Raw genomic sequence first — 57,077 nt, forward strand, 5'->3', positions numbered from 1 at the left:
CACACCGGACGCGCCCGACCCGCGGAAGAAGCGGTCGAACAGGCGGGGAAGCTCCGGTTCCGGAATGCCACGGCCGCAGTCCGTCACCTCGATCACCGCCAGGGCGCCGTCGGTGTCGCCGTGAAGGTGGATCGGTCCGTGCGGCCCAGAATATTTGACGGCGTTGTTGACGAGGTTGCTCAAGACCAGCGCGATCAGGTTGGCGTCGATCTCCGCCCGCCGCGGCAGTCCATCCAGGGTCATCCTGAATTCGCGATCGGGATAGGCGACGCGGAAGGGCCGGACGACGTTGCCGATCAGCCCCGGCAGGTCGACCTCGGCCCGCTCCAGCACGAGGGCATTGCTCTGCAGCCGTTCGTCGGTCAGATGCGAATCGATCAGCCCGGTCAGGCGCTGCACGCTGCCGCGGATGACCGCCAGCCGCTCCAGCATCTCGGGCTCCACCTGTCCGGCCCGCATCGCCAGCAATTGTGCGGCGCTGTCGATGATGGCAAGCGGTGTGCGGAATTCGTGGCTGACCATGCCCAGGAACTGGCGCTGCTGGTCGCGTGCGAGCAACTCGCGCTCCAGTGCCCTTTCCACCCGCTCCTTCGCCAGGATCAGCGCCTTCTGGTTGGCGGCGAGTTCGACCGTACGCTCCTCCACCCGTTGTTCCAGCGAGCGGTTCAACGCCACCAGCTCCTCGTACAGGCAGACATTGTCGAAGCTGATGGCAACGCGGTTGCAAAACAACTCGAGCAGCCGGTGCTCGTCCGCTGTGTAGGGTTCCGAACGCTCCAGCCGGAAGACCGTTACGCCATGTTCACGCGTGCGGAAGGCCAGAACGCAGCGATCGGCGTAATAGCGATTGCACTGTGTCTCCAGCGTATCTGCCACTTCCTGGGCGGCGGTGTCGGACAGTATGTCGCCAGCCGGCATGCCGATACCGTGGGCGAAAGCCCCCAGTCCCGCGACGACGGTGATCGTTCGGCGACCGTCGCCGCGTTCGATCGCCCGACAGGCCAGCACCGCCGGCGCTCCGCCGTGATCGACGACTTGTGCGACCTGCTCCGCCAGACGTTCGACGAAGACCCGCATCGGCCGCATCTCGAACAGCGGCGCGGAAGCGCTGAGAATCCGCTCCAACCCCTGTCTGTTCCGCTCGATCGTCACGATGTCGCGCCAAGCGCGCAACGCGCTGACCAGGGTGGTGAACAGGCGTTGCGCGGTCAGCTCGCTCTTGGCCTTGTAGTCGTTGATGTCGTAGCCGACGATGATGTCCCGCTCCGGCGCCTGCCCCGGCTGACCGGTGCGCAGGATGATGCGCAAGCGACGATTGCCCAGTTCCTCCCGGATATGACGGACCAGCTTCAGGCCCGCGTCGTCGGTTTCCATCACCACGTCCAGCAGGGCGACCGGCAGGTCCGGCCGCTGGGCGAGAACGGTCTTCGCCTCCTCCGCCGACAAGGCGCTCACCACTTCGAAGGGACGTCCGTCGAAGTCGAAATCGCGCAGGAGCACCGCCGTCATCGCGTGGACCTGGGGATCGTCGTCCACGACCAGGACGGGCCATGGTGGTCCGGACGGCCGCCGGAAGCATGCCGCCGTCGCGGGGCCGTCCTCCGGCCCGAACAGCAGCTCGTCGTCCAGCCCCCCGCCCCTCTCCGTCATCGACCGCCCCCATCACCTTGGCGCATACATCCAAGTATTTTCACAATGGAACCACCGTGCGTTACCGGTTCCAAGACCGATCCGGCGGATTGGCGGCATTGGTTGCAATTTGTCGCATATGAACGAAGACCGTCGTGACATATAATGAAAACTGTCTTAAGACTTCATTGCGCCTGACCATAACGGAAAGTCCCGAAAGCCGATATCGGGAGCGCGCTGATCATGGCATCCCAGCCTTGCCGGTCCGAATATGCTCGATTCTCTTTCAATTCCCAGCGGAATGCCCGCCGGGCATGCATCTCCTGCCGGATTGCCAGAGTTGGGATGCGGATGGGACGCCGGACACCGGCTCGGCACCGGAACATGATATATCATCTACCATGAAGGGAAATAATATAAGACTTCATCTCGAATGGGTTGTTGAGTGACTGGCCACGACCGTTACACTACTCTCGCCCCCAGCCATTCCTCCTCATGACAAGGACCGCCTGACTCCGATGACCCCTGCCGGCTTCGAACAGGATACACAGGCCGGCGCAAACCCAGATGCCGCACGCATCGGACGCAAGGCCGTCTCATTGGCGATTCTGTCCTTGCTGGCCGTCGCCCTCGCCCTCACGGCCGCCCTGCTGGTTTTCGCAGCCTATCAGTACCGCAGCCAAGTGATCGCCGAGGCGGAGAACCGCAGCATCGCCATCGCACGCCTCCTGGAGGAGCATGCGGCCAAGACGCTGAGCATGCATGCCGCAGCCCTATCGCAAATGGAATGGATGGTCGATGATCTGGGATGGGACCGGATCGACAACTCTCCCCTGCTGCATGAGCGCCTGAAAGCCATGGCATCCCTGCCGGTGGAGGTGCAGTCCTATTGGATCATCGACGAGAACGGCCGAATCCGCGCCAGCAGTTTCGAATGGCCGATGCGCCCGCTCGACGCATACGATCGCGAATATTTCCGTGCCTTGGCCAGTCCCGGCGTGAAGCCCGGCGATGCCATTCACATCGGCCCGCGGCTGAGCGGCAAGATGCGCTCCGAGATTTTCTTCACCATCAGCCGACGGATGGAGTTGCCCGATCACCGCTTCCAGGGAGTGGCGCAGATCTCCCTGCGTCCCGGCTATTTTGCCGACTTCTACCGAACGGTTCTGCATGGGTCGCATGACGTGATCCTGTTGATGCGCGAGGACGGGGAGGTCCTGGTGCGCAATCCGTTGAGCGCCCCGCCCGACCGTATCGACATCGGCCATTTCCCGGAACTCATCACGGCACCCGAAAAGGACGGCGTCTTCCGCGCCGTGACTCCCCTCGACGGGGTCGAGCGGATGATGACCCGACGTAAGATTCCCAATCTGCCGATCTACGTGCTCTACGGCACCGATGTCGCCTCCATCGAGAAGGCATGGCGCGATAGGGTGTTGCCCTATGCATTGTTCGCGATCCCGGCGTTCGGCCTGCTGTGCGTGCTGGGCGGCATCGCCTTGCGCCGGTCGCGGCAGGCCGCCGCGGCGCAAGAGGCTTTGCGCCGTGCCAACGCGGCGCTAGAAGGCCGCATCGCCGAACGCACACGCCACCTGGACCAGGCACTGGCCGACAAGGAGATGCTGCTGCGCGACATCCACCACCGGGTGAAGAACAACCTGCAGGTCATCCTCAGCCTGCTGGAATTGCAGGCGCAGCGCGCGCCCGAACTTGAAGCGCCCTTCAGCGAGGCGCTGACCCGCATCAACACGATGGGGCTGATCCACGAGCAGATATACCGTTCGACCGGTATATCGGCAGTCCGGCTCGACAATTTCGTCGACGCGCTGGCGGGGCATCTCAACAGCTTCCACAGCCGCCCCGGCCGGACCATCGTCATCAGGCATCGGGTGGAGCCGCTCAGCCTCGACCTCAACCGGGTGGTCCCCTTTGCCTTGATCCTGAACGAGGTGGTGTCGAACGCCTTCAAACATGCCTTCGCCGACCGATGCTCCGGCACGATCGCTATCGCCGTGACGGCAGAAAACGGATCCCTGCACCTGACGGTCGAGGATGACGGCACCGGTGCCTCCGAGCCCGAAGCTGCGTTGGTTCCGGACCGGCGGTCCATGGGCATGGATCTCATTCGGGCGTTCACCCGGCAAATCCATGGCGAGTACCACTTCACCAGAGAAGGTGGCACGCGGTTCGATCTCGTCTTTCCGCAGCAGGACGGCGACGCCGCCTAATCTAAGCGCTCCGGACTCTCTCCGATGGCTTACGGTCGGACTCGCCTTTCAAATCGACATCGATTTCACGCGATCGGCTTCAACGCTTGGAACGTCTATCCGAGCCGGACTTGTCGGAGCCGGGCTTATCAGAGCCGGGCTTGGCGGGACTTGGATCGAGGGCGACGGGCTTGGAAGGGCCGGCCGTCGCGCCGTTCGTGGGGGCCTCGCATTTCGGCAGCTTTTCGGCGATCCCGTATGCAAGTTCGCGCCGTCTCAGTTCAGCCAGGATTTCGTCGGGAGCAATGTCGAGGTCCGCCAACAGAACGACCAGATTATACAGGAGGTCGGCCGCCTCCATCACCAGCGCACCGCGGTCGGCACGCATGGCCTCGATCGCCACTTCGATCGCTTCTTCTCCCACCTTGCGCGCCATGCGGGCACGCCCTTGCTCCAGAAGCCTTGCCGTACGGGAAGCTTCGGGAACGGCCGAAGGGTCGCGCCGCAGGGTTTGCACGGCGTCATACAGGCTGCGGAGCGGATCGGGACCGATGTATTGAACCATGAACCTGAAGTCGTTTTTTGAACGGACGCTGTCAAGGCGTTGGTTGGCTGCTCGAACAAATTACCCGGTGGCCTGCAGCGATCGGCGGCAATGCCGACAATAGCTAATAGTTTGCGTCACTGATTGATATTGATATTGACGATTTGCCAAAGGAAACCTCTGTATAGCTGTAATTTTTGCAGCATCCAGCAATGCAAAGGTCGCGTATTTGGCATTGGGTATACCAGTATATAGTCTCCTCAACAGCCCGATGGAGACGAACATGACCAACACCACCTACCAATCCGGTACCGACAACCACGCTTCGGCCGACGCCCTGCATGCGGTCGCCGAATTTCCGGTGGCCTGGTTCGAAGCCACCCCGGCCTATCTGGTTCTGCGCCCGCTCGGCGCCTTCCTCAGCGAATGGGCCGCCGCCACGCCGGCCGGCATCGTCCTGACCCTGCTGAAGCGTTGATCACCGGCCCATCCCGCAATCCCCTATGTAATTGGAGACGATCATGAGCATTCTCAGCCTCCATCACGGTGACCACGGCGTCCATGGCGATACCCCGGCCCTGCACCCGGTGCGCGATTTCATCGCCGACTGGCTGGAAGCCACACCTGCCGCCATCCTGCTGCGTCCGGCCGGCGCATTCCTGACCGAATGGGCGAAGGCCACCCCGCTGGCGATCCTGTTCCGGTCCCTGCACCGCTGATCCTGGCGCAAAACAAAAAATACCGGTTCCAAAAGGCGACCGCGGCACAGCCCGAACATCCGGGCGGCCGCGGCCTTTTCTTTTCAAGGCCTTGCTTTTTCCGGCTTTGCTTCAAGGTCCGCCACGAACATCCTCGACCAGCATTTCCAGCCGCGACAGGTCGCGCACCACCAGCGCATCGGCGCGGCGCTCAAGCATCCCGTCACGGGTCAGGTCGCTCAGCACGCGGGCGACGGTCTCACGGGTGGTGCTGACACGGGCAGCGATGTCGGAATGAACGGGAATCGGGGCGATCACCGCGGAAGCCCCTTGCCGCGAACCGCGCTTGGCCAGACGCAGCAGCTCCGCGTGGATGCGGTTGTTGGCGCCGAGGGTGGACAGTTCCATGATGCGATCGGTGGCGCCGCGCAGCTTGTCGCACAGGCGCAGCATCATTTCCATCGCCAGTTCCGGATGGGCGGTCACCAAAGCCTGAAAGGGCTTTGCCGGCAGAAAGGCGACCAGCGCCCCATCACCCAGCGCCACGACGGACGCGGAGCGCGGACGGCCATCCAGCGCCGACATCTCCCCCACCAACTCTCCCGCCTCGATATCGCTGAAGCTGATTTCGCGTCCGCCGGCGGAATGGCTCAGCACCCGTACCCGACCTTCCACCACGAAGGCGACGTCGCGGGTTTCCGCCCAATGGTCGATCAACTGCTCGTCGGCAGCGAAACGGCGCCAGCGGCACTGGCGCGCCACCACGGCCCGCTGTTCGGCTGTCAGCAGGCGCAGCAGGTCGATACGGTCGAGCCCGACGGCCGGCGCCTCCGGTTGGCCGGACGGCTGGCCAGCGACCCGGTTGGCGGCCTGGCTGTCGGATGTGGTCATTTCGGCCTTCCGCGCGGGACTGTTCCGGCATCGCCCCGGACTGTTCGTTGCCCCAAAGAATAGCGTGACCTGCGCAAAGGTGGAAGGCGCTGTGACCAATGGCCGGTGTCAACCCTCCGTTAACGCCGAACGCGCAGAAGAGGACGACACCTCGCCGACGCGTCCCCCCGTCCGCGGTCTTCCCTGTTGCCGGAGCACCGACCATGCCCAGCCTGTTCCCCGTGCCCACCGCCCGCCGCATCGACCAGCAACGGCTGTTCTCGGTCGCCCTGATCCCCTTCGCCGCGGCCATCGCCATGGCGAGCACGGTCGCCGCCACCGGCTTCACCGCCAGCCCTCTGGGCGAGACGAGCAGCACGCTGGGTTTCCTGCTGGACTTCATCAAGCTCTGCTATCTCGCCGTCGCGATGGCCCATCTGTCGGGCGCCATCGCCGACCGCACCTGCGGCGGCATGGCCGCCGGACTGTCCATGGACGAGTTCGACGCGCCGGAGCCGATGTCCCGGGACGAGTTCTGGCGCGCCTTCCCCAACCATGTCGACGGCGCCGCCATCGCCGGCGCGCTCACCCTGCTGTGCGTGATCGCCGGATCGCTGGTCGGCTGACCCACCGCCCACCAAACGGCAGTTGAGAGCGGACCGCGCTTGCCCCACTATGGCACGGACAGACGATCGGCGGATGGGCAGGCGTGAGCGGAGATCAGACTGAACCGAAGGCCTCCGGAAAGGCCCAGGTCAAAGCCCAGACGAAGGCCCAGGAAAAGGCTGGCGCAAAAGGCCAGCCGGCCGAGCCGGCGCGCCACCGCCGCGAGGGCATCGGGTTGATGGGGCGCCTGCGCGCCTATTTCCTCGCCGGCATCCTGGTGACGGCCCCGATCGCCATCACCGTCTATATCGCCTGGTGGTTCGTTTCCCTGATCGACGGCTATATCCGCCCGCTGATCCCCAGCGCCTACAATCCCGAGAACTACCTGCCCTTCTCGATCCCCGGCATCGGCGTGCTGGTGGTCATCGTTGCCGTCACCCTGATCGGCGCCTTCACCGCCGGCTATGTCGGCCGGCTGGTCCTGGGCGTCGGCGAGGGCGTCGTCGGACGCATGCCGGTCGTCCGCTCCGTCTATGGCGGGGTGAAACAGATCTTCGAGACGGTGCTGGCGAAGAAATCCAATGCCTTCCGCGAGGTGGTGGCGATCCAGTACCCGCGCCCCGGCGTCTGGTCGCTGGGCTTCATCACCGGCGGTGCCCATCCCGAGGTGCAGCTGCGGCTGGCGGGAGAGGCGGAGGACATCGTCAACGTCTTCATCCCCTGCGCGCCGCCCACCGCCGGATATCTGGCGATGGTGCCGCGACGCGAGGTGACGGTTCTGAACATGAGCGTGGAGGACGGGCTGAAGCTGGTGATGTCCGGCGGTATCGTCGTCCCGCCCGAACGCCGCCCCATGCTGGTGGAACGACCGGCCGGCGGCGATGGCGCCCAGACTGGTGACGGGGAGGATCAGCCCGACCGCAAGGTCTTGGCAGCCGCGTCGCGTTCGAAGAGGTAGAGCAGGGTCCGCAGCGCCTGACCGCGCGGGCTGGCAAGATCGGGGTCGCGCTCCACCACCAGCCTGGCATCGTCGCGCGCCACCGCCAGCAGGTCGCCATGCACCGCGAGGTCCGCCAGCCGGAAACCGGGGAGGCCGGACTGACGGGTGCCCAGCACCTCACCGGCGCCGCGCAAGCGCAAATCCTCCTCGGCGATGACGAAGCCGTCCTCGGTGTCGCGCAGGGTCTTCAGCCGGGCCCGCGCCGTCTCCGTCAAGTTCGAATCGAACATCAGCAGGCAGCTCGACGGCTTCTCGCCACGCCCGACCCGGCCGCGCAGCTGGTGGAGCTGGGCGAGGCCGAAGCGTTCGGCATGCTCGATCACCATCACGGTCGCTTCCGGCACGTTCACGCCAACCTCGATCACCGTGGTGGCGACCAGCACGTCCAGGCTGCCCTCGGCAAAGGCGGCCATCACCGCGTCCTTGTCCGGCCCGCGCATCTTGCCATGGACCAGCCCGACGCGGTCGCCGAAGGTGGCCCGCAGGAAGGCATGGCGCTCGGTCGCGGCGGCGAGGTCGCTCTGCTCCGATTCGTCGACCAGCGGACAGACCCAATAGACCCGTGCGCCCTCCGCCACCTTGCGCCGGATGCCGTCGACGACCTCCTCCAGCCGGTCGAGCGCAATGGTGACGGTCTGTACCGGCTTGCGGCCGGCCGGCTTCTCGGTCAGGCGCGAGACGTCCATGTCGCCATAGGCGGTCAAGGTGAGCGTGCGCGGAATCGGCGTCGCCGTCATCACCAGCACGTCGACCGCACGCCCCTTGGCCGACAGCTGCAAACGCTGGTGGACGCCGAAACGGTGCTGTTCGTCGATCACCGCCAGCGCCAGGTCCTTGAAGGCGACATCCTCCTGGAACAGGGCGTGGGTGCCGACCAGCAGCGGAAGCTCGCCGGAAGCAAGCCGGTCGAGCACCGCCTGACGGGCCTTGCCCTTGTCGCGCCCGGTCAGCAGGCCGATCTCCACCCCCGCCGCCTTGCACAGCGGCGCCAGGCTTTCGGCATGCTGGCGGGCCAGAATCTCGGTCGGCGCCATCAGGGCGGCCTGGGCACCGGTTTCCACCGCATTGAGCATCGCCATCAGCGCGACCACGGTCTTGCCGCTGCCGACGTCGCCCTGCAGCAGGCGCAGCATGCGCCGTTCGGCCGCCATGTCGGCGTAAATTTCCTCCAGCGACGCCGCCTGCGATCCGGTGAGGGAGAAGGGCAGCGCCGCCAGCGCGGCGCGGCGCAGGCTGCCGTCGCCCCGGGTCGCCCGTCCCGCCAGCCGCCGCTGGCTCGCCCGCACCAGCATCAGCGCCAGCTGGTTGGCCAGCAGCTCGTCATAGGCCAGCCGGCAGCGGATGGGAGCCGTGGCGGCCAAGTCCCCCTCGTCCTCCGGCGTGTGGGCGCGCTTGAGCGCGTCGGCCCAGTCCGGCCATTGCCGGCGGGACAGCCATGCCGGGTCCTGCCATTCCTCAAGCGTTGGGACGTCGCCGAGCGCCGCGCGCACCGCCTTGCGCAGCGTCTTGGCCGGCAGCCCGGCGGTCATCGGATAGACCGGCTCCACCAGCTCCAGATCGTCCTTCGCATCGACCGGGACGACGGCGTCCGGGTGGGTGATCTGGGCGGTGTCGTTGAACCACTCCACCTTGCCGGAAACCACCATGGTGGTCCCCGCCGGGATCTGCTTCGACAGCCAGTCGCCGCGGACATGGAAATAGACCAGCTCCAGCACGCCGGTCTCGTCGGTGCAGCGGATCTTGTAGGGATGGCGCGGGTTCACCGGCGGCGCATGCGAATCGATTCGCACCGTCAGGGTGGCGATGCGACCGTGCGGTGCCTGCGCGATCTTCGGCGAGAAGCGGCGGTCGACCACGCCGCAGGGCAGATGCCACAGCAGATCGACCACATGGGCACCGGCCAGCTTCTCCACCAGCTTGCCCAGCCGGGGGCCGAGGCCGGGAAGGGCCGTGACCGGTTTGAACAACGGAAACAGGATGGCGGGACGCACGGGCGGGACGCTACCGGGGAAGCCTTCGACGGTCTCCAGAAAGCCGGGTGGGCAAGGCCGCGTCAAGAGCCCACGTCAAGGGGCGGCGCCGGAGAGGCTGCGGCGGGGCGACCGGATGGGACACGGGAAAGGCGGGGGAAGAAGGAACGGCGGAACGCACCCGAGGCCAGGGGGCCTATGGTGGGGGGCAACGTCGGCCTTGGATTTGGCTCGGACGCGCTCCGCCGATAGGTACCGTCCGGAGGCAAACGGGAGAACCGGACGGTCAATCCGATGGCAGGGAACCATCGGGAAGAGACACCAGATAAGAAGACGCTCTACAGTGACGGGCCGGTGTTTCAGGGGGGCTGGCCCGACCGCGTCACAAGAAGGACATTAGCCCGGCCGCCCTGTCCTCAACCTGACCCGACCATGAAATCCACGTCATGAACCGGTGGGTCGGGCCGATCCTTCAGACCGCTTCTTCAGGCCGGTGCGCCGGCCTCGCGGAGCTGGACCGCGGCAGCCAGCCGATACAGTTCGTCGCCGTCCAGGATGATGACGATGCGGCCGTCGTTCAGAAGGGAGACTCCCCCCACCCCCGGCACGTCGGCAAGGCCTGGATGGCTTTCGCGCACGAACAGGTCGCCACGGCGCAGGAGCTTGTCGATCTCCAGCCCGATGCGGCGGTTGCCATGGCGCAGCACCACGACGAGACACTGTCCGGAACCGGTCGGCGGCCAATCCGCCTCGGCGGGAAAGCCCAGCGCATCGGCGAGCCGGACCACCGGCAGCACCCGTTTGCGGCGCAGGACGGTCCAGCAACCGGAAACGCGGTGGAAATCCTCGGCCGCGAAGCCGCAGACCTCCTCGACGAAGCGATCGGGAATCGCCAGCACCTGATCGTCAACCTGGACCAGCAGGGTGCGCAGAATCGCCGCCGACAGCGGCAGGTCGATCGTGAAGGCGGTGCCCGCCCCTTCCCGCGTACGGATGGCGATGCCGCCGCCCAGCCGGGTGACGGCGTTGCGCACGACATCCATGCCGACCCCGCGGCCCGATGTCTCGGTCACCGTGTCGGCGGTCGAGAAGCCGGGAGAGAAGATGAAATCGCGCACCGCGTCCGGCGACAGGACAAGGCTGTCCTCCTCGCCGACCAGCCCCTGGCGGACCGCCTTGGCCCGCACCGCCTCGGCGGCGATCCCCCGGCCGTCGTCGACGATCTCCAACACCACGCGGCTATTGCGCTGGAAGGCGCGCAAGGAAAGCGTCGCCTGGGCCGGCTTGCCGGCCGCCTCGCGGCCGGCGGGCGACTCGACGCCATGGTCGACGGCGTTGCGGACCATGTGCATCAGCGGGTCGTGGAGCATTTCGACCATGCTCTTGTCGATGCGCACCTCGCCGCCTTCGGTGACGAAACGAACCGACTTCCCCTGCACCCGCGCCAACTCGCGGACGACGCGGGGGAACTGGTTGAACAGGGTTTCGATGGGCACGACTCGCAGGTCCAGCGCCGCTTCCCGCAGGCGATCGACGGAGCGGCTGAGCTGGGCGTCGAGATCCAGCAGGTCGCGGCGGTGATGTTCGACCGCCTCCCACAGGACGCGCAGGTCGGGGTCGCCGGCACCGAGCCGCTCGGTCAGGGCGGCGAGCGCGCTCTCTATCCGCAAATCGTTGGCGGTGGCATTCAGCTCTCCCGACAGCAAAACCATGCCGTCGATGCGCGCCATGAAACGGTCGATCGCCTCGCCGGGAACGCGCAGCACGCCGCCGCCGGGCGACTGTGCCGGGCGGGCGGGCGGAACGGCAGGCGGAGTGGGGAGCGGACCGGCCGGCGGCGGGGTGCCGGGTGCCGCGGCAGGACTGCCGGCGGGCTGCAATGCGGGTAATCCGGGCGGGCCCAGCGGCGGAGCGGCAACGGCGGCCGTTTCCCCACCATCCTCATCCGGATCCGGAGGGGTGCAGGGCCGGATGCGCAGGAATCCGCCGCCGGGATCGATGCTGGCCAACGCATCGGCCAAGGCGGGAAGCTCTTCCTGGGAGGCGACCAGCACACGCAGCCAAGTTCTGCCGTCGATGAACTCCGGCCAGTTGGTGATCGCGCGCACCTTGCTGCCCATCCACTGGACGAAGCCCGATGCGACCTCCGGCGAGGTTTCCAGGAAGGCGGTGACTTCGTAGAGCCGCATCGTCGGATCGGCGATGGCGGTGCGCAGATCGGCGGCGCCGTCGGGCGAAAGGAAACGCAGCAAACCGGGATCGAGCCCGAAAGCCGACAGCTCGTCGGCGGCCAGCGGCCGGCGCGCCTCCCCGGCTTCCCGTTCGGCGGAGACGGCGTCGACGAAGGCGCGCAGGCGCCCCTCCAGGGCGGCGGCACCCTCGGCGTCCAGATCCTCGGCCGGCTCGCGCGCCGCCCGGACCCCAAGATCGCCGAGCGCGGTGCGGGCATCGGCCAACAGGACGGGCCAGCCGGCATGGCCGGCATCGGGGGCGCGGCGCATCACGTCGGCCAGCACCCGCAGCAGGGTGGAGGCGCGCGGCAGGCGGATGATCTCCAGTGTCGCCGCCATGCGGTCGAGCAACCCAGCAGTTTCGGCGGCAGCGGACGGATCGGCCAAAGCCGCGGGGACGGCCAGAAGCGCGTCGGCGCGGGCAGTTCCCTCTGCGAGAAGCTGGGCATTGTGGTCGGCGAGCAGGGTCGCCAGGATCGCCGCGCCGGCATCCTTGCCGGTCAAGCGGCCGATGCGGGCACTGGCGGCGGCGACCGCCTGAAGCTCACCGAGAATGGCGTCGGGGTCGCGGGCGGCCAGCGCCTCGCGGAACTGGCGAAAGGTATCGGCGAAGGGAAGGAAGTTCAGCCGCTCGCAGGCCAATTCGAGCCGGTCGGCGGTATCGTCGACGTCGCGGACCCCCTCGCCGTCCAGGCTGTCGAGGTCGAGCGCCCGGGTCAGCGTCGCCATGCCGTCATGCAGCAGCCCGACGAACAGGCCCAGCATCCGCTCGCTCTCATGCAGGCGGACCGGCGATGGAGGTGCGGAGGCGGGCTTGACGACGGCTCCCTCACCGCCCACGGCGTCGAGCCGTGCCAGCAGACCGGCCGGCACCTGCCCGTCGCGGCGGTCGCGCATGCCGGATTCGGCCAGTGCGCGCAACGCGTCAAGCGCCTCCAGCAGCGGGGCGGCGACCTCCCCGGTCAAGGCCAGCGCACCGCTGCGGGCACGCCCGAGAATGGTCTCCGCCCGGTGCGCCACCGCCTCCATGGCGAAGAGGTCCATGGCGCGGGCCGCCCCCTTCAGCGAATGGAAGGATCGGAAGAGGGCGGCGATCCGCTCCGCCTCCGGCCCGTCGCCGGGGGTGGCGGACAGCAGTTTTTCCAGCAGGTCGAAATGCTCGCCGGCCTCGACGCCGAACTGCCGCCACAGGGTCTCGATCAGTTCGCTGCTCATGGGTCACCGCTCACGGGAGAAGGCGCAGCACCGGGAGGTCAGGGCCTAACGGGCGGCGGCAAGCCGGCGGCACGGCGGATGGCGGCGATGATGTCATGGCCCTTCTTGTGGGCGAGGTCGAGGCTCATGGTGCCGGACGGCTTGGCGATGATCTCGACCGCCCCCAACGCGCGCGCCTCGTTGGCCTCGGGCGAGCCGACCTGGGCGACGGAGGAGATGATGACGACCTTGGCGCGCGACATCAGCGACAGGTGCTCCATCACCTCCAGCCCCGACATCTCGGGCATCTCGATGTCGAGCAGGACGATGTCCGGCTTCAGGCTCTTGACCATCTCCAGAGCCACCTTGCCGTTTTCGGCCGCGCCGACGAGGGACAGCTCGTCGTCCGCGCGCACGATGTCGCCGATGATGGTGCGCATCAGCACCGAGTCATCGACCAGCAGGATCGTCGGCTTCGCCATGGGTGGGAACATCCTATCTTTGCAGCGCCTGTCGGCTTCCGGATTCGTTGCGACTATCGGGAAAGGGTGAAGAGGACGTTCAGCTTGCGGGCGATCACCGCGACCGGCAACACCTCCGTGGCGACGCCGGCGCGGATCGCGGACCTGGGCATGCCGTCGACCGCGCAGGTCGCCGGATCCTGCACCAGGACGGGGAAGCGCCGTTCCGCGAAGGCGGTTGCGCCGGCGGTGCCGTCGTCGCCCATCCCGGTCAGGACGACGGCGACGGGCGACTCTGCCGCCTCCGCGGCGCTGCGGAACAACCGGTCCGCCGAGGGATGGTAGATGGCGCCGGCGGGATCGGCGGCATGAAGGGTGAAGCGCCCGGGGGCGCTGCGTCGCACCGTCCAGTCGGCGCCGCCGCGCAGGATGGCGACGGCCCCCGGCTTCAGGGCCGCACCGTCGCCGCCCTCCTCCACCGGCCGGCCGAGCGAGCGCGCGAGCGAAGCGGCGAAACCGGTGGTGAAGCTTGCCGGCATGTGCTGCGCAACCACCAGCGGACAGGGCAACGGGCCGAGTGCGCCCAGCAGTTCCACCAGTGCCACCGGCCCGCCGGTCGACACGCCGACCACGACGAGGTCGGGACGATGGCCGTGGCCGCCGGGATGCGGAAGACGGGACGGCGGCGAGAGCGGTTCGGGAATCGCTCCGGCTGCGGGCGCCGGAGCCGAAGCAGGTACGACCTCTGCGGTCTGGTCATCGCTCGACGTACCGGTCGAGGCCATGCGCCAGCGCCCCCAGTGGCGCACCTTCTCGGTCAGCTGGCGCTCGATGGACGCCATGTCGAAGGTGACGAAGGAGCTGTTCTTGCAGACGAAGTCCACCGCTCCGGTCTCCAGCGCACGGATGGTGGCGGCTGCGCCCTCCGACGTCTCGTTGGAGACCATGATGCAGGGGGGGCCCTTTTCCGCGGCGATGGCCTGTACCGATTCGATGCCGTCCATGATCGGCATGTTCAGGTCCATGGCGACGACATGCGGCTTCAGCTTGCGCGACAGGCGCAACGCCTCCGCCCCGTTGCGCGCCTCGCCGACGATCTCGATGTCCGGCGCCAGCTCCAGCATCTTGCGCAGCGCGACGCGAACGAAGTTGCTGTCGTCGACCACCAGCAGGCGGATGCGCGGATCGGTCATGGCGCAGCGCTCCCCACCGGTACGGTCCCGGCAGGCAGCGCCATCTTGGCCCCGGCCGCAGCCGCGGTCAGTCCCTCCGGCCGCAGGACCGGGATCAGGGCGTGGTCGAGGCGGATGACGGCGGCGGTCAGACGGTCGGACAGCGGGTCGACATCCTCGGCGGCGATCTTGCGGATGCGCTGGATCTCGTCGGCGATCACCGCCACGGTGCCGCCGTCGATCTCCACCAGGATGGCGATGCCGGGCGCGGCGGAGGTATCGCCGACCGCCCCCCGCGACAGCAGCCGGCGCAGGTCCAGGACGGGCAGGATACGGCCGTCCACATCGGTCAGCCCATCGAAGCTCTCCGCCCCGGCCGGCAGGCGCAGCCGGTCGGAGAACTCCACGACACGGCGGATTTTTTCGAACTCAAGCGCATAGACGCGCGCCGCGACCACCAGGGTCAGGAAGCGGCGGTAGAAGCGACGCGGCAGACGGCTTTCCGCCATGTCGTCGTCGGGATCGCCGCCGTCCGGCACGAAGCGGCCGACATCGTCGAGTTGATCGCCCAGCATGCGCGCCACGCTCCTCACGTCGAGCCAGGTTCCATCGTAATCTACGATCCGGGCAGGCGCCCCGGCCTCGCCCGCACGCAGGCGGTCCAGGGGCACGCGCACCACGCCGCGAACCCCGTCCACCCGCACGCCGACGGGGCCACTGGGTGTCCGCAGGACGACCGCATAGCCGCCGGGCCGCTCTCCAACCCCCAGCGGGTCGGTCACCAGCACCGACCTGTCCTGCACCCGCGCCACGCCGCGGACCAGCGATGGCGCATGGGGCAGCGGGTGCAGATCGCCGACAGGAAAGACCAGCAGCAGATCGGCCATCTCGATCGCCTGTGGGCGGCCGGCGACCTCCACCATGAGCAGGCGGATCCCGGCGCGTTCGCGGGAGGAGTCGGGAGGGTCCGCCACACCGCCGGTGAGCGCGCCCGCATCCATCGCTCCGGCCAGCCCGCAGAGCCCGGCACCATGTCCCAGTTCCATCAGGTCGGGGTCGAGCAAACGCAGCGAACGGCCACCATGGTGCAACCGGCCGGCCACCGGAGTTCCGCCGTCTTCCGGTTCCGTCGCGGACAGGGTCACGCGCTCCGCCGGCAGGGTCCCGCCGATGCGGCCGGCCCGCAGGGCGAGCAACCCGGCCCCCGCACGCAGCACGATCATCAGCCCGCCGCGCCGCCCCCCTCCCCAGGCCAGCCGCAGCGACGGATAACCGGTGACGTCCAGCACCGGCAGGAGGCGGCCGGCGACATTCGCCACGCCCTCCAGCTGCGGCGGGGAAAAAGGCAGCCGGGTGATGCCGGTCGGCTCCGCCACCTCCTCGACACGGTCGGCCGGGACGGCGAAGGGCGTGCCGGCGATGTCAAAGGTGAGGAATCCGCAAGGACTCATGCGGCCTTCCCCCGGCGATAGGCGAGCGCGCGGTCGCCACGGTGGCGTTCGAAACCGTATCCCTCGGCCAGCCGGTCGGTGGTGCCGAGAACCAGCCAGCCTCCCGGCGCCACCGCGACGGCCAGCAGGGCGAGCGCCCGTTCCCGGCTGTCATCGTCGAAATAGATCATGACGTTGCGGCAGGAGACGAGGTCGAAGCCGGCGGCCGGCGCCCCGTCCGGCAGTTCCTTGTCCATGAGGTTGTGGCGGCTGAACCGGACGATCCGCCGGGCATCGGCGTGCACCCGCCGGTGCAGCGGCGCCTCGCTTCCCAGCGGCACGAACCAGCCGCCATATTCGGCCGGCATTTCCCGGAAGGGTCCCAACCCCTTGCCGCCATAGCAGGCGTTGACGGCCTGTCGCATGGCGATGCGGCTGATGTCCGTGCCGAGAATCTCGACGGTCCAGTCGGTTTCCAGCCCATGCCCGGTGCGGCGAGCCTCCCCGGCATCGGCCAGAGCCTCCAGCGTCACGATGGCGAGCCCGTAGGCCTCCTCCCCGGTGGCGCAGCCGGCACTCCACAGCCGCAGGACTCTGGCCTTACGCCGGTCGGCGATCAGGCGGGGAAGCAGATGGCCGCGCAGATGCGCATGGTGCGGCAGATCGCGGAAGAAATAGGTTTCGTGGATCGTCAGGTTCTCGATCAGGCTGAGCCAGTCGGGGCTGTCGGCCGGCGCCCTTTCGATCCGCGCCACCCATTCCTCCAGCACCGGTAGCGGCATCGCCGCCAGGATGCGTGCCAGCTTGCGCTCCAGCGGGCGGTCATGCCGGATGCCGGCCTTGCGACGGACATCATCGAGCAGCCGTCGCACCAGACCATGCAGCGGTCCGTCGTCGGCACCGGAGGCGGAAGAAGCGGCGGCGCCCGTCACGGCGCCCGGAAACGTTCGGCCAACCGCCGCGTCTCGTCGGCGAGCCGGGAGAGATGAACCATGGTCGCCGTAATCTCTTCGGATGCGGCGGCGTTCTTGGACGCGACGGTGCGGATGTTGCCGACATTCGATTCGATTTCGACGATATGGTCCTGCTGATGGGCCATGGCCGAGGCGACCGACTGAACCATGCGGTCGATCTGGCCGACCCGCTCGGCGATGCCGTCCATCATCTGCACGACCTCGGCCGTGGCGGCCATTCCCTCCCCGGCCATCGCCGCGGCGGCCTCGACGATCTCGGCGATCTGTCGGGCGCTCTCCACCGCGTTGTCGGCGAGCTTGCCGACCTCCTCGGCGACGACCTCGAAGCCCTTGCCCTGCTCGCCGGCGCGGGCGGCCTCGATGGAGGCGTTGACCGACAGGATGTTGGTCTTCACGGCGATCTGGGTGATCGCCTCGGTGATGCGGCCGATGCGGCGGCTGTTGTCGCCGATGGTCTGGGAAACGCGGACCAGCCGCGCCATCTCGGCCTTGCCCCTGTCGGCGAAGCCGGCGGTGACCCGCGCCATGTCGGAGGCGGCGCGCGTGCTGTCGGTCACATCGGCGATGGCGCGGACCGAACGGCCGACCGCGTTCACCACCCGGTCCAGATCCTCCGTCTGGATGGCGGCACCGTCGGCGACCTGCGCCACCGCGGTGCTGGCCTGTCCGGCGGCGACGGCGACCTGAGCCGCCTGCTGGCCGATGTTCCTGAAGGAGGCACGGGCCTCCTCCACCAGCGCCGCCATTTCGGCATAGCGCCCGGGCAGCGGTGCGGCAGGCGGCCTGCCGTTCTCCGCCTCCTGCGTCAGGCGGCGGAGAGCGGCGTGGAGCATGTCCTCGGCCCGCGCGATACCGACGAGCGCGGCGGCGACCGACCCCACCTGATCGCCGCGAACCGGCAGCGCAGCGGAGCCGTCGACAGAGTCGGCGGCAGAGTCGGCGGCGGAGTGGTCGGACACTCCATCGGCAATCCGACGGGCGGTTGCCTCCAGCCGCGCCATCGCATCCGAGAGGTCGAGCGCCAGAACGAGCCCGGCCAACAGCGCGATGATGAGCGCGCCGCCTGTGACCAGCCACACCGCTTCCAGCGTGATATCCGGAACGGCGCGTGGCAGCAGAAGAGGAATCAGGGCTGCGGCGGATGGCAACAGAACGGCGATGCCGAAACGGGGAAGGATTCGCAAGCTGGCCGGAAGGGACATCGCTGTAAAGACTCCTTACGAACGACCAGCGGCTCCTCATGAGACTCTGCGGACACCGCACTCTGCCCTTATGACTTGCCGGATGCACCCCAACGGAAGCAAGGTGATTCCGGCGGATGCCATCGAATGGCCCAGTTCACGCGGACATCCGCGGTCCGCCCCTCCGCTCAACCCGGCGCCGCCCGCAGGCGGCCTTGACTGGACCTCCACCGGCATGTCGATCGCCACCCGCATCGCCCTGGGTTTCGCCGCCGTCCTGCTGCTGACGCTTGCCGTTGCCGTCGTCGGATGGACCGGCCTGAACACCTATGCCTCCCAGGTGGAGACCGCTGCCCGGACCACCCGCCTCGACACGCTGCTGTTCAGCGCCCGGCAGGAGGAGGCTCGCTATCTGCTGGACGTCGACCCCTCCGCCAGCCGTCGGGTGCGGCAACTGACCGATCAGATAAGATCGGAGGCCGAAGCGCTGCTGGCCCTGGCGGACCATGCCGTCCCCCCCGATGCTTTGAAGGAGGCATTGGCGAAGCTCGCGGCCTACCGAAAATCCTTCGACGAGGTGGTCGAACTGGAGGTCGACCGCTTCGCCAGCCTCGCCAAGCTGCGCAAGCAGACAGCGGCCCTGTTGGTGATCGCCCAAACGCTGACGCGTGATCAGTCGGCGCGCTATGCCGACGCCCTGGCCCGGGTGAAGGCCGATCCGGGCGACCGTGCCGCGGTGACGGCGCTGGAATCCTCGGCGCTGCTGGTGACCATCGCCGGACGGTTGATCCAGGACACCCGGGGCGCGCTGCTGGACGTCCAGCAATTCCTGATCGACCATGGCGGCTCGGGCCGCAATTCCCTGAGCGCCAGCATCGACCGGCTGCTGACCATCGTCGGAGATGTCCGCAAGGCGGCCAACGACGACGATGCCCTACACGAATCGGAGAAGTTGACCGCCTCGATCATGGGGGTGGAAACGGAGTTCCTGCTGGTGGCGGACATCGTGGTCCGACGCAATGCCGCCCGCGACGCCATGCGTGAGGCCGCCAAGATCGTCAACGACCAGGTGACCCAGCTCGTGGCTGCGCAGACGGCGGAGCGCGAAGCCGGCCGGTCGCGCGCCATGATGCTTCTGTCGACCGGCGCATTGGGTGCGCTGGCCATCGGGACGCTGCTGTCCATCCTGATCGCCCGCAGCCTGACCGCCCCGATCGCCGCCACCACGGCTGCCGTCCGCCGCCTGGCGGAGGGAGATCTGACGGTCGCGGTGCCCGGCACCGGACGGCGCGACGAGCTGGGGTCCATCGGCCGGGCCGTCGCCACCGTCATCCAGAACCTGCACGGTTTGCATGGCGAGATGCACAGGCTGTCGGGCAAACCGGTGGATGCCTCCGTACCGGCCGACGGAGCCCCGCTCGCCGCTGCGGCCTTCCATGGCGCCTATGGCGAGATGGTGGCCTTGCTGCAGGAAACCGGCGCCGCCTTCCGCGTGATCGGCGAACAGGCGACCCAGGTCGCGGTCGCCGCCGGCCAGGCGAGCACCGCCATCGCCCATGTATCGGATGGGGCCTCGGAACAGACCGGCGATCTGGATCAGGTGGCGACCGCCATCGGCCAGTCGGCGCGCGCGATCGTCCATGTGACGGACAGCACGCGCGACGCCTCCGACATGGTGAAGGACGCCGCCGATTTCGCCGATGGCGGCCGGGAGGACATGGCGCGTCTTCTGCGGGTCTCGCAGACCATCGCGGAAAACAGCCGCCGCATCGGCCGCATCACCGAGGCGATCACCCAGATCGCCGTGAAGACCAACATCCTGTCGGTCAACGCCTCCATCGAAGCCGCCCGTGCCGGCGAGCAGGGCAAAGGCTTCGAGGTCGTCGCCGAGGAGGTCGGCAAGCTCGCCGACAACGCGGTGGAGAGCGCCCGGCAGATCGCCGAGATCATCGAAGCCGCCGCGGCGCTGGCCGAAGAAGGAAAGGCAGTCACCGAGCAGGCGAGGCGCCGGATGGACGGGCTTGCCGAACGGGTCGACCGCATCGACGGCGCCTTCCACTCCGTCGCTGTCGCCATGGAGGAACAGCAGTCCTCCGTGCGCGAGATCGAGAGATCGGTGGAGAGCGTGCGGACCGTCGCGTCCAAGAACGCCGCCGCATCGGAGGAGATCGCTGCGACCATGGTTCATCTCTCCCGGCTCGCCGACGAGACAAGGCGCCAGGTATCCCGCTTTCAAGTCGGTTGAAGCAGGCCGGCCGAAGCTTGGCCTTTTTCTGAACTTATCCGCCGCTGGCGAGATGGAAGCGCGATCCGACCTTCGGAATTCGGCATTCCTGCGCCGGGACCATAGAGTCCGAAGTGGTAATTCTTAATCCCAGCCGGAGATATCTGGCATTTAAAGTTCTTTTAACCCTATTCCGCGCCTAATTGGCTCGCGGGGGCGCTCGGTCCCGAGAAGACGCTCTTCCGAACATTTGACCCACACGACACCAAGGGAGTTCCCTATGCCCGCACACAAGGTCGCCGATGAAGTCCGCTTGGCCAGCCGCATTCATGCGCGCCTGTTGGACGCCTTCATCGACTTGACGGAGCGGGAACTGGCCGGACTTGCCCCGGGCTTCGCCGAAGAAAGCCTGACGGAGGCCCTGGAGGCATTGCGCGCCGCCCGCAAATCCTATGGCACGACCGCCGGGGTGATGGTCGTCTCGAACCTGCCGCTGCCGCAGGCCTCCAACGCCGCCTGACCCCGGGGCACTTTCCGGCACTCGGTCAGGCGATGACCGTCTTGCGGGTCCGTGGCTTGCTCGCCTTGGGGGGCGCGGCAGGCGCGGGCTCTGCGACCGCGGTCTTCACCACCGTCCTCGGCTTGGCATTGGTGGTCTTGCGCGGAGCCTTCACCACCGCAACGACCGGGGCGATGTCGGCAATGGGGGCCGTTTCGGCCAGGACCGCGCGTTCGGCATGGAACCAGTGGTCGGCGTCCCGGCCATCGGGACATCCCTCTTCCAGCCAGATCGCATAGGCGCGATCACGAACGCGCTGTTCGACATCCAGGCTCATCATATCTCCCCGGGGGAATGGTGGTCAGGTTTGCTGCAATGCAAAGAGTGCCCAATTCCCGCAATGCGCGCAAGCAAGCGGATCGTTATCGGCCCTCGGCTTCAATCCCCCCTCCTCTGCCGTCACTCCGATGAGGTTTCGCCATGGTCGGGCTGCCGGCCCTGCTGGACCTCCCGCCATTTGGCGACATTGCGGTTGTGATCCGTCAACGACTTGGCGAAGACATGGCCGCCGGTGCCATCGGCGACGAAATACAGGAACTCGTGCCGCTCCGGCTTCATCACGGCCTGGATCGAGGCCTTGCCGGGATTAGCGATGGGGCCGGGGGGCAGGCCGGCGGCGACATAGGTGTTATAGGGGGACTCGAACTTCCAGTCGTTGCGGGTCAATGCCCGCCCCAGTTCTCCGCTGCCGTCGGTCAGCGCATAGATCACCGTCGGGTCCGACTGCAGCTTCATGCCGGCTTCCAGCCGGTTGACAAAGACGCCTGCGACCTTCGGCCGCTCGGCGGTGATCCCCGTTTCCTTCTCGACGATGGAGGCGAGCGCCAGCGCCTGCTGCGGGGTTTCGAACGGCAGGTTCTGGTCGCGTGTCTTCCAAGCCTCCGCCAAGGCCTGGCTCATCGCCGTCTGCATCCGCTCGATCAGGGCGGCGCGGCTGTCGCCATACGCAAAATGGTAGGTCTCCGGCAAGATGGAGCCTTCCTTCGGCGGCTTCGCGACCTCGCCGGTCAGCACCGTCTCCCGTTGGAGCAGCGCCATCACCTGGGCGGAGGTCAATCCTTCCGGAACGGTGATCCGGTGCACGACGGTGCGGCCCTGGCGCATCTGCTCCAGGACTCCTTCGATGCTGATTCCGGCAGGGAACTGATATTCGCCGGCCTTCAGATCACGGAAGGTGCCGGTCAGCTTGGCCGCGGCGACGAACACCAGCGGCGCACCGATCACGTTGGCATCACCGAGCGTGATGGCAATGGCCTCAAGCCCGCTGCCGCGCGGGATGATGACCGTCTCTGACTGCTCCAACGGTCCGGGAGCCGAATAGCGCTGGTATCCCCAGACGCCGATTCCGCCCGCCGCACCGAGCACGAGGACCAGCGTCCCCGTGAAGATTCGGAGACCCCAGCCCATCGCTCACCTCTTGGAAGGCTATAGACCGCAACGCTGCCGCAGAGCTTCGCTTACGCGAATTCCTTGAACACCAGCGAGGCGTTGGTGCCGCCGAACCCGAAGGAGTTCGACAGCGCGGCGCGCACACGGCGCTCCTGCGCGACCTTCGGCACCAGATTGACGCCCAGGCAGCTCTCGGAGGGATTCTCGAGATTCAGCGTGGGCGGCACGATGCCGTGGTTGATCGCCTTGATCGAGTAGATCGCCTCGACCGCACCGGCCGCCCCCAGCAGGTGGCCGATGGCCGACTTGGTGGAGGACATCGCCAGGTTATCCATGGCGTCGCCGAACAGCCGCTTGACGGCGCCCAGTTCGATCTCGTCGCCGAGCGGCGTCGAGGTGCCGTGGGCGTTGACGTAATCGATGTCGGACGGGTTCAGCCCGGCACGCTTCAGCGCAGCCTTCATGGCGCGGAAACCGCCATTGCCGTCTTCCGCCGGAGCCGAGATATGGTGCGCATCGCCCGACATGCCGTAACCGACGACCTCGGCATAGATGGTGGCGCCGCGCCTCTTGGCGTGCTCCAGCTCCTCCAGCACGACGACGCCTGCACCTTCGCCGATGACGAAGCCGTCGCGGTCCTTGTCATAGGGACGCGAGGCCTTCTCCGGCGTGTCGTTGAAACCGGTCGAGAGTGCGCGCATGGCGGCGAAGCCGCCGACGCCGAGACGGCTGACCGCCGCCTCCGTGCCGCCGGCGACCATCACGTCGGCATCGTCCCACATGATCAGGCGGGCGGCATCGCCGATGGCGTGCGCGCCGGTCGAGCAGGCGGTGACCACCGCGTGGTTGGGGCCCTTGAAGCCGTGCTGGATCGAAATATGGCCGGAAGCCAGATTGATCAGGCAGGCGGGGATGAAGAAGGGCGACAGACGTCGCGGACCCTTCTCATTCAGGGTCACGGCACCGTCGGCGATGCCGGGGAGACCGCCGATGCCCGAACCGACCATGACGCCGGTCCGCTCGCGCTCTTCATCGGTCTGGGGAATCCACCCCGAATCCTTGATTGCTTCCTGCGCCGCGGCGATGGCGAAGAGGATGAAGTCATCCATCTTGCGCTGGTCCTTCGGCGACACGAAGGTGTCGGCGTCGAAGTCGCCTTCACCCGTTCCGCGCGGAACCTGCCCGGCGACCTTCGAGGCCAGGTCCGAAGCGTCGAACCCCGTGATGCCGCGGATTCCCGACGTCGCGGAAATCAGCCGCTCCCAGTTCAGCGTGTGGCCGACGCCGAGCGGCGTGACCATACCGAGGCCGGTGACGACGACACGTCTCATGAGGCTGTTCCTTGACCTTTCCTCGGAAAAAAGTCGACGATCAAATCGTCGACGGCCAGGCCCCGCAATGCTGAATTCGCAATAGCGGTTCGCCTGGCCCTCGGGGGCTCAATGCCCGCGGCCCGATCAGGCGGCGGCGTTGGCCTTGATGAAGTCGATGGCATCCTTCACCGACAGGATCTTCTCCGCGGCGTCGTCCGGGATCTCGACACCGAACTCCTCCTCGAAGGCCATGACCAGCTCGACGGTGTCGAGGCTGTCGGCGCCCAGATCGTCGATGAAGGAGGCGTTCTCCACCACCTTCGACTCCTCGACACCCAGGTGGTCCACAACGATCTTCTTCACGCGCTCGGCGATGTCGCTCATCTTTTAAGACCTTCCAATCCTTGAAACCGCTCGGGATAATCCGGTCGGAGCAACACGCGAAGAACGTGCCGTCCTGCCGCGAAAAGCCCCGTCCGATAACACATTTCAACAGCCTTGACCAGCACCCGCGAGGGAACCCGGTCAGTGCCGTTCTTCACACAAGACGATGCCGTCCCGTCAGATCCTCATCAGATCATGGCCATGCCGCCGTTGATATGCAGCGTCTGGCCGGTGACGTAGGCGGCCTCCTCGCTCGCGAGGTACACGACCCCGGCGGCGATCTCCTCCGACTGGCCCATGCGGCCGGCCGGAATGGCGGGGAGCAGCTTTTGCTTCTGCTCGTCGTTCAGGGCGTCGGTCATGGCCGTGGCGATGAAGCCCGGCGCGACGCAGTTGACGGTGATGTTGCGCGAGGCCAGCTCGGCCGCCAGCGACTTCGACATGCCGATCAAGCCGGCCTTGGAGGCGGCGTAGTTGGCCTGCCCCGGATTGCCGGTCACGCCGACGACGGACGTGATGTTGACGATTCGGCCCCAACGGCGCTTCATCATGCCGCGCATCGCGGCCCGCGACAGGCGGAAGGCCGCCGTCAGATTGACGTCGATGACCGACTGCCAGTCCTCGTCCTTCAGCCGCATCGCGATCTGGTCGCGGGTCAGGCCGGCATTGTTGACGAGGATGTCGATCTTGCCCAGCGCCGCTTCGGCGTCCTTGAACAGCTGCTCGGTCGCCGCGGCCTCGGACAGGTTGCCGGGCACGACGAAGGCGCGCTCGCCCAGCTCGGCGGCCAGAGCCTCCAGAGGAGCGACGCGGGTGCCGGACAGCGCGACGGCGGCGCCCTGGGCATGCAGCGCACGGGCGATCGACGCACCGATGCCGCCGGACGCGCCGGTGACGAGGGCCGACTTGCCGGTCAGGTCAAACATGGATGGCCTCACGAGGCTGATGTGTCACTGGGCGGAGTTGGTCACAGGGTCTTCAGGAACGATTCGACATCGGCCGGCGTGCCGACCGGCACCGCCGCCATATCCTTGTCGATGCGCTTGGTCAGCCCGGCCAGCACCTTGCCCGATCCAACCTCGACCAGCCGTTCGACGCCCTGCTCCTTCATGAAGAGGACGCATTCGCGCCAGCGGACCATGCCGGTCACCTGTTCGACCAGCAATTGGCGGATGGCGTTGGGATCCGACACCGCCGACGCGGTGACGTTCGCCACCACCGGAACGACCGGCGCGGAGATCGTTACGCTGGCCAGGGCCTCCGCCATCGCGTCGGCGGCCGGCTGCATCAGCGGGCAATGGAAGGGAGCGGACACCGGCAGCCGGACCGAACGCTTCAGGCCACGTTCCGCCGCCAGCGCAATGGCACGGTCGATGGCATCGGCGCTGCCGGAGATCACCACCTGCCCGACCGAATTGTCGTTGGCGATGCTGCACACCTCGCCCTGGGCGGCGTCGGCGGCGATCGCCTGCGCCTGGTCCAGGTCGGCGCCCAGCAAGGCTGCCATCGCGCCTTGGCCGACTGGAACCGCCTTCTGCATGGCCTGACCGCGCAGCTTCAGCAGGCGAGCGGTATCGGCCAGCGAAAACGCGCCGGCGGCACAGAGCGCCGAATATTCGCCCAGCGAGTGGCCGGCGACGAAGGAGGCGTGCTTGGACAGGTCGACCCCGCCTTCGCTCGCCAGAACCCGCATCACCGCGACACTGACCGCCATCAGGGCGGGCTGCGCGTTCTCGGTCAGGGTCAGGTCGGCCTCGGGACCTTCGACCATCAGCCGCGACAGCCGCTGGTTCAGCGCGTCGTCCACCTCTTCAAAGGTGTGACGGGCGACTTCGAACGCCTCGGCGAGTTCGCGGCCCATGCCGACGGCCTGGCTGCCTTGCCCCGGAAAGACGAACGCCCTGGTCATGCTTCGGTGAAACCCTGGATGAAAGCGCCCCGCCCCTGCGGCGGCACCATGGATTGGGCGACAGTCATACCCTCACTTTTGAGCAAGTCAAGCGACGCGCGATGACCAAAGCGACAACGATGCGATAAAACGCCACGTATTGAGGCAGAATGCCCACGAAAAACCGCCGGGCCGACCGGGTTGTTCGTGGGCATGCCGCGAGGTCGGACAAACCGGATCTTGCGCTGTTGCCCGCATTGCAAAGCAAAGACGGATGGTCAGGCCTTGCCGACCAGGGCCACCCGCGTCCAGGGTCGCAGTTGTGCCACCCCCTCGAGCATCATCGGACCGAGCAGTCCGGAAACCAGCGCCACGCAGAAGATCACGCCGTCGCCTGCATCCATCCGGTGCAGCACCACCCTTGCGCCGGCGGCAAACAGCGCATGGTGAAGGTAGATCGCGTAGGACGACGCGCCGACCGTGCGGAAGACGCCGCTGGAGGGCATGGCGTGCAACAGGGTCACGGCGCCGCCCATGCCGCACAGCAGGGCCACGCCGCTGTTCCAGCCGAAATGCGGCAGGTGCCCCCACAGGGACGCCTGGTGCAGGAGCACGCCCAGTGCAAGCGCCGCTCCGGCACCACCCAGCAGAATCCGACGGGGAACCATCGCACGGAATCGCGTCACCCCCACCCCCAGCAGGAAATGCGGCAACAGGAAGCAGGCTTCGTTCACCGAAAACGGGTTCGACTCGACGTGTATGGTCATGCAGGCGGCTACCGCCACCGCCATGACCGTGGCAAATCCGCCCGGCCGGTCCATCAGATGGGCGGCATCGAGCAGCGCCACTGTGGAGAAGATCAGGAACAGCGCCTGCAGATACCAGAAGTGAGCGTAGGGAAAGACGTAGATCCGCCACAGCGAATCGGGAACGAGGGTCCCGTTGGCACCGGGGGCATGGGTCTGCAGGAAGAAGAACAGGGCGGAGACCACCAGAAACGGAAAGCCCAACCGGCGCAGCTTCTTGACGAAGAAGGTCTTCAGCCGGTCCGCTCTGGCCGGGTTGAGGGCGTAGACCAGCCCCGAGATAAAGGTGAAGAGAGGCATCCTGATCAGCTCGAAGCTGTCGGTGGCGTAACGGTAAATCGACCCGTCTGCCACCTGCATGCCCGCTCCGGGGATGCCGACCACGTGGTAGGCGACCAGCAGGATGCAGGCCAACCCCCGTAGTTCCACGACATGGTATGGCAGTGTGTTCTTGCGCATGGCTACTCCAGGCACCGGACTGGCAATGCCGCAGCGGAGCGGCCGGACCGGTGTCCGGACCGCCAGCTCCGCCTTGAACGGCTGGCGGAACATGGCTCCTGCTCGTTTCCATTGCACTTCGGTCAAATGCGCCGGACCGTATCCCAGGCGATAGCCACCGTTGCACCGGCGTTACCCAGCACTGCCGAAAGGGCGCGGCGGGGCTCACCCGGGCGGTTTCCTATTCCATCGATAGATTTTTCCGGAGGCGCCGCAGGACAGGCCGGATTTTCGCTTGCTACCACGACCGGTCTGTGCATACTGCGCCGCTTCATAACTCCTTGCCGGCGGTCCGCCGTCGGCTAGGCCCGGGCAGCTGATCCGAATCCATGAGGGATGGGGCGCAGCGCCGGACCATGAACAGCCATGGGGAGTGCAATGGCACTTTACGAGTGCGTGCTGATCGCGCGCCAGGACATTTCGGCCGCCCAGGCCGAGCAGCTCTCTGAGCAGTTCGCCCAGATCGTCCGCGACAACGGCGGCACGATCGCCAAGAGCGAATACTGGGGTCTGAAGACCCTCACCTACAAGATCAAGAAGAACCGCAAGGGTCACTACACCCTCTTCAACATCGATGCGCCGTCCGCCGCCGTCGTCGAGATGGAGCGGAACATGGGCATCAGCGAAGACGTGCTGCGCTTCATGACCGTGCGTGTCGACGAGCTCGACGCCAACCCGTCGGCGATGATGCAGAGCCGCAACGAGCGTGGTGATCGTGGCGAGCGTGGTGATCGTGGTCCGCGTCGCTTCGACGACCGTGGTCCGCGTCCGCCGCGCCGTCAGGAAAACGTTGCCGCCGCCGAAGGGGAGACCGCGTAAATGTCCGACAAGCAGACCACGGGCGCTCCGGCCCGCACCGGCGGCGCCCGCCGCCCGTTCTTCCGTCGCCGCAAGACCTGCCCGTTCTCGGGCGCGAATGCTCCGGCGATCGACTACAAGGACGTCAAGCTGCTCTCCCGCTTCATCTCCGAGCGCGGGAAGATCGTCCCGAGCCGCATCACCGCGGTCTCGACGAAGAAGCAGCGTGAACTGGCCCGCGCCATCAAGCGCGCCCGTTTCCTGGCCCTTCTCCCCTACGTGGTGAAGTAAGCCCGGCAACGGCCGAACTGTTTGGGTGAAGGTTCTTAAGGGGTTTCCATGGCCTTGGGTCCGGCCGTACCGCTGGTGGTCGCCGTCGGCGGCGGTCTGGCAAGCGCGTTCTTCTACCTGTCGGTCACGTTCGGCGGGATGGGTGCGCTGATCCTGGGCTATCTGGCTCCCCTGCCCCTGTTCCTGACGGGATTGTGGCTGGGGACTCCTGCGGTGGCGTTGGCCGGGCTGGCCGGTGCCGCCGCGGTGATGCTGGGTACCTCCGGCAGCATGCTGGTGGCACTGTCCTATCTGGTGACCGGAGCCGCTCCGGCGATCCTGGTGGTGAGGCAGTCGCTGTTGGCCCGCGCGCGGGAGGATGGAACCCTGGAATGGTATCCGCCTGGCCGGGTCCTGATTGGCCTGACCGGGATGGGTGTGGCGGCGTTGCTCGCCGCGGTGATCCTGACGCTCGGAGAGCCCGGTGGGCTCGAAGGGCTGATGCGGCAGACCCTGGCCCGAGTCGTCGAGCCGGCGTTCCGCTCGCAGGGCCAACCGGCCCCGGATCCCGAGGCATTCTGGGTGGCGGCCGTCCTGCCGGGGCTGGTTGCGGTGTCATGGCTTGTCATGACGATCGTCAACGCAGTGCTGGCGCAGGGGGCGCTGATGCGGTTCGGCCGCAACCGGCGCCCTGCCATGCGTCTGGCCGAGCTGGAATTGCCCAACTGGCTGGCGCCGCTGTTCGCGGTGTCGGTTCTGGCGGCATCGGTCGCACCGGGAACCATCGGATTCCTGGCGGTCAATCTGGCTCTGATCCTGGCAGTCCCATTCGCCTTCGCCGGGCTTTCGGTGGTTCATGTATTCGCCAGCCGTCGTTCGGCGCGCACGCTGATCCTGGTTGGCTTCTACATGATGCTGTTTCTCTTCGGGTGGCCGATCCTGCTTTTGGTCGGCCTGGGCATGATCGAGCAATGGATCGGGCTGCGCCGCCGGTTTTCCCCCGCGGCCCCCGGTCAGGAGGACGAGTGATGGAAGTTATTCTGCTGGAGCGGGTCGAGAAGCTCGGCCAGATGGGTCAGGTCGTGAATGTGCGTCCTGGCTTCGCCCGCAACTATCTGCTGCCGCAGCGGAAGGCCATGCGCGCCACCAAGGCGAACCTGGCCGTCTTCGACAAGCAGAAGGCCCACCTTGAGGCCGTCAACCTGGAGCGCCGCAAGGACGCCCAGCAGGTTGCGACCAAGATGGACAACGTGACGGTCGTCGTGATCCGCCAGGCCGCCGAGACCGGCGTCCTGTATGGCTCCGTGACCACCCGCGACGTCTCCGACGCGCTGACCGCCGCCGGCTACAAGACCGACCGCAAGCAGGTCCAGATCGACACCCCGATCAAGACCCTGGGTCTGTTCAAGCTGCGCGTCGTCCTGCATCCGGAAGTGTCGATCACGGTCACGGTCAACGTCGCCCGTTCGGCCGAAGAAGCCGAACTGCAGGCCCAGCGTGGCGGCATGGTCACCGCCGCCGACCTGCGTGACGACGACGACGAGGAAGACACCTTCGTCGAAGAGACTGCGACCGAGGAAGAGGAGGGCTGATCGCCCTTCCGCTGCTGATCCCCCGAAACCAGTTTCGGGATTTCGGCAGTACCGTTACGCCGCTCGTCCGGAAACCGCCCGCCCCGATCCGGGGTCGGGCGGTTTTCCGCATTCAGGCCCCGGGGCGCGACGGGCCGCATGCTCCCGCGCACACATCCGCAATGCCAAATTGGGTAGCAGTCCTGACCGATTGACGGATTGTCGCACCCCTTCCCGCAGGCCATGCTTGGAAAAGCACCGCGGAAGGAGTTCGGCATGCTGCTGGTTCGTCTGCTCGCCGCCGCCAAGGGCGACGGAACCCTGAATCTCGTTACGGCCGATGGGAAGCATCATCGGATCGGGTCCGGTCCCCCACACCTGACCCTTCGTCTCCATGACCGCAAAGTCGAGCGTGATCTGCTGATCAATCCGCGCCTGCGGTTCGGCGAGGCCTATATGAACGGCCGCTTTTCGATCGAAGGCGGGACCATCTACGATTTGCTGAAGATGCTGATGAGCGGCACCGAGGTGCAGGGCGCGCTCGGCCGGGCCGTGGAATCGCTGTCGCCGCTGCTGCGCCGTGTCCAGCAATACAACCCGATGCAGCGGTCGAGGCAGAATGTCGAGCATCATTACAATTTGTCTCGACAGTTCTATCAGCTCTTTCTTGACCGCGACATGCAGTATTCCTGCGCATACTTCCCGGAGCCGGGGGTATCGCTGGACGAAGCGCAGGAAGCCAAGAAGCGTCACATCGCGGCGAAGCTGCTGATCGTGCCGGGCATGCGGGTGCTCGACATCGGCTGCGGTTGGGGCGGCATGGCGTTGTATCTCGCCCGGCACACCGGAGCGCGGGTGACCGGCATCACCCTGTCATCGGAACAGCTGGCGGTCGCCCGCCAGCGGGCGGAGGAAGCCGGGCTGGCTGACCGCGTCACCTTCGAATTGCGCGACTACCGCGAATTTGCCACCGCCCACCGCGGTGCCTTCGACCGCGTCGTCTCGGTGGGGATGTTCGAGCATGTCGGCGTGCCCCATTACCGCGACTATTTCGATGCGGTGCGCGACATGCTGAACGACGAAGGCGTGGCGCTGATCCATTCGATCGGCCGGCTCGACGGCCCCGCCAGCACCAACCCCTGGATTCGCAAATACATCTTCCCCGGCGGCTATTCCCCTGCCCTGTCCGAGGTGCTGCCGGTCATCGAACGCTCCGGCCTGCTGGCCACCGACCTGGAAGTGCTGCGCCTGCATTACGCCGAGACGCTGCGCCACTGGCGAGACCGTTTCCTCGACCGCTGGGACGAGGCCAAGGCGTTGTACGACGAGCGGTTCTGCCGAATGTGGGAGTTCTACCTGGCTGGCGCCGAACTGGCTTTCCGCCTGCAGGGCCACATGGTGTTCCAGGTCCAGGTCGCGCGGTCGCTGGGCGCAGTCCCGCTGACCCGTGACTACATGCTGAATGCGGAGCGGAACCTTGCTGCCGCATCGACCGCCCAACCGGCGGAACTGCGGGCCTCGCGCACGCCGGAGTCGGCGGCCTGACCGTCCCGGGCGCCGGATTTGCCGCTCGTGCAGGACATTCCCCTGCGCAAGGCGGTCATTCCGGCCAACCGGTAATACCAATTGATCATCATGGCCGCGCGCAGGGCCGCCTTGCAAGCGGAATCATGCGACATCGGCGCCCGAACCACCGCCGCGCCTTCCTTTTCGTCACGGGGCGATGCTATATAACCGCGACCGATTTCCGCCCGGGGTACCGGGGAGCCACCCATGCGGCATGCTCCCCGGCAACAAGCGCCCGCTGGACGACGCGCCCGGCTCCCAAGGAATGACAACGCCCTTACCCGTTCGGGGAGATCTCGCACCCATGACCAAGATCAAGGTAGCCAATCCGGTCGTCGAACTCGACGGCGACGAGATGACGCGCATCATCTGGCAGTTCATCAAAGACAAGCTGATCCTGCCCTACCTCGACATCGACCTGAAGTACTACGACCTCGGCATCGAGAACCGCGACAAGACCGATGACAAGGTCACCGTCGAGTCCGCGAACGCCATCAAGCAGTATGGCGTCGGCGTGAAGTGCGCGACCATCACCCCGGATGAAGCGCGGGTGAAGGAATTCAACCTCAAGAAGATGTGGAAGTCGCCGAACGGCACGATCCGCAACATCCTGGGCGGCACCGTCTTCCGCGAGCCGATCGTCTGCTCCAACGTTCCGCGCTACGTGCCGGGCTGGACCAAGCCGATCATCATCGGCCGCCACGCCTTCGGCGACCAGTACAAGGCCACCGACTTCGTCGTGCCGGGTCCGGGCAAGCTGACCATCAAGTGGGAAGCGGCCGAGGGCGGCGAGAAGATCGAGCATGAAGTCTACGACTTCCCCGGCGCCGGCGTGGCGATGGGCATGTACAACCTCGACGAATCGATCGAGGGCTTTGCCCATTCCAGCTTGATGTACGGCCTGGAGCGCGGCTACTCGGTCTATCTGTCGACGAAGAACACGATCCTGAAGGCCTATGACGGTCGCTTCAAGGACATCTTCCAGAAGATCTTCGACGAGACGTACGCCGAGCAGTTCAAGGCCAAGGGTCTGGTCTACGAGCATCGCCTGATCGACGACATGGTCGCTTCGGCCCTGAAGTGGGAAGGTGGTTTCGTCTGGGCCTGCAAGAACTACGACGGCGACGTGGAGTCGGATGTCGTGGCGCAGGGCTTCGGCTCGCTCGGCCTGATGACCTCGGTCCTGGTCACGCCGGACGGCAAGACCGTCGAGGCCGAGGCCGCCCACGGCACGGTGACCCGCCACTATCGCGAGCACCAGAAGGGCAAGGAAACCTCGACCAACCCGATCGCCTCGATCTACGCCTGGACCCAGGGTCTGGCCTATCGCGGCAAGTTCGACGACACCCCGGACGTCGTCAAGTTCGCCCAGACGCTGGAGCGTGTCTGCGTCGAGACCGTCGAATCCGGCTACATGACCAAGGATCTCGCCATCCTGATCGGCCCGCAGCAGCCGTGGATGACCACCAAGCAGTTCCTGGACAAGCTGTCGGACAATCTGGAAAAGAAGATGGCCGCCTGGTCGTAAGGCCAGCGCATTCTTCATGGGGTGCGACGCCGCGTCCGGGTCAAAGCGGACGTTGGCTCGGCTAGGGTTCGAGCGGGGAGTTTCGGCTCCCCGCTTTTTTCTTGCCCGATTCGAGAAAGGACCCGAACCGATGTCCAACGATCTGTTCCGCGTCGCCGTGATCGGCGCCGGCGAGACCGGAACGCCTCTGCTGCGCAAGCTGCTGGCCGCGCCCTTCGTCGAGCTGCTCGGTGTGGCGGACCTCGATCCCGAAGCGCCGGGCATGCGCTTGGCGAGTGATCGCGGTGTGAAGACCACCACCAGCTTCCGGGATCTGGCGGATTTGGGCGAGCGGCTGGACGTGCTGATCGACGTCACCGGCGTGCCGGCGGTGCGCGATTCCCTGCGCAAGGCGATGCAGGACACCGGCAATCATCACACGGTGATCGTCCACGAGACGATCGTGCAGTTGATGCTGTCGCTGCTGGATGGTCAACTGGTGCGGTTGAAGCACGACACGCAGGAGTATTGAGACGGAGGCGGGTTGCAGCCTCGGCGAATTGCCTCATGATGGGCGGAGGGCGCCCGTCGCGGCACCCGCCCACCATGTCAGGAACTGCCATCGATGGAACTCGGCATTCTGGTCATCGCGGCGTTCGTGCTGGTCGTCATCCTGGCGATCACCAGCGTCCGCATCGTCCCCCAGGGCTTCAACTTCATCGTCGAGCGGCTGGGCCGCTATCAGGAAACGCTGCATCCCGGCTTCAACGTGATCTTCCCGGTCATCAGCTCCGTCCGCGCCAAGGTCGACATGCGCGAGACGGTGGTGGACGTGCCGTCGCAGAGCGTCATCACCAAGGACAATGCCGCGGTGACCGCCGACGGCGTGCTGTATTTCCAGGTGCTCGATCCGATGAAGGCAACCTACGAGGTCAACGACCTGCAGCGGGCGATCCAGACGCTGGCGATGACCACCACCCGCACGGTGATGGGCTCGATGGATTTGGACGAGCTGCTGAGCCAGCGCGAGGCGATCAACGCCAGCCTGCTGCGCGCGGTCGACGAGGCCACCGCGTCCTGGGGCGTGCGGGTCACCCGCATCGAGTTGCGCGACATCACCCCGCCGGAAGACATCGTGCAAGCGATGGGCCGACAGCTGAAGGCGGAACGCCTTCGCCGCGCCCAGATCCTGGAAGCCGATGCCGAGAAGGAAAGCCAGATCCGCATCGCCCAAGGCAAGCTCGAGGCCGCCAAGCTGGAGGCCGAGGCCCGCGAACGTCTGGCGGAGGCCGAGGCCAAGGCGACCCGGCTGGTCTCGGAGGCGGTGGCACAGGGATCGAACCAGGCTTTGGGCTATTTCCTCGGCCAGAAATACATGGAGGCGCTGAAGGCCTTTGCCGCCTCTCCCAACCAGAAGACCATGATCCTGCCGGTGGAACTGGCCGGTGTCGCCGGGGCCCTGGCCGGATTGGGCGATCTGGTCCGCGACGCCACTCCGCCGCGGACGCCGCCCTCTCCTGCGGCCGCTCCGCGCAATCCCTGGTCGGTTCCCCCGACCGCGACGTCGTCCGGCGCGGAGTGAGCGGATGTCGCCTCTGCTATGGGGAGCCTTGGGCGCCGTGCTGATTGCGGCGGAACTGGTGATCCCCGGGATTTTCCTGATCTGGTTCGGCGGGGCGGCGCTGCTGACCGGCTTGGTCACGGCCCTGTGGCATGATTGGGGGCTGGTCAACGAGGCCGGCTTCTTCACCATCGCCGCCGGTGCGGCGGTGGCGGCCGCCATCGTTCATGCGCGCCGCCGCAACGCCTCGGCGGCAGGCGATGCCGCGCGGATCAACGACCGCGCCGGCCAGCTGGTCGGACGGGCGGTGACGCTGAGCGATCCCATCGTCAACGGGCGGGGGCGGGTCTTCGTCGGCGACACGTTGTGGTCGGTCGAAGGGCCCGACCGGCCGGCCGGGACGGCGATGCTGGTCGCCGGGCATCGGGGAATGGTCCTGGTGCTGCGCGATGCGGTGGAGGGGCGGTAAGGTCTTCCCCACGCCGCCACCGTCGCGATGCCCCAACAAAAAAGCCCGCCTCTCCCCCGAGAGCGGGCTTTTTTGAATAGCGTAGCGAGCGATCAGGCGGCGCCGACGTTGCGCTCTTCGTCACGCTTCTTGCTGCCCGATGCCGGCTGATAGGCCAGCGCGGCGTGCTCGGCGCAATAGGGCATGCCGTTCAGGGCCGTCTTGCCGCAGAAATGGAAATCCTGGTGCTTGGGGTCGCCGACCGGCCATTTGCACATCCGCTCGGTCAGAGCCAGGATGGTGGCGCCGCGCGTCGGCTTCTTCTTGATGGGCGACGGCCGGCCTGACAAGCCCAGGCGGTGGGCCTTGCCGATGACCGCGTTGCGGGTGATGTCCCCCAGAATGTCGGCGATCTCGCTCGCGCTCAAACCCTGGGACCAGAGGTCCTTGAGCTGTTGAATCCGTTCGTCCGTCCAACTCATCCCCGAGTACTCCCGATCCGGTGTCCGGTTATGCTGTGGCAAACAGGTCACGGTCTAGTGCCGTTTTCCATAAGCCGCAACATTTTGTGCCAGCCGGTGAGAAAGCTACCAGATGACGGAGGTCGACGATAGGGGGGCGCGGCAACATTCCTGTTGATAAGTTCGTGGGTAAACTCACGAGTTCAGCGCGCCGTAGACCTCCTCGGCGATGCCGGACAGGGTGTCCCGATCGGCCTCACCCGCGACGGCGAGCGCCAACCCATTGTCCTGCCAGTACAAAGCGCGCACGCCGCCATCCTGGGCGAAACGGAACGCCGAACCTGAGGTGTTGGGAGAGGGGCGGATATACAACGTGATGCGACGCCCGGCCGCATCCTCGTACATGTACATTGCCACAGGTCCAACGGAATCGGCCAGAAGGCGCCCGCCGATCAACTCGTAACCCCCTCTTGTGACTTTTGGGCAACGCATGTTCTTGCCCAGCCGCTTCGACAGCCAGTTCACCAGATGCGCTTCCTCGTCGACGCCGATCTCGACCGGATGGCGGACTTCGACGGAGAAGACGCGGTGGGCGGCGACGGCGTCGGCGATGAAGGCGGCGGTCGGCGGCTCGGTCCGCCCGCCCATGCGGTCGCGCAGCAGCCAGCCGCTGGTCCCGCCAGCGACGAACACCAGGAGGGAAGCGGCCACCGCCATGCCCCACCACGTCCCCCTGCCCCCGCGCGGCGCGGCGATCGCCGACGGCTCGCGCACGGTGAAGGGAGGGGTCAGGCGGTCGGGCAGCGGCTGGTCGATCAATGGTCCGAAGCTCTGGCCGAGCAGCGAGCGCTGGACGCGGTAGCGGTCGAAGCGCTGTGCGACATCGGGATTGTCGGCAAGGTGGCGTTCCACGTCGGACAGGCGCTCCTCCGGCAACTCGCCGTCCAGCCAGGCATGCAGCTCGGCCTCGGTCACGGGATTGCGGGTGCCGCTCATCACTTGATCCTCCTGACGACCTGCTGGGTTCCACCCTCCAGCAGGACCCTCAACCTTTCGCGCGCCCGGGCCAGCCGCGACATCACCGTCCCGATCGGCAGTTCCAGAACCTCCGCCACCTCGCGGTAGGACAGCCCCTCCATCCCCGTCAGCAGCAGGATGGTGCGGTGCTCGTCGGTCAGCTGGGCGAAGGCACGGACGAAATCGCGCACGGCCCCGCGGTCGGCCGGCGGCACGCTGAGCGCAAGGTCGTCGGCCAGATCCTCCACCGGCACCTCCGCCCCGCGCCGGCGCCGGCCGCGCTGGCTGGAGATGTGCAGGTTGTGCAGGATCGTCATCAGCCAGCCGCCGAGCTTCGACGGGTCGCGCAGCGCATGGCGGTTGGCCAGCGCCTTCTCCACGCAGTCCTGCACCAGATCGTCGGCGTCCGGCCGGTTGCCCACCAGGGCGGTGGCATAGCGCCGAAGCCGCGGCACATGCGCGGCGATGGCGCGGTCGTCGATGTCGGGCGGGGTCATCGCCAGTCCTGGAAGGGGGGGTGGTCCGGAAAACGCGTCGTCACCGGTCATGACGCCCTGCCCCGCCGCTTTATTCCCAGTGCCGGCATGCGATCACTGCCCCGGCGACGAGAAGCCGGCCTTGCCGTCGAAATTGCTGAGATTCTCGGTCTGGGTGAAATCGATCCCGGCATCCGCCAGCCGGCCCAGCAGGTCGACGATGGCGGCGTGCTGCACCGGGCCGTGCTGCGCCAGGAAGCGGCAGCGCCAATGGTCGGTGCAGAAGACGTCGGCATTGCCGTCCGGCCAGACCCGCTGCGAGCGGTTGGAGATGCTGGTCAGCTTCAGCGCGTCGGTCGACAGCGGCAGCACCAGCTCCGCCAGATCGTCGGGCAGCCCGCCGGACCATTGCAGGAAGACGTCGACCCCGACCAGTTCCTTCAGGGCGCGCACGCGCGGGGCCAGCCGGTTGAGGCCGTCATAGGTCGGCCGCGCCGTCGAATAACCCACCGGCGGCATGGTGACCGGGGTCTGGCCCAGCCGTTCCACCACCGCCTCGGCGAAGGCGGCGGTGCCGGCCCGCACCCGGCCCAGGCCGCGGGCGTAGATGTCGGCGGTGTGGATGCCGTCCTCGATGGTCTTCAGCCACGCATTGTGGATCCGTGCGGCGATGTCGCCCTGGCCGATATGGACCAGCATCATCACCGCCGCCATCAGCAGGCCGGACGGGTTGGCGATGCCCTGCCCGGCGATCATCGGGGCCGAGCCGTGAATCGCCTCGAACATGGCGCAGGTCTCGCCGATGTTGGCGGAGCCGGCCAGCCCGACCGAGCCGGTCAGTTGGGCGGCGATGTCGGACACGATGTCGCCGTAGAGGTTCAGGGTGACGATGACGTCGAAGCGCTCCGGCTGGTCGGCCAGCCGGGCGGCGCCGATGTCGACGATCATGTGGTCGGCCTTGATCTCCGGATAGTCGGCGGCGATCTCGTAGAAGATCTTCAGGAACAGCCCGTCCGTCATCTTCATGACGTTGTCCTTGACGAAGGCCGTCACCTTTTGCCGGTGGTTGGAGCGGGCGAAGTCGAAGGCGTAGCGGACGATGCGCTCCGATCCCGGCCGCGAGATCAGCTTCACCGACTGGATCACGTCGTCGGTCTGCCGGTGCTCGATGCCGGCGTAGAGGTCTTCCTCGTTCTCGCGGATGATGACCACGTCCATCCGCGGATGCCGGGTCCGCACATAGGGATGGTAGGACACGCAGGGCCGCACGTTGGCGAACAGCCCCAGCGTGGTGCGGGCGACCACGTTCAGCGACTTGTTGCCGTATCCCTGGGGCATGGTGATCGGCCCCTTCAGGAAGACCCGCGTGCGGCGGATCGACCCCCAGCCGGCGGCGTCCAGCCCGCCGGGATGGCCCCGCTTGTAGACGGCCTCGCCGGCCGGAACCTCTTCCACCTTCAGCCGCGCGCCGGCCGCGTTCATCACATATAGCACCGCGTCCGTGATCTCTGAGCCGATGCCGTCGCCGCGGGCGACCGTGACGGGGGTGATATCGCGCATGCACTCACTCCAAGGGGACGCGCGACCGTAGACGCAAACAGGGGCCTTTTTCAATGGTTGGAGGCATGGCCGAAGGTATGGCCGAAGGTAGGGGCGCACGCCGTTGCCCGGACGGACGGCGGGCCTGCCGGGGCGAGGGATCGCACGGTCGCGGCCGGCGCAATGTCGGGTGGCGCAATACAAATCATCACCGCTTATTGCTTGCTTGGAGCGCCGAAGTTCCGCTCACTGCGGCACCCATGCCGAGGACCCGCCGCAGCCCCGCGCGGGCCCTCCCCCGCCGTCCCGCCAGAGCCTTCGGACCCCACGCGACATCATGAGCGACGCCCCCACTCGCAAGCCTCCCGCCGGCCGCGGCCGGACCCTGGTCGCGTCGGCGATGATCGGACTGATCGCCGGCATCGACAATCTGGGCAACGGGCTGGCGGTCGCGGCGCTGCTGTTCACCGGACCGCTGGCGTCCGGCCTGGGCGCCGGGGTGGGCGTGGTGCTGCTGAGCGCCGCCATCCTGGCGCTGGTGGTCGCCCTGCGCAGCACCCAGCCGAACTCCGTGGCCCTGGTGCAGGAAACCGGGGTCGCCATCCTGGCCGCCACCGTCGCCGCCATGGCGGCGGATCTGGACGGGGCACCGGAAGCGGCGAAGGTGGCGACGGCCTTCGCCATCCTGGGCGGCAGCACGCTGGTGACCGGGCTGCTGTTCTGGCTGGTGGGACGGCTGCGGCTGGGCAGGCTGGTCCGGTTCTTTCCCTATCCGGTGGTGGCGGGTTTCCTGGCCGGGTCGGGCTGGCTGCTGGTGGAGGGCGCGCTGGCGATGGTCAGCGGGCGGCACGGGCTGGGCGCCGGGCTGTCCCGGGTGACGGAGCCGGCGATGGCGGTCACCGCGGCGGCGGCGATCGGGCTGGCGGTGCTGCTGATGCTGGCGATGCGGCGCAGCGGCAGCCCCTTCGTCATGCCGCTGGTCCTGCTGGCGGCGGCGCTGGCCTTCCATGCCGCCCTGCCCCTGCTGGGGTTGAGCATGGAGCAGGCACGCGGCTGGGGCTGGCTGCCCGGCGGCGCCGGGAGCGCCCGGTTCAGCCTGCCGATTCCCAGCGAGATCGTGGCGCTGGCCGACTGGAACCGGGTGGCAGCGGCGCTGCCGGCGATGGTTTCGGTCGCGGTGCTGGGCATGCTGGGCCTTCTGCTGAATGTCAGCGGGATCGAGCTGGCCCAGGGGCGCGACATCGACGCCGATGCCGAGCTGCGCTCCACCGGCGCCGCCAACCTGCTGGCCGGGGCGCTGGGCGGACCGTCCGGCTATGTCGGGCTCGGCATGACCCTGCTGGCCGGGCGGCTCGGCGCCGCCGGGCGCGGGGCCGGGCTGGCGACGGCGGCGGTGATCCTGGGCGGACTGTCCGTCGCGGGATGGCTGGTGTCGGTGACGCCGGTGTTCCTGACCGCCGGGCTGGTCCTGTTCCTCGGCGTCGAACTGTTGCAGGAGTGGCTGGTCGAGGCGCGCCGCCGGCTGCCGCGGACGGAGTGGCTGATCGTGCTGGCCGTGGTGCTGGCGATCGCCGGGATCGGCTTCATGGAAGGGCTGGCGCTGGGTCTGGCGGTGTCGCTGGCGATGTTCGTCTACAGCTATTCCCGGCTGCCGGTGATCCGCGGCCGCCACAGCGGGTCCGAGCTGCGGAGCCGCGTCGACCGCAGCCCGGCGGCGAGCCGGCACCTGACCGGCGCCGGGGCGGCGATCGAGGCGATGCAGCTTCAGGGCTTTCTGTTCTTCGGCACCGCCGAGCAGATCGTCGCCCCGGTCCGCCGCCGGCTGGAACAGGCCGGCGCCCGGCCGCTGCGCTTCCTGGTCATCGATTTCAGCCACATCAAGGGCATGGATTCGGCGGCGGCCGGGGTGTTCCGCCGCATCCGCAACCTGATGGAGGGAGCCGGCGCCACCCTGGTGCTGAGCGCCCTGCCCGCCGCCGTCGAGGAGGCCTTCCGCAGCGGCGGCCTCGATCCCGACCGCGATCCGGTGCTGCGCCGGGCGCCGGACCTCGATCATGCGCTGGAATCCTGCGAGGAGGCGCTGCTGGCCGAGACGGCCCAGGGTGGCGGAGCCGCGGCGGCGGACACACCGCTGCTGCGCCAGCTGGAAGGCCATCTGGAGCTGCTGAGCGGTCCGCATCCCCGGCTGGCCGACGCGGTGGCGGCACTGGATACCCTGCATCTGGAGCCCGGCGAGCTGCTGATCCGGGCCGGCGAGGCGGCCAGCGACGTCTTCATCATCGGGCGCGGCCGGGTGAAGGTGCAGATCACCCTGCCCGACGGCCGGCCTTTGCGGCTGCGCACCATGACCGCCGGGGCGGTGGTGGGCGAGATCGCCCTGCTGCTGGGCCAGACCCGCGGTGCCGACGTGGTGGTGGAGACCCCCGCCACCATCCACCGCCTGACTGCGGCGACCTTGGCCCGGCTGGAGCGCGAGGATCCGGAGCTGGCGCTGGTGCTGCACCGCATCCTGGCGACGACGCTGGCCCAGAAGGTGACGTTGGCGAACCGGCTGATCGAGCAGGCGGCGGGGTGAGGCGGCTTTCTCAGGTCCGGCGGCGAATGGAACGTTTGAAACCGCCTGAACCGTTTTCCCGGCACCGTTGCAGTGTTCACTCCGCCGCGCCGGTCAGCGGCGGCGGGTGAACGCCCCCTGCCCGCCGCGCCGTTCCAGCGCCGAGCCGAGATTCGGGAAGGCCTCGTCGGGGTTGAGGGTCCAGGGATAGACGCCTTTCGGCCCGTCCGCCTCCGGCCGGGCGAGGATGGCGGCGACGGCCTTGGGGTCGGGCGGCATGCGCTCGCGCAACGCACCGGGGACGGAGTCGTCGTCGAAGGCGAAGGCGGACTCCGCGGCCGGGATGGCGTCCCCACCGGTCCGGGGAGCCGGGGGCGGAGCGGCGGGCGGGCTCTGCTGAACGGAGGCGGCGAAGGCGGTGGAAGGAGCGGCGGCGGAAGGAGCGGCGGAGGCGTCCTTGCCGTCGAGATCCTTGAGCAGGCCGAGCCGTTCGGCCAGCCAGCGCACGATGGAGGGATCGCCGGCCGAGACCAGCCGTTCGATCTGCTCCGTCACCTGGGCGCGGAGCGAGCCGAGCCGGAGATCCGATTCCCGGTTCAGCGCCTGCCGCTCCCACCAGACGCGGACACGGAAGGCCTGCGCGCCGTAATAGGCGCGCCACAGCGTGGTGCGGCTGCAGCCCATGGCACGGGCGACCTGCTGGAAGGAAGCGCCGCGCGCCAGCATGCCGGCAGCCATGATCCACTGCTCCTCGTGGAAGCGCGAACCGGGCACGAGCGAGCCCTCCGGCGGAACCGGCGGCTCCTCGGCCCAGCAGGGGAAAGCGGCGGCATTGATGGCGGCGGCATGGTCGGCGGGGTTAAGGCAATCGGCAGGCATGAGGCCCTCCATGGCTAATCTGGTTCTTATTCCTATAATGGCCAGGAGATTCAGGCAATAATAGGTTTTAAATCCATGGCACTCTCGGGTATAGACCCAGGCGAGCGCCGGAGCCATTTCGGCCTTGGTGACCGTCGGGAAGGCCGCCCGCCCCGTTGGCGGCGCGACCGTTCCTGAATGTTGAGACGAGACCTTAGTGCGAACGGCCGTGCTGCCCCGCTCCGCGACATTTCCCGCAACTCAAAATGTTCGCATACCCATCATTCGCCGCACGCACCGGAGCCGCCGGGTGTATCCTTCCCCTCACCGTGACCCGATCCTCCGTTCCCGCCCGGCCGGCACAGGCACCGCCGCCGCGCCCGTCCGCCGGATCGGGCCGCCCCCGAAACACCGCGGACCGCCCAGACGCACCTCCTGCCGGGCCGGTCCGGGACGTGGGAGGAGTTCCGCCATGGCGAACCGCTGGTACATGCCCGAGCATCGGATACCGCTGGCCGACCTGCTGGTGGTGCCGAAGGACATCCGCATCCGCCCCATCGACGTCCGCAGCCTGGGCGAGGCGCTGGCGCTGGGATGGCGCGACTTCCTGGCGGCGCCGACGCAGCTGCTGTTCCTCGGCGTCATCTATCCGCTGGTCGGGCTGGTCGCGGCGCGCGCCGCCTATGGCGGCGACCTGCTGCCGCTGTTCTACCCGCTGGTGGCCGGCCTCGCCTTCGTCGGGCCGCTCGCCGCCGTCGGCATCTATGAGCTGAGCCGGCGGCGGGAACGCGGGCAGCCGGTCTCCTGGGTCGATGCGCTGGGCGTCTTCCGGTCGCGGGCGATCTGGTCGATCGCGGCTCTGGGGCTGCTGATGCTGACGCTCTATGTGCTGTGGCTGGGAGCGGCGCAGATCGTCTACGAACACACGCTGGGCCGGCTGGAGCCCGAGAGCGTCGGCGTCTTCGTCCATCTGCTGTTCACCACCCCGGAGGGCTGGCAGATGATCGTGCTGGGCAACGCGGTCGGCCTGCTCTTCGCCCTGGCGACCCTGGCGCTGAGCGTGGTGTCCTTCCCGATGATGCTGGATCGCGAGGTGGACTGGATCATCGCGATGCAGACCTCCGTCCGCACGGTGATGGCGAATCCCGTCCCGATGATGCTGTGGGGCGCGATCGTGGTGGCGATGCTGGCGATCGGCTGCCTTCCGGCCTTCGCCGGGCTGGCGGTCGTGATGCCGGTTCTGGGGCACGCGACATGGCACCTGTACCGCCGGGCGGTGGGGTGATCGCCATCGTCATGGCAGCCGCCCTGCCCGGTGTCAGGATGCCACCGGCGCGGCGAAGGCGTAGCCGCGGGAACGGAGGGTCCGCAGCGGCAGGACTTCGCCGGCCTCGCTTTCCACCTTGCGGCGGAGCCGGTGCAGCAGCAGGTCGATGCCGCGGTCGTCGACCGCGAGGTGGGCGGCCAGCACCCGCCGCTCGATCACCGCTTCCGGAGCGTCGAAGAAGGGGGTCAGCAGTTTCACCTCGACCTCGCTCAACGAAATCGCCGTGCCGCCCGGCGTCAGCAGGCGCCAACGGGCGGCTTCCAGGCGCCAGGGGCGCGCCTCGGTCGAAGGCTGGCCGCCGCGCCGCCGCATGACCGCGGCGATCGCCGCCTCCAGTTCGCGCATGTCCAGCGGCTTGACCAGATAGATGTCGGCCCCGGCGTTCAGGCCGAGGATGCGGTCCTCGACCCGGCCGCGCGCGGTCATGACCACCACGGCGATCCCGGGATCGCCGGGCCGTTCATTCGCGGCCAGCCGCCGGGCGATCGAGACGCCGTCCTCCTCCGGCAGGCCGAGGTCGAGGAGGATCACGTCGGGACGGCGCTCGGCGATGGCCTCGTCCATCGCCCGCCCGCAATCGGCGGCCCGCACGGTGAAACCGCGCGCCCTGAGATAGGCGACGACCTCCTCCGCCAGATCCGCGTGATCCTCGACAACCAGCACGTCCAGCATGGCCGGCGGTCCCTCCCTCTTGCTCATCCCGATCCTTACAACGCCATTTTCCAGGAAAGCGCTCAGGCGAACGCCCCATCCGCATCGGACGGCCCGATGTCCGGCAAGCGCAGCCGGATCGTGAAAAGCGCGCCGCCGCCGGGACGGTTGCGCACGCCGACCGTACCGCCATGGGCGGTCACGATGTGGCGGGTCAGATGCAGCCCCAGACCGGCCCCCGGAATCCGTCCCGTGGCGGCGCCGCGCTGGTATTTCTCGAAGATGCGCTCGCGCTCGCCCTCCGGGATGCCCGGTCCGCGGTCGGCGACGGAGAAGACGGCATCGTCGCCCTCGCGCCGGAGCGCGACCTCGATCATGCCGTCGGACGGCGCGTATTTCACCGCGTTCTCCATCAGGTTGGACAGCGCGATGCCGAGAAGCTGCTCGTCGCCGGCCAGATCGGGCAGGTCCTCGGCGGCGACGCATAGGCGATGCTGCGGCGCGGCGGCCTGGGCCGCCTCGGCGATGCGGCAGACCAGTGCCCCCGGATCGAACAGGCTGGAGCGCAGCATCAATCCCGCCCCATCGATCCGGTCGTCCAGCAGGCAGGCCTCGATCATGCCGTTCATGTGGCGCACCGACCGCTCGATCCGCAGCAGGCGCTGCCCGGTCGCTTCGTCCGTGGCGGTCAGGCCCATGGTCTGGGCGGCCGTGCTGATCACCGCCAGCGGTGTGCGGAACTCGTGGCTGATCATGGCGAGGAACTGGCGCTGGGCCTCGCGGGCCGCCCGCTCCAGCGCGACCGAGGCGTCGGCGATCTCCTTCTCCTTGGTCAGTTCCTGTTCCAGCTGCTTGCGGCCGGTGATGTCGTTGACGGCGAGAAGACGGGCCGGCTGCCCCTGGTACTCGATCGGCACCATCGACACCAACGCCCAGAACCGGTTGCCGGCGCCGTCCAGCATCCCGGTTTCGGCATTCTCCACCCGTCCGTCGCGCTCCAGCATGGCCAGCAGGCGGTCGCGGTCGGCGGGGTCGTGGTAAAGGTCGCTGCCTCCCAGCTGGTCCCGCGCGCGGCGGTTGGCATAGAGCGGGGCCGAGCGGACCGCATCGGTCAGGACGATGGCGAGCGGCACAGCCTCCAGCGTCTGGCGAAGCTGCGCCTCGCGGTCCTGCAACGCCGCGTTCGCCCGGTCGAGAGCCGCCGTGCGCAGGGCGACCCGCTCGGCCAGTTCGGCCTCGTTGCGGCGCAGCGCGGTGACCAGGGCGCGCTGCGCCCGGTCCTTCTCCACCCGCAGCAGACGCAGCCGCGCCGCCTTCATGGCGCCGAAGAACAGCATTTCCACCATGGGCGCGTAGACCGGAAGGAAGTAGGTGGCGTCGGTCCACGGCACGACGCCGGCATTGCGCAGCGCCGTCAGCACGTTCCCCGCGGCCAGCGCCGCCCAACCGGCGATCATGAAGCGTGCCGCGCGGTATCCGGCGAGCCAGGACTGGATGCTGGCGGCGAGGCCGGCAGCCAGGATCAGCAGGGTCAGGTTGCGCGGTCGCAGGACCACGTCGAGTTCGAAGTCGCCATCCAGGAACAGGTCGTAGACGACCAGCAGCGCGGTGCCGAGCAGGACGGGCGTGGCCAGGACCGGAACGACCCAGCGGGCGCCGCGCCGCGCCGGCAGCGCCGCGAACAGGAAGCCGATGCCGAACACGCCGGAAATCACCAGCCAGACGAAGGGATTGCCGCCGCCGATCGGCAGATGCCGCCCCCACAGGAGCGCATCGAGTCCGGTCATCGCCAGGATGTGCCCGGCGGTCGCGAAGGCGGACACCCCATAGAAGGCCAGCGCCAGGCTGGGAAGCGCCGCCGCCAGCACCACCGCGCAGCCGCCCAGCAGCAGAACCACGGTGACCAGGGCGGCATGGGCCAAATTCTCGACCTGTTCGGTGCGGATCAGGGCGGCCGGCCGCCACAGATCGAGCGGCACGGCCATCGACCCGCTGGTGACGCCGCGGAACCACAGGGTGTGATGCCCGGCCGGCAGATCGACGACGGCGGCATTCCGGCGGAACGGCAGCGACCGCGGGACATGGTCGCCCAGCACGGCGATCGGCTCGGCCGCCGGGCTCCAGGAGCCCCACACCTCCATCCGGTCGAAATTGGGAACGTCCAGCGTCAGGATGCGCCGTCCGGCGGACTGGGGAGCGACATCGATGCCGGTGCGCAGCCAGAGGGCGTCGGCGGTGATGCCGAGGCTGTAATCCTGCGACAGCCGGGGCGACGGGGTGAAGGGATCCGCCCCGGTGCGGCCGCGCAGATCGCCGATCGCCAAGCTGCGTCCGGGATCGCGCAGCATCATGAAGTCCGACAGGTCGACACGGTCCCGCCCGTCGACCAGCACGGGGTCCGCTGGCGCCGCCGTGGCCGGCAGCGCCAGCCACAGGAGGCCCAACGGGAGGGTTACCGACAGGAGGATGGCGCGCAGGGCGGCTGTGCCGCCTGCGGCGAAGCGGCGCCGGCTCATCCGCGACGCTCTCCCTCCAGGCCGCGCAATCCTTCGGCGACTTCCCGGATCACGCCGTCCCAGTCTCCGCGCGCCGGCTGCCGGAACAGCCGAAGCGTCGGGTACCAGGGGGTGTCGGCACGCCCCAGCAGCCAGCGCCAGTCCGGCACATGCGGCAGCATCACCCAGGCCGGCCGACCGAGCGCCCCCGCCAGATGGACCGGGGCGCTGTCGACCGAGACCAGCAGGTCGGCATGGGTCAGAATCGCGGCGGTGTCCTCGAAATCGGCGATGGCATCGGACAGGCGCTCGATCCGCATTCCCCGCGGCGGCGTGGATGCCTGATCGGCGGCGGGCCCCTTCTGCAGCGCCAGGAAGGTCGTGCCGGTGCTTGCCAGAGGCGCCAGCCGGTCCAGCGCCATCGACCGGTTCGCGTCGTTGAGATGGGTCGGGCGACCGGCCCACACCAGCCCGACCAGCGGCCGGGGCAGGGATTTCAGCCGCCGGCCCCACCGCTTCACCCGCACCGGATCGGCGGCCAGATAGGGCGCCCACTCCCGGTCGAGGCCAGGCAGGTCGGACAGCTGCAACCCCATCGCCATCGGCAGGCTCATCATCTCGCAATGGGCGTCGAAGGGCGGCGGCAGGCTGCCGCGCAGCACGAGTTCATCGGCCCGGCCCCAGTCCATGCCCGTCAGGCGCCGGGCGAAGCCGACCTGTTCGTGGTTGATCTGGAGAACGATGCGCGCCTGGCTGCGCCGCTTGGCCCAGGCGACCATGCGCAGGAACTGGAAGGTGTCGCCATAGCCCTGTTCGTCATGGATCAGCAGCGTCTTGCCCGGGATGGGCCGGCCGTCCCAACGCGGGCGCTGCATCCTGCGTTCGAGCGGCATGGTATGGACCATGTTGTAGCGGTAGCGGTATTCCCGCCAGCCGCGCTCGAACTCCCCCATCAGCAGCAACAGTTCCGCCAGCTCGAAGCGGATGGTCAGGTTGCCGGGCAGGCGGTCGGCCATCAGCGTATAGATGTCCAGAGATTCGCCGACGCGGCCCTGGATCCGCAGCGCCACCGCCAGCAGATGCCACAGCCCGACGGCTCCGCCGCCATCCGCCAGCGCCTGCCGGGCGCAACGCTCCGCCTCCTCCGGCCGGCCGGCCTCCAGATGGGCGCGCCCCTCCGCCTCCAGCTCCGCCGCGCTCTTCATGACGGGCCGCCCTCCCCGGTCTCGGCAGGTGCGATGCGGTCGGCATCGGCGTACCGGCCGAGGATGGCGAGCGCCACGGCATCGGCCGGATGGAGGACCAGGGCCCGCCGCGCTTCGGCCCGTGCCTCGGCGGTGCGGCCGAGGCCCGCCAGCGCCCGGGCCCGTCCGGCAGCCAGCCCGGGATAATGGGGGGAGAAATCGCGCAATGCCTCCAGCCAGGCCAGAGCCTCGTGCCAGCGTCCGCGCGCACCCTCCAGCGCCGAGGCGTTGATATAGGCGTCGCCCAGATGAGGATCCAGATCGACCGCCCGCCGCAGCAGGTCCAGCCCCTCGTCCGGCCGCACCGCGGCGACCAGGCCGCCCAGGTTGCTGCAGGCGTCGGCATAGTGCGGATCGAGGGCCAGCGCCGCGTCGTAGCGGGATGCCGCTTCGGCGGGACGGCCCAACAGGCGCAGGGTGTTGCCCAGGTTGTTGTGCCCTTCGGCGAAACCGGGGGTGAGAGCCAGCACACGTTGCAGGCAGTGGGCGCTGGCGGCGAGCTTGCCGGCCTGCTGGAGAATGATGCCGAGGTTGCTCCAGGCGCCGTCGAGCGTCCGGTCGGCGGCGACGGCACGCCGTGCCGCCCGCTCCGCCTCCGCCAGCCGCCCGCGGCGCCGGCAGAGTTCGGCGAGGTTGCTGGCATAGGCGGCGGGCACGCCGGGCACCGCAACCGCCTGCGTCAGCAGATCGATCGCCAGATCGGCCCGGCCCGCGCCATCGGCGATCAGACCCAGCAGGTGCAGCGTGTCGCACTGGCCGGGCCAGACCGCCAGCACTTGGCGGCAGAGGATTTCCGCCTCCTGCACCTGTCCCGCCTGCCAGTGGCGATAGGCGAGGTCGATGGCCGTTTCCACCGGGATGCCCTGCGGTTGCGACTGCGGCGGCGTGGTCCGGCCGGCCGCCGGCCCTCCCGGAAATCCGCCACGCGCCGCCTTGCCCGTCCTGCCGGTCTTCCGCGTCATGGCCGCCCTATTTCCTGAGCTGCTTCAGGGCGGCATCCACCCCTTTCAGCGATATCGGGATGTCCAGCGCATTCCGGTCGGCGCCGACGAAGCGCATGGTCATGCGGGCGCCGCGCCGGATCTGGTCCAGCGTCGGCTGGTCCATGTCAGCCACCGCCCGGCAGCCGCCGGGCTGGCAGCTCTCGTAGGGCAGCGTCACCGGCTTGCCGGCGTCGATGGACATCCCCAGGCCCGGCGCCAGCAGCACGCCGATCGGCACCGTCACGATCATCCGGGGGCGACCTTCCGGTCCGAAATAGCCGAGCCGGATGTTCAGCAGGACGGTGTTGGCCGGCATCGCCACGGCATACTGCTCGACATAGCAGACCTCCCGCTCCCCTTCCTTCACGCATTGCCTGTTCCACAAGGGGGGAGCGGCGGCTTCGTCCGCCGCCGGCTTTCCCTGGGCGAAGGCGGCGCTTCCGGCGACGGCCAACAGGCCGGCTAGTCCGGCTCCCTTGAGGATGTTCATCACAACTCCACAGAGATTCGTAGAAAATTGACCCTTCTCTCCAAATAAGAGAGAAATCTTTCAAAACCTTTCAGGCGCTTTCATTGTATTTCCGTCACCGTAAACAGGTCGTTAACAAACTTAACCGGATGTTGGTTCACTGAATTCTAAATTGCACTCCAGATTGATTCGGATTGTCAGAATTTGTTTCTGGAATTTGGCAGTCGATATCGAATAAAAGCGAATGAACATCCCACTCAGCGGTGACTCTGCAACCAGGAGTCGCCAATCCAAGTTTACCGATGTGTTCATGACAGACCCCCTATCTCGGCGGACCCGCAGCGTCGCGCCGGCCGAACGCGACCGGCACGGCTGAACCGGGATACCGGTCCGCAGGCCGCCGTCGTCCGCCACCGGCACCCGCAATCACTTCATCGCCCGCTCACGCGCCCGGCGGCCCTCCCATCGCGTCCTCCCCCGGGAACGGACAGCCGTCCTGCCGCCCAATGCCAAGCCCCCGACGCACGAAAGCCACGCCCATGACGTCGATCGTTCCCGCGCACAGGAATGCCACTCTCCGCCGGACGCTGCTGACCGGCGTGTCCCTGATCGTCATGCTCGGCGTCCTCGGACCGATGGCGACGTCTCCGGCCACGGCGCAGTCGACCACCACCGTCTCGTCGTCCGTCAGTTCGGTCCAGACGGTCACGGGCGGAAACAGCCTGTCGATCACGTCGACCGGCACGATCTCGCACACGCTGTCGTCGACTGCCGGCGTGGTGGCCACCGGCACGATCGGGTCCATCGTGAACCAGGGCGTCGTCAAGGCGGATTACGGCGTGAGCGTCGCCTCCGGCGCCTCGATCGGCACGATCGACAACAGCGGCACCATCGGCCAATCGGGGCGCGCTCTCTTCATCTCGGGCGGGACAATCGGCACGATCAGCAATTCCGGAACGCTCACCGGCTATTCGGTGTACGGAGACGGCATCTATGTGACCGGTGCTGCCAGCATCGGGACGATCGCCAACACCGGAGCCGTGCTGGCGCCGCAAGGCACGGCCTTCAACCTCCTCCTGGGCGCCACCGGCACAATCGGCTTGATCGTTAATTCGGGAGTGACCAGCGGCGCGAATTCCTTCTTGAATTTGGCGGGAGGAACGATCGGGTCGTTCGTCAACAGCGGCACCTTCATTCCCAACACCGCCTCCAGCAACATTGCGGTTGGCATCAACGGGACGGGCGCCGCGATCACGTCCTTCACCAACTCGGGCACGATCGCGGCCGGCGGCGCCATCGGCGTCACCACCGGGTTGATCGGCACGCTGATCAACAGCGGCCTGCTGCAAGGTTCGTTCAGCGGCGCCCAAGCGGTCTATGTCAGTGCCAGCGGCACGCTGACTTCGATCGCTAACACAGGCACGATCGCCGGCAACATCGCGAACGCCAGCACGCGCCCTCTGACGATCACCGGCGGAACGGGGACCGTCTACGGCTCGTTGCTCGGCCGCGTGGGCGGCAGTTCCGTCTCCACCATCACGTCCGGCGGCGACCTGACGCTGGCCGGCAACACATTCCTGAACAACAACATTTCCGTCAACTCCGGGGCGGGCACGGTCACCAACACCGGCACCCTGTACACAGAGCGCGCCACGACGATCACCGGCGCCTACAACCAGGGTGCGGCAACGCTCATCGCCGGTGTCACCAACGGCTCCACCTATGGCGCCCTGTCGGTCAGCGGCGCGGCGACCCTGACCAACGGCTCCATCGTCATGGAGGCGGCGCGCACCACCCTGGCCGGCAACCCGACCCTGGCAGGCGGAACCTACACCATCGTCAGCGCCGCCACGACCGGCACCGACTACACCGGCGTCAGCGTGACGGCGCCGGGATTCGACGGCACCGTCGCCAGCAGCACCACCATCAGCGGAACCCTGAACCGCCTGCTGGTGACGCTGACGCCGACCACCCGGCTCTATTGGGACGGCGACGCCGTCGGCAATGCCGGCAACGCGGCGGTGGACGGCGGCAGCGGAACCTGGAGCAGCGCCGCGACCAACTGGACGAAGGCCGACGGAACGAACAACGGCATCCTGTCCGGCGCCACCATCACCCCGTTCTTCCAGGGCACGGCGGGAACGGTCGGCGTTTCGGGGACCGTCGCGGCGGCGGGCCTGTCCTTCGCGACCGACGGCTACCTGCTCACCGGCGGCACGATCCGTCTGACCGCATCGCCGTCGACCATCACCACCGACAGCGGGGTCGGCGCGACCATCGCCTCGGTCCTCACCGGCTCGGGCGGGCTGTACAAGGCGGGGGCGGGTTCCCTGTTGCTTTCGGGCACGAACAGCTTCTCCGGCGCCACCACCATCGTCGGCGGCACATTGACGGTCGGCGGCGGCGACGCGCTCTCGGACTCGGCGGGGGTGACGGTCAATACCGGCGCCGCTTTCCAACTCGCCGCCAGCGAAACCATCGGCGCGCTGTCCGGCGCGGGCAATATCCTGCTCGGCGCCAACACCCTGACGGTCGGCGGCTTCTCCGGCACCACCATCACCGGGTCGATCTCCGGCACCGGCGGCAAGCTGGTGAAGACCTCCGGCACCACGCTGACGCTCGCCGGGACCAACGACTACAGCGGCGGCACCGACATCACCGGCGGCACTTTGGCGGCGACCAGCGCCCTGCCATCCAGCGGGGCGGTGACGGTCGCGTCCGGCGCGGCGCTGAAGATCGACACCAGCCAGACCATCGGCCTGCTGTCGGGCGCCGGCGACATCCTGCTCGGCGCCAACAGCCTGACGACGGAGGCGGCCACCGACGCCACGCTGTCCGGCTCGATCTCCGGCACCGGCGGCTTCGTCAAGGCGGGCGCCGGCACGCTGACGCTGGCAGGGAGCAACAGCTACAGCGGCGGCACCAGCATCACCGCCGGCAGGCTGCACGTCACCGGCACCATCGGCGCCGTCTCCATCGCATCGGGCGCGACGCTGAGCGGCACCGGCACGGTCGGGGCCATCGTCAACAGCGGCACCGTCGCGCTGGGCAGTTCGGTGCTGACCTCGACCGGCAACATGACCGGCACCGGGGCGATCACCGTCACCATCGGCCCGTCCGGGTCCGGCTACATCGTCAACGCGGTCAACACCGCCAACTACGCGCCCGGCGCCGGCACCGTCACCATCACTCCCACGCTGAACGGCGCCACCGTCGCCGACGGCACGAAGATCGCCCTGATCCGCGGCAACGGCGGCGGAACGGCCCCCGACTTCACCGGCACCACCGTCACCGTCGGCGGCAGCGGATCGGCGACCTGGATCGCCGCCGCCGGCACCGCCTATGTCGGATCGGTGGATATGAACGGCTACGCCATCACCGCCAACGACACGGTGCTGGTGGCGTCCGTGGCGTCGCCGCCCTCCCCGCCGCCGCCTCCCCCGCCGCCGGTGGTGGTCTCGCCCCCGGTGGTGACGCCGCCCGTGGTCACGCCGCCCGTGGTCACGCCCCCGGTGGTCGGGCCGACCACGCCCGACGTCACCGGACCGACCACCCCCACCACCCCCGTCGCCCCGACCACCGGGGTGATCGACATGTCCAAGCCGACCTTCACCAACGAGGACGGCGCGGTCCGGACCACCAGCATCACCTTCGACGGCGGCACGCTGAAGCCGACGGCGCCGCTGACGCTGACGCAGGCGGTGACGGTCGAAGCCACCAACGGCGTCATCGACCCGAACGGCTCGACCGTCACCCTGTCCGGCCCGGTGGCCGGGGCGGGACGGCTGACCGTGACCGGTTCCGGATCGCTGGTCGTCGCCAACAGCGCCACCAACGACGGTGGCATGGCCGTCCAGTCCGGCTCCCTGACGGTCGCGAAGGGCGGCAGCGTCTCGGGACCGGTCACCGTCAGCGGCGGCACCGTCGTCGTCGGCGAGGGCGGGTCGATCGCCGGCGCCCTGACGCTGGGCAGCGGCGGCTCGGCGAAGGTCAACGGCGAGGTCGGCGGCCGGGTGACGGTGGCGTCCGGCGCGACGCTGGGCGGCAGCGGCCGCATCGGCGGCGCCACCTCGGTGTCGGGCATCCTGGCGCCGGGCAATTCGCCGGGCACGCTGGTCTTCACCGCGCCGGTGACGCTGAACGCCGGGTCGGTCTATCAGGCGGAGATCGACGGCACTGGCACGGGAAGCGGGGCCGGGAACCACGACCAGGTCGTGGTGCGCAGCGCCAGCTTCGCCGCCGGGGGGCGCCTGACGCCGGTCCTGCGCGGGATCGCCGGCTCCGCCACCAATGCCTTCAGCCCGGCGCTGGGCCAGAGCTTTACCGTGGTCACCGCCGACGGCGGCCTCAGCGGCCGCTTCGACCGGCTCGACCAGCCGGCCGCCGGGCTGGCGGCGGGCACGCGGCTGGACCTGATCTACGGCCTGACCACCGCGACCCTGGTGGCGACTCCGGCCAGCTACGCCAACCTCGCCGCGGCGGGGCTGGGCCAGACCGCCAACCAGCGCAGCGTCGGCGCGGCGCTGGAAAGCATCCGTCCGGCGGCCGGCGGGCAGGCGTCGAACGCCACGGGCCAGGCGCTGTTCGAGGCGCTCTACCCCCTGGCAGGCGACCGGATCGCCCCGGCGCTGGACCAGCTTTCGGGCCGCATCCATGCCGACACGCTGGCTGCCGAGCGGGTCAACCGCCGTATGTTCGGCCGCGCCATCGAGGCTCGCCAAGCCGCCGGGCGCAGCGGGCCGGCCGTGGCCGAGGGCGTCGGCGGCGTCGCCCAGTTCGTCTTCGACGGCGAGGCGCGCTCCGTCGCCGGCCTGCCGGAAGCGGCGGGAGACACCGGAACCGGTGGCGGCGCCGGCAGCGACACCAGCTTCTGGGGCCGTCCGATGGTCGCCTGGGGCCGCAACGGCGGCGACGGCTCGGCCACCCGGTCGACCGGCGGCTTCCTGGTCGGCACCGACCATGCCTTCGATCCGGCCTTCAAGGCGGGCATGGCGCTGGGCTTCCTGCGCACCCGGGTGAAGGGCGCCGACGGGATGGGCGAAGGCACCGTCGACAGCTATCAGGCGACTCTCTACGGCAGCTGGATGCCGGGCGCCTTCTTCGTCGACGGCGCGCTCGGCTACGGCTACAGCCGCACCGAGGCCTCCCGGTCGATCGGCTTCGGCGCGGCGGCCGGTTCGGCCTCCGGCGAGACGGACGGACGCTCGCTGTCGGCGGAGCTGTCGGCGGGGACGCGGATGGCAGTGGGCGATGCTTGGCTCGAGCCGCGCGCCGGGCTGCGCTGGGACCGCCTGCGCCGGGACGGCTTCGCCGAGACCGGTACGCCCGGGCTGGCGCTGAACGAGGAGGAGGGGTCGGAGGACGCGCTGCGCAGCTCCTTCGGGCTGCGTGCCGGCAAGCGGATCAGCCTGGAGGGCATGGTGGTGGAGCCGACCGCCCTGATCGCCTGGGAGCACGACTGGCGCGATGTCGGATCGACCGCGTCGGCCTCGTTGGGCGGTGGGCTGGGCGGGCCCGGCGGCGCGCGCTTCACCGTCGATCAGGCCGGTAAGCCGGGCCGCGACGCCGCGGTGCTGGGCGCCGGGATCGGCGTGACGATGACGCAGGGGCTGTCCCTGCAGATCGGCTATGTCGGGGAGATCCGCCGCAAGGACACCAGCCACGCGCTGTCCGCCGGACTGCGCTGGGCCTGGTGACGGCGTGATCAGCCGGGGGGCGGCGGCGGCACCTCGTCGCTGCCCTCGCTGCGGTCGCGGTAGAGGGCGGCGCGGGCCAGCAGCATCAGGGTGATCGGGGTGGTGACCACCATCAGGGCGGTGATCAGCAGCTCGTGCAGGATCGCCCGCGATTCCAGCACCGAGAAGACCAGGATCGAGGCGAGCAGGATGCAGCCGATGCCCAGCGTCGAGCCGAGCGTCGGGGCGTGGACCCGCTGGTAGAAATTGCCGAAGCGCAGCAGCCCGACGGTCCCGATCAGGGTCAGGACGGCGCCGGCCAGCAGCAGCAGGGCGGCGAGCACCGCCGCCCAGGCGGGAAGATCGGCCAGATGGTTGTTCATTCGATCACCTCGCCGCGCATCAGGAATTTCGCCAGCGCCGCCGTCGACACGAAGCCGAGCAGGGCGATGATCAGCGCCGCCTCGAAATAGAGCATGCTGCCGGTGCGGATGCCGAAGGTCAGCAGCAGCATGGTCGCGGTGACGTAGAGGGTGTCGAGCCCCAGAACCCGGTCCTGCGCCCGCGGCCCGCGCAGCACCCGGAAGGTGGCGAAGGCCATGGCGACGGCCAGCAGGATCTGGGTCAGGAAGATGGTGCCCATCAGCAGATTCAGCATCATTCGAACAGCTCCATCAGCCGCGTCTCGTACCGGCCCTTGATGGTGTCGATCCACTCCTGCTCGTCCACCAGGTCGAGGATGTGCAGGAGGAGGGTGTTCCGGCGCCGGTCATAGGCGACCCACACCGTGCCGGGGGTGGCGGTGACGATGCAGGCGAGCGTCGCCAGGCCGTAGGGCGCCCTGAGGTCGAGCGGGATGCGCAGGAACCCCGACACCCGGCCGCCGCCGTCCGGCCGCAGGATGATCTTGGCGACCGCCCAGTTCGAGCGCAGGATGTCGACCAGCACCACCCCCAACAGCGACAGGGCGACCCGCGGACGGCGAAAGCGCCCGCCCGGCAGGTCGAGCACGCCGAGCGTCGCCGCGGCCGCCAGCGACAGCACGCCGCCCAGGAGGATCGTGCCGGGCGCCACGCTCTCGTTCAGCAGCAGCCAGACCGCCAGGAGCGTCGCGGTCATCAGGGGATAGGGCAGAAACCGCTTCATCATCCGTCTCATCGCGTCCCTCCCGCGCCCGGAGCCGCCGCCCGGAGCCCCGAGAGGACCGCCCCGTTGTAGTCCTGCGGCGCGTGCAGCGACCGCGCGGTGTCTTCCATGTAGCGCATCGCCGGCCCGGCCTGGATCGTGAGCGCCAGGTTGAGCGAGAGCAGCAGCAGGACGGGGGCGATCTCCGCCACCCGCACCCGCGGCACCTCGGCGGCGGGCGAGGCCCAGAAGGCGTCGATGCCCACACGGGTCATCGCCACCACCGTCGCCAAGCCGGACAGCACCAGCGCCGCCAGCAGGATCCAGGTGGTGACGGCGACCTCCGGCCCGGCGGCCAGCAGCGGCGACAGGATGGCGAACTTGGCGAGGAATCCCGACAGCGGCGGCAGGCCGGCCAGCAGCAGCGCGCTGGACATGAAGCCGATGCCGAGGATCGCCATCGTCGCCGGGATGGCGACGCCGGCCCCGCCGTCATCGGCATCCTCGTCGTCGCCCTCGCCGAAGGCCTCGCGGGTCACCGCCAGCACGTCGGCGCCGACGCCGCGGCCGCGCTCGACCAGCTCGATCACCAGGAAGAAGCCGGCGACCGCCAGGACCGAGCTGGTCATGTAGAACAGCGCCCCGCCGGTCACCGACACCTGTCCGGCGCCGATGGCGGCCAGCAGGGTGCCGGACGACACCAGCACGCAGGCTCCGGCCAGCCGCGCCATGCTCTGCGTCGCCAGCACGGCAATCGAGCCGAAGCCGACGGTCAGCAGCCCGCCGACCAGCAGCACCGTGCCGCCGAAACCGCCCGACGCCCCCGCCCCGTCGCCGAACACCAGCAGCCACAGCCGGAGCACGGCATAGATGCCGACCTTGCTGAGGATCGAGACGATGGCGGCCGAGGCCGAGTTCAGGGTGGAATAGGTGTTGGGCAGCCAGAATCCCAGCGGCCACATCCCCGCCTTGATCAGGAAGGCGAGGCCGAGGATCGCCGCCCCGGCCTCCAGCAGCCCGCGGTCCTCGGCGGCCAGCCCGGCCACCCGGTCGGCGAGATCGGCCATGTTGAGGGTGCCGGACACGCCGTAGATCATGCTGACGCCGATCAGGAACAGCAGCGACGCCGACAGGTTGATCGCGACGTAATGCAGCCCGGCCCGCACCCGCGCAAGGCCCGAGCCGTGCAGGGCGAGGCCGTAGGAGGCCGCCAGCATGATCTCGAAGAAGACGAACAGGTTGAACAGGTCGCCG

50 protein-coding genes (2 of these 50 cut by a window edge) are annotated in these 57,077 nt (G+C 68.3%); 19 read left to right on the plus strand and 31 right to left on the minus strand.

Translation table 11 applies throughout. The features are described from left to right. On the minus strand, positions 1–1,650 hold the 5' portion of the coding sequence (locus tag JHL17_RS02095) for a hybrid sensor histidine kinase/response regulator (protein WP_200190399.1). Its footprint begins 120 nt before the window's first position; the window shows 1,650 of its 1,770 coding nt (coding positions 1–1,650); its start codon is at positions 1,648–1,650; its stop codon lies beyond the left edge, outside the window. Positions 1,651–2,228: 578 nt separating this feature from the next. Between JHL17_RS02095 and JHL17_RS02100 the strand changes: the two genes are divergently transcribed. Further along, on the plus strand, positions 2,229–3,857 hold the full coding sequence (locus JHL17_RS02100) for a sensor histidine kinase (protein WP_247893260.1): 1,629 nt from the start codon (positions 2,229–2,231) through the stop codon (positions 3,855–3,857). Between the two features lie 79 nt (positions 3,858–3,936). On the opposite strand, the gene hisE is transcribed toward JHL17_RS02100, so the two are convergent. Beyond that, positions 3,937–4,401, minus strand: a complete 465-nt coding sequence (gene hisE, locus JHL17_RS02105; RefSeq protein ID WP_247893261.1) for a phosphoribosyl-ATP diphosphatase — start codon at positions 4,399–4,401, stop codon at positions 3,937–3,939. 262 nt (positions 4,402–4,663) lie between these two features. On the opposite strand from hisE, the gene JHL17_RS02110 reads away from it, so the two are divergent. Both JHL17_RS02110 and JHL17_RS02115 read left to right on the plus strand, forming a co-directional pair. After that, the gene (locus JHL17_RS02110) at positions 4,664–4,858 is read left to right on the plus strand and encodes a hypothetical protein (protein ID WP_247893262.1); all 195 of its coding nucleotides are present in this window, start codon (positions 4,664–4,666) and stop codon (positions 4,856–4,858) included. A gap of 43 nt (positions 4,859–4,901) precedes the next feature. Beyond that, a complete protein-coding gene (locus JHL17_RS02115) occupies positions 4,902–5,099 on the plus strand; it encodes a hypothetical protein (protein ID WP_200190402.1) in 198 nt (65 codons plus the stop codon). A 111-nt stretch (positions 5,100–5,210) separates the two neighbouring features. On the opposite strand, the gene JHL17_RS02120 is transcribed toward JHL17_RS02115, so the two are convergent. Next, on the minus strand, positions 5,211–5,969 hold the full coding sequence (locus JHL17_RS02120; RefSeq protein WP_200190403.1) for a Crp/Fnr family transcriptional regulator: 759 nt from the start codon (positions 5,967–5,969) through the stop codon (positions 5,211–5,213). 203 nt (positions 5,970–6,172) lie between these two features. Between JHL17_RS02120 and JHL17_RS02125 the strand changes: the two genes are divergently transcribed. Both JHL17_RS02125 and JHL17_RS02130 read left to right on the plus strand, forming a co-directional pair. Next, entirely contained in the window at positions 6,173–6,574 is a 402-nt protein-coding gene (locus JHL17_RS02125; protein WP_200190404.1) for a hypothetical protein, read from the plus strand. 83 nt (positions 6,575–6,657) lie between these two features. Continuing rightward, positions 6,658–7,512: a DUF502 domain-containing protein gene (locus JHL17_RS02130; RefSeq protein ID WP_200190405.1), complete on the plus strand. Its 855-nt coding sequence runs from the start codon at positions 6,658–6,660 to the stop codon at positions 7,510–7,512. Here the strand turns inward: JHL17_RS02130 and recG are convergent. The 7 genes from recG to JHL17_RS02165 form a co-directional block, all read right to left on the minus strand. Next, a complete protein-coding gene (recG, locus tag JHL17_RS02135; RefSeq protein WP_200190406.1) occupies positions 7,464–9,545 on the minus strand; it encodes an ATP-dependent DNA helicase RecG in 2,082 nt (693 codons plus the stop codon). The genes JHL17_RS02130 and recG overlap by 49 nt on opposite strands. A 464-nt stretch (positions 9,546–10,009) precedes the next feature. Beyond that, positions 10,010–12,970, minus strand: a complete 2,961-nt coding sequence (locus JHL17_RS02140; RefSeq protein WP_200190407.1) for a chemotaxis protein CheA — start codon at positions 12,968–12,970, stop codon at positions 10,010–10,012. Between the two features lie 38 nt (positions 12,971–13,008). Next, positions 13,009–13,431: a response regulator gene (locus JHL17_RS02145; protein WP_200190408.1), complete on the minus strand. Its 423-nt coding sequence runs from the start codon at positions 13,429–13,431 to the stop codon at positions 13,009–13,011. Positions 13,432–13,484: 53 nt separating this feature from the next. Beyond that, entirely contained in the window at positions 13,485–14,603 is a 1,119-nt protein-coding gene (cheB, locus tag JHL17_RS02150) for a chemotaxis-specific protein-glutamate methyltransferase CheB (RefSeq protein WP_200190409.1), read from the minus strand. After that, complete coding sequence (locus JHL17_RS02155) at positions 14,600–16,033, minus strand: chemotaxis protein CheW (RefSeq protein WP_200190410.1); 1,434 nt, start codon at positions 16,031–16,033, stop codon at positions 14,600–14,602. Before JHL17_RS02155 ends, cheB begins: the two co-directional genes overlap by 4 nt. After that, positions 16,030–16,944 carry a CheR family methyltransferase gene (locus tag JHL17_RS02160; RefSeq protein WP_200190411.1) on the minus strand — a complete coding sequence of 305 codons (915 nt, stop codon included), beginning with the start codon at positions 16,942–16,944 and terminating at the stop codon, positions 16,030–16,032. Before JHL17_RS02160 ends, JHL17_RS02155 begins: the two co-directional genes overlap by 4 nt. Continuing rightward, a complete protein-coding gene (locus JHL17_RS02165; RefSeq protein WP_200190412.1) occupies positions 16,941–18,188 on the minus strand; it encodes a methyl-accepting chemotaxis protein in 1,248 nt (415 codons plus the stop codon). The genes JHL17_RS02160 and JHL17_RS02165 overlap by 4 nt, the downstream gene beginning before the upstream one ends. Positions 18,189–18,402: 214 nt before the next feature. On the opposite strand from JHL17_RS02165, the gene JHL17_RS02170 reads away from it, so the two are divergent. Together JHL17_RS02170 and JHL17_RS02175 are read left to right on the plus strand one after the other, a co-directional pair. Continuing rightward, a complete protein-coding gene (locus JHL17_RS02170; protein WP_200190413.1) occupies positions 18,403–20,412 on the plus strand; it encodes a HAMP domain-containing methyl-accepting chemotaxis protein in 2,010 nt (669 codons plus the stop codon). A 259-nt stretch (positions 20,413–20,671) separates the two neighbouring features. Continuing rightward, a complete protein-coding gene (locus JHL17_RS02175; protein WP_200190414.1) occupies positions 20,672–20,911 on the plus strand; it encodes a hypothetical protein in 240 nt (79 codons plus the stop codon). A 25-nt stretch (positions 20,912–20,936) separates the two neighbouring features. On the opposite strand, the gene JHL17_RS02180 is transcribed toward JHL17_RS02175, so the two are convergent. The 7 genes from JHL17_RS02180 to JHL17_RS02210 all read right to left on the minus strand — a co-directional run bounded on the left by JHL17_RS02180 (position 20,937) and on the right by JHL17_RS02210 (position 27,282). After that, complete coding sequence (locus JHL17_RS02180; protein ID WP_247893263.1) at positions 20,937–21,227, minus strand: DUF2934 domain-containing protein; 291 nt, start codon at positions 21,225–21,227, stop codon at positions 20,937–20,939. A 122-nt stretch (positions 21,228–21,349) separates the two neighbouring features. Continuing rightward, on the minus strand, positions 21,350–22,357 hold the full coding sequence (gene mltG / locus JHL17_RS02185) for an endolytic transglycosylase MltG (protein ID WP_200190416.1): 1,008 nt from the start codon (positions 22,355–22,357) through the stop codon (positions 21,350–21,352). Positions 22,358–22,407: 50 nt separating this feature from the next. Beyond that, the gene (gene fabF / locus JHL17_RS02190; protein WP_200190417.1) at positions 22,408–23,670 is read right to left on the minus strand and encodes a beta-ketoacyl-ACP synthase II; all 1,263 of its coding nucleotides are present in this window, start codon (positions 23,668–23,670) and stop codon (positions 22,408–22,410) included. A gap of 126 nt (positions 23,671–23,796) precedes the next feature. Beyond that, positions 23,797–24,036, minus strand: a complete 240-nt coding sequence (locus tag JHL17_RS02195; RefSeq protein WP_014247969.1) for an acyl carrier protein — start codon at positions 24,034–24,036, stop codon at positions 23,797–23,799. Positions 24,037–24,224: 188 nt separating this feature from the next. Further along, complete coding sequence (gene fabG / locus JHL17_RS02200) at positions 24,225–24,962, minus strand: 3-oxoacyl-[acyl-carrier-protein] reductase (protein WP_200190418.1); 738 nt, start codon at positions 24,960–24,962, stop codon at positions 24,225–24,227. A 41-nt stretch (positions 24,963–25,003) separates the two neighbouring features. Next, positions 25,004–25,945 (minus strand): ACP S-malonyltransferase, encoded by a 942-nt coding sequence (gene fabD / locus JHL17_RS02205; RefSeq protein WP_200190419.1) that lies wholly within the window; start codon positions 25,943–25,945, stop codon positions 25,004–25,006. Positions 25,946–26,202: 257 nt separating this feature from the next. Beyond that, positions 26,203–27,282, minus strand: a complete 1,080-nt coding sequence (locus JHL17_RS02210) for an acyltransferase family protein (RefSeq protein WP_200190420.1) — start codon at positions 27,280–27,282, stop codon at positions 26,203–26,205. A 324-nt stretch (positions 27,283–27,606) separates the two neighbouring features. On the opposite strand from JHL17_RS02210, the gene rpsF reads away from it, so the two are divergent. The 9 genes from rpsF to JHL17_RS02255 all read left to right on the plus strand — a co-directional run bounded on the left by rpsF (position 27,607) and on the right by JHL17_RS02255 (position 34,970). Next, on the plus strand, positions 27,607–28,047 hold the full coding sequence (gene rpsF / locus JHL17_RS02215) for a 30S ribosomal protein S6 (protein ID WP_200190421.1): 441 nt from the start codon (positions 27,607–27,609) through the stop codon (positions 28,045–28,047). Next, positions 28,048–28,317, plus strand: coding sequence for a 30S ribosomal protein S18 (rpsR, locus tag JHL17_RS02220; protein ID WP_012974291.1), 270 nt, complete (start codon positions 28,048–28,050; stop codon positions 28,315–28,317). A gap of 48 nt (positions 28,318–28,365) precedes the next feature. Beyond that, entirely contained in the window at positions 28,366–29,325 is a 960-nt protein-coding gene (locus JHL17_RS02225; RefSeq protein WP_200190422.1) for a DUF2232 domain-containing protein, read from the plus strand. Then, positions 29,325–29,888 (plus strand): 50S ribosomal protein L9, encoded by a 564-nt coding sequence (gene rplI / locus JHL17_RS02230; RefSeq protein ID WP_200190423.1) that lies wholly within the window; start codon positions 29,325–29,327, stop codon positions 29,886–29,888. Before JHL17_RS02225 ends, rplI begins: the two co-directional genes overlap by 1 nt. A gap of 255 nt (positions 29,889–30,143) precedes the next feature. Continuing rightward, positions 30,144–31,412, plus strand: coding sequence for an SAM-dependent methyltransferase (locus tag JHL17_RS02235; RefSeq protein WP_200190424.1), 1,269 nt, complete (start codon positions 30,144–30,146; stop codon positions 31,410–31,412). A 325-nt stretch (positions 31,413–31,737) separates the two neighbouring features. Further along, complete coding sequence (locus JHL17_RS02240) at positions 31,738–32,961, plus strand: NADP-dependent isocitrate dehydrogenase (protein WP_200190425.1); 1,224 nt, start codon at positions 31,738–31,740, stop codon at positions 32,959–32,961. Positions 32,962–33,091: 130 nt separating this feature from the next. Next, complete coding sequence (locus tag JHL17_RS02245) at positions 33,092–33,472, plus strand: oxidoreductase (protein ID WP_200190426.1); 381 nt, start codon at positions 33,092–33,094, stop codon at positions 33,470–33,472. Positions 33,473–33,565: 93 nt separating this feature from the next. After that, positions 33,566–34,522 carry an SPFH domain-containing protein gene (locus JHL17_RS02250; RefSeq protein ID WP_200190427.1) on the plus strand — a complete coding sequence of 319 codons (957 nt, stop codon included), beginning with the start codon at positions 33,566–33,568 and terminating at the stop codon, positions 34,520–34,522. Positions 34,523–34,526: 4 nt separating this feature from the next. Continuing rightward, entirely contained in the window at positions 34,527–34,970 is a 444-nt protein-coding gene (locus JHL17_RS02255; protein WP_200190428.1) for an NfeD family protein, read from the plus strand. A gap of 92 nt (positions 34,971–35,062) precedes the next feature. Here JHL17_RS02255 and JHL17_RS02260 read toward each other — a convergent pair whose 3' ends face one another. The 4 genes from JHL17_RS02260 to JHL17_RS02275 all read right to left on the minus strand — a co-directional run bounded on the left by JHL17_RS02260 (position 35,063) and on the right by JHL17_RS02275 (position 38,463). Then, entirely contained in the window at positions 35,063–35,431 is a 369-nt protein-coding gene (locus JHL17_RS02260) for a GcrA family cell cycle regulator (RefSeq protein WP_200190429.1), read from the minus strand. Positions 35,432–35,605: 174 nt separating this feature from the next. Next, positions 35,606–36,406 (minus strand): anti-sigma factor family protein, encoded by an 801-nt coding sequence (locus JHL17_RS02265; RefSeq protein WP_200190430.1) that lies wholly within the window; start codon positions 36,404–36,406, stop codon positions 35,606–35,608. Beyond that, positions 36,406–36,924, minus strand: coding sequence for an RNA polymerase sigma factor (locus tag JHL17_RS02270; protein ID WP_247893264.1), 519 nt, complete (start codon positions 36,922–36,924; stop codon positions 36,406–36,408). Before JHL17_RS02270 ends, JHL17_RS02265 begins: the two co-directional genes overlap by 1 nt. A gap of 93 nt (positions 36,925–37,017) precedes the next feature. After that, positions 37,018–38,463 (minus strand): NADP-dependent isocitrate dehydrogenase, encoded by a 1,446-nt coding sequence (locus JHL17_RS02275; RefSeq protein ID WP_200190432.1) that lies wholly within the window; start codon positions 38,461–38,463, stop codon positions 37,018–37,020. Between the two features lie 316 nt (positions 38,464–38,779). On the opposite strand from JHL17_RS02275, the gene JHL17_RS02280 reads away from it, so the two are divergent. Then, positions 38,780–41,017, plus strand: a complete 2,238-nt coding sequence (locus tag JHL17_RS02280; protein WP_200190433.1) for an SLC26A/SulP transporter family protein — start codon at positions 38,780–38,782, stop codon at positions 41,015–41,017. 93 nt (positions 41,018–41,110) lie between these two features. Here JHL17_RS02280 and JHL17_RS02285 read toward each other — a convergent pair whose 3' ends face one another. Next, a complete protein-coding gene (locus tag JHL17_RS02285; RefSeq protein WP_200190434.1) occupies positions 41,111–41,875 on the minus strand; it encodes a hypothetical protein in 765 nt (254 codons plus the stop codon). A gap of 451 nt (positions 41,876–42,326) precedes the next feature. Between JHL17_RS02285 and JHL17_RS02290 the strand changes: the two genes are divergently transcribed. Beyond that, positions 42,327–43,139: a DUF2189 domain-containing protein gene (locus JHL17_RS02290; protein ID WP_247893265.1), complete on the plus strand. Its 813-nt coding sequence runs from the start codon at positions 42,327–42,329 to the stop codon at positions 43,137–43,139. 33 nt (positions 43,140–43,172) lie between these two features. Here JHL17_RS02290 and JHL17_RS02295 read toward each other — a convergent pair whose 3' ends face one another. The 5 genes from JHL17_RS02295 to JHL17_RS02315 are packed head-to-tail and all read right to left on the minus strand — an operon-like array spanning position 43,173 to position 49,044. Next, positions 43,173–43,880: a response regulator transcription factor gene (locus JHL17_RS02295; RefSeq protein WP_200190435.1), complete on the minus strand. Its 708-nt coding sequence runs from the start codon at positions 43,878–43,880 to the stop codon at positions 43,173–43,175. Positions 43,881–43,915: 35 nt separating this feature from the next. After that, entirely contained in the window at positions 43,916–46,348 is a 2,433-nt protein-coding gene (locus tag JHL17_RS02300; RefSeq protein WP_200190436.1) for a sensor histidine kinase, read from the minus strand. Next, entirely contained in the window at positions 46,345–47,532 is a 1,188-nt protein-coding gene (locus JHL17_RS02305; RefSeq protein WP_200190437.1) for a glycosyltransferase family 9 protein, read from the minus strand. The genes JHL17_RS02300 and JHL17_RS02305 overlap by 4 nt, the downstream gene beginning before the upstream one ends. Then, the gene (locus JHL17_RS02310) at positions 47,529–48,533 is read right to left on the minus strand and encodes a tetratricopeptide repeat protein (protein WP_200190438.1); all 1,005 of its coding nucleotides are present in this window, start codon (positions 48,531–48,533) and stop codon (positions 47,529–47,531) included. The genes JHL17_RS02305 and JHL17_RS02310 overlap by 4 nt, the downstream gene beginning before the upstream one ends. A 7-nt stretch (positions 48,534–48,540) precedes the next feature. After that, positions 48,541–49,044, minus strand: a complete 504-nt coding sequence (locus JHL17_RS02315; RefSeq protein WP_200190439.1) for an invasion associated locus B family protein — start codon at positions 49,042–49,044, stop codon at positions 48,541–48,543. A gap of 518 nt (positions 49,045–49,562) precedes the next feature. Here JHL17_RS02315 and JHL17_RS02320 point away from each other — a divergent pair. Further along, complete coding sequence (locus JHL17_RS02320; RefSeq protein WP_200190440.1) at positions 49,563–54,719, plus strand: autotransporter domain-containing protein; 5,157 nt, start codon at positions 49,563–49,565, stop codon at positions 54,717–54,719. Between the two features lie 8 nt (positions 54,720–54,727). On the opposite strand, the gene mnhG is transcribed toward JHL17_RS02320, so the two are convergent. The 4 genes in view from mnhG to JHL17_RS02340 are tightly spaced (each overlapping or abutting the next) and all read right to left on the minus strand, a layout consistent with a single transcriptional unit that may run on beyond the window. Then, positions 54,728–55,081 carry a monovalent cation/H(+) antiporter subunit G gene (mnhG, locus tag JHL17_RS02325; protein WP_200190441.1) on the minus strand — a complete coding sequence of 118 codons (354 nt, stop codon included), beginning with the start codon at positions 55,079–55,081 and terminating at the stop codon, positions 54,728–54,730. After that, a complete protein-coding gene (locus JHL17_RS02330) occupies positions 55,078–55,359 on the minus strand; it encodes a K+/H+ antiporter subunit F (RefSeq protein WP_200190442.1) in 282 nt (93 codons plus the stop codon). The genes mnhG and JHL17_RS02330 overlap by 4 nt, the downstream gene beginning before the upstream one ends. Next, positions 55,356–55,856, minus strand: a complete 501-nt coding sequence (locus tag JHL17_RS02335; RefSeq protein WP_247893266.1) for a Na+/H+ antiporter subunit E — start codon at positions 55,854–55,856, stop codon at positions 55,356–55,358. The genes JHL17_RS02330 and JHL17_RS02335 overlap by 4 nt, the downstream gene beginning before the upstream one ends. Then, positions 55,853–57,077, minus strand: the 3' portion of a protein-coding gene (locus JHL17_RS02340; RefSeq protein ID WP_345773737.1) for a monovalent cation/H+ antiporter subunit D. Its footprint extends 392 nt past the window's final position; 1,225 of the gene's 1,617 nt are visible here — the last part of the coding sequence; its start codon lies beyond the right edge, outside the window — the gene reads right to left on this strand; the stop codon is at positions 55,853–55,855. The genes JHL17_RS02335 and JHL17_RS02340 overlap by 4 nt, the downstream gene beginning before the upstream one ends.

This window comes from Azospirillum endophyticum (genome assembly GCF_016595245.1).
Taxonomy (GTDB): Bacteria; Pseudomonadota; Alphaproteobacteria; order Azospirillales; family Azospirillaceae; genus Azospirillum; species Azospirillum endophyticum.

Bases quoted from the DNA above. Each gene is read 5' to 3' on its own strand.
- fabG (WP_200190418.1), bottom strand. From the start codon at position 24,962: ATGTTTGACCTGACCGGCAAGTCGGCCCTCGTCACCGGCGCGTCCGGC.
- hisE (WP_247893261.1), bottom strand. From the start codon at position 4,401: ATGGTTCAATACATCGGTCCCGATCCGCTCCGCAGCCTGTATGACGCC.
- JHL17_RS02155 (WP_200190410.1), bottom strand. From the start codon at position 16,033: ATGAGTCCTTGCGGATTCCTCACCTTTGACATCGCCGGCACGCCCTTC.
- JHL17_RS02260 (WP_200190429.1), bottom strand. From the start codon at position 35,431: ATGAGTTGGACGGACGAACGGATTCAACAGCTCAAGGACCTCTGGTCC.
- JHL17_RS02290 (WP_247893265.1), top strand. From the start codon at position 42,327: ATGGCGAACCGCTGGTACATGCCCGAGCATCGGATACCGCTGGCCGAC.
- JHL17_RS02305 (WP_200190437.1), bottom strand. From the start codon at position 47,532: ATGAAGAGCGCGGCGGAGCTGGAGGCGGAGGGGCGCGCCCATCTGGAG.
- JHL17_RS02310 (WP_200190438.1), bottom strand. From the start codon at position 48,533: ATGACGCGGAAGACCGGCAGGACGGGCAAGGCGGCGCGTGGCGGATTT.
- JHL17_RS02235 (WP_200190424.1), top strand. From the start codon at position 30,144: ATGCTGCTGGTTCGTCTGCTCGCCGCCGCCAAGGGCGACGGAACCCTG.
- JHL17_RS02120 (WP_200190403.1), bottom strand. From the start codon at position 5,969: ATGACCACATCCGACAGCCAGGCCGCCAACCGGGTCGCTGGCCAGCCG.
- JHL17_RS02180 (WP_247893263.1), bottom strand. From the start codon at position 21,227: ATGAGCCTGGATGTCGAACAGCGCGTTCGTGATCGCGCCTATGCGATC.
- JHL17_RS02240 (WP_200190425.1), top strand. From the start codon at position 31,738: ATGACCAAGATCAAGGTAGCCAATCCGGTCGTCGAACTCGACGGCGAC.
- JHL17_RS02195 (WP_014247969.1), bottom strand. From the start codon at position 24,036: ATGAGCGACATCGCCGAGCGCGTGAAGAAGATCGTTGTGGACCACCTG.
- JHL17_RS02335 (WP_247893266.1), bottom strand. From the start codon at position 55,856: ATGAGACGGATGATGAAGCGGTTTCTGCCCTATCCCCTGATGACCGCG.
- JHL17_RS02315 (WP_200190439.1), bottom strand. From the start codon at position 49,044: ATGAACATCCTCAAGGGAGCCGGACTAGCCGGCCTGTTGGCCGTCGCC.
- JHL17_RS02300 (WP_200190436.1), bottom strand. From the start codon at position 46,348: ATGAGCCGGCGCCGCTTCGCCGCAGGCGGCACAGCCGCCCTGCGCGCC.
- rplI (WP_200190423.1), top strand. From the start codon at position 29,325: ATGGAAGTTATTCTGCTGGAGCGGGTCGAGAAGCTCGGCCAGATGGGT.
- JHL17_RS02170 (WP_200190413.1), top strand. From the start codon at position 18,403: ATGTCGATCGCCACCCGCATCGCCCTGGGTTTCGCCGCCGTCCTGCTG.
- JHL17_RS02330 (WP_200190442.1), bottom strand. From the start codon at position 55,359: ATGATGCTGAATCTGCTGATGGGCACCATCTTCCTGACCCAGATCCTG.
- JHL17_RS02250 (WP_200190427.1), top strand. From the start codon at position 33,566: ATGGAACTCGGCATTCTGGTCATCGCGGCGTTCGTGCTGGTCGTCATC.
- JHL17_RS02210 (WP_200190420.1), bottom strand. From the start codon at position 27,282: ATGTTCCGCCAGCCGTTCAAGGCGGAGCTGGCGGTCCGGACACCGGTC.
- JHL17_RS02110 (WP_247893262.1), top strand. From the start codon at position 4,664: ATGACCAACACCACCTACCAATCCGGTACCGACAACCACGCTTCGGCC.
- JHL17_RS02165 (WP_200190412.1), bottom strand. From the start codon at position 18,188: ATGTCCCTTCCGGCCAGCTTGCGAATCCTTCCCCGTTTCGGCATCGCC.
- mnhG (WP_200190441.1), bottom strand. From the start codon at position 55,081: ATGAACAACCATCTGGCCGATCTTCCCGCCTGGGCGGCGGTGCTCGCC.
- JHL17_RS02255 (WP_200190428.1), top strand. From the start codon at position 34,527: ATGTCGCCTCTGCTATGGGGAGCCTTGGGCGCCGTGCTGATTGCGGCG.
- JHL17_RS02145 (WP_200190408.1), bottom strand. From the start codon at position 13,431: ATGGCGAAGCCGACGATCCTGCTGGTCGATGACTCGGTGCTGATGCGC.
- JHL17_RS02115 (WP_200190402.1), top strand. From the start codon at position 4,902: ATGAGCATTCTCAGCCTCCATCACGGTGACCACGGCGTCCATGGCGAT.
- JHL17_RS02245 (WP_200190426.1), top strand. From the start codon at position 33,092: ATGTCCAACGATCTGTTCCGCGTCGCCGTGATCGGCGCCGGCGAGACC.
- JHL17_RS02280 (WP_200190433.1), top strand. From the start codon at position 38,780: ATGAGCGACGCCCCCACTCGCAAGCCTCCCGCCGGCCGCGGCCGGACC.
- mltG (WP_200190416.1), bottom strand. From the start codon at position 22,357: ATGGGCTGGGGTCTCCGAATCTTCACGGGGACGCTGGTCCTCGTGCTC.
- cheB (WP_200190409.1), bottom strand. From the start codon at position 14,603: ATGACCGATCCGCGCATCCGCCTGCTGGTGGTCGACGACAGCAACTTC.
- JHL17_RS02295 (WP_200190435.1), bottom strand. From the start codon at position 43,880: ATGAGCAAGAGGGAGGGACCGCCGGCCATGCTGGACGTGCTGGTTGTC.
- fabD (WP_200190419.1), bottom strand. From the start codon at position 25,945: ATGACCAGGGCGTTCGTCTTTCCGGGGCAAGGCAGCCAGGCCGTCGGC.
- JHL17_RS02265 (WP_200190430.1), bottom strand. From the start codon at position 36,406: ATGAGCGGCACCCGCAATCCCGTGACCGAGGCCGAGCTGCATGCCTGG.
- JHL17_RS02125 (WP_200190404.1), top strand. From the start codon at position 6,173: ATGCCCAGCCTGTTCCCCGTGCCCACCGCCCGCCGCATCGACCAGCAA.
- JHL17_RS02225 (WP_200190422.1), top strand. From the start codon at position 28,366: ATGGCCTTGGGTCCGGCCGTACCGCTGGTGGTCGCCGTCGGCGGCGGT.
- JHL17_RS02320 (WP_200190440.1), top strand. From the start codon at position 49,563: ATGACGTCGATCGTTCCCGCGCACAGGAATGCCACTCTCCGCCGGACG.
- fabF (WP_200190417.1), bottom strand. From the start codon at position 23,670: ATGAGACGTGTCGTCGTCACCGGCCTCGGTATGGTCACGCCGCTCGGC.
- JHL17_RS02175 (WP_200190414.1), top strand. From the start codon at position 20,672: ATGCCCGCACACAAGGTCGCCGATGAAGTCCGCTTGGCCAGCCGCATT.
- JHL17_RS02285 (WP_200190434.1), bottom strand. From the start codon at position 41,875: ATGCCTGCCGATTGCCTTAACCCCGCCGACCATGCCGCCGCCATCAAT.
- JHL17_RS02140 (WP_200190407.1), bottom strand. From the start codon at position 12,970: ATGAGCAGCGAACTGATCGAGACCCTGTGGCGGCAGTTCGGCGTCGAG.
- rpsF (WP_200190421.1), top strand. From the start codon at position 27,607: ATGGCACTTTACGAGTGCGTGCTGATCGCGCGCCAGGACATTTCGGCC.
- JHL17_RS02275 (WP_200190432.1), bottom strand. From the start codon at position 38,463: ATGCGCGATATCACCCCCGTCACGGTCGCCCGCGGCGACGGCATCGGC.
- rpsR (WP_012974291.1), top strand. From the start codon at position 28,048: ATGTCCGACAAGCAGACCACGGGCGCTCCGGCCCGCACCGGCGGCGCC.
- JHL17_RS02270 (WP_247893264.1), bottom strand. From the start codon at position 36,924: ATGACCCCGCCCGACATCGACGACCGCGCCATCGCCGCGCATGTGCCG.